Source organism: Halomonas smyrnensis AAD6 (assembly GCF_000265245.1).
GTDB classification, from domain to species: Bacteria; Pseudomonadota; Gammaproteobacteria; order Pseudomonadales; family Halomonadaceae; genus Halomonas; species Halomonas smyrnensis.
The window spans coordinates 1-54902 of the sequence record NZ_AJKS02000011.1 but is presented as its reverse complement, the minus strand read 5'-3'; the positions used below and the strand labels follow the sequence as shown (position 1 = coordinate 54902).

The 54902-nt window shown below is 69.2% G+C and carries 54 protein-coding genes (1 of these 54 running past the window's edge); 19 read left to right on the top strand and 35 right to left on the bottom strand.

The genetic code is table 11. The annotated features are described in order from the left end of the window. Positions 1 to 199 carry the 3' portion of a 5-(carboxyamino)imidazole ribonucleotide mutase gene (gene purE / locus UYS_RS0212250; protein ID WP_016855809.1) on the top strand. 311 nt of this gene lie to the left of the window's left edge, so 199 of the gene's 510 nt are visible here — the last part of the coding sequence; its start codon lies beyond the left edge, outside the window; it ends in the stop codon at positions 197 to 199. A gap of 27 nt (positions 200 to 226) precedes the next feature. Continuing rightward, positions 227 to 1354, top strand: coding sequence for a 5-(carboxyamino)imidazole ribonucleotide synthase (locus tag UYS_RS0212245; protein ID WP_016855808.1), 1128 nt, complete (start codon positions 227 to 229; stop codon positions 1352 to 1354). Positions 1355 to 1449: 95 nt separating this feature from the next. Here the strand turns inward: UYS_RS0212245 and UYS_RS0212240 are convergent, their stop codons facing one another. Next, the gene (locus UYS_RS0212240; RefSeq protein ID WP_016855807.1) at positions 1450 to 2454 is read right to left on the bottom strand and encodes a YeiH family protein; all 1005 of its coding nucleotides are present in this window, start codon (positions 2452 to 2454) and stop codon (positions 1450 to 1452) included. 99 nt (positions 2455 to 2553) lie between these two features. On the opposite strand from UYS_RS0212240, the gene UYS_RS0212235 reads away from it, so the two are divergent. Then, positions 2554 to 3474, top strand: coding sequence for a LysR substrate-binding domain-containing protein (locus UYS_RS0212235; RefSeq protein ID WP_016855806.1), 921 nt, complete (start codon positions 2554 to 2556; stop codon positions 3472 to 3474). A gap of 156 nt (positions 3475 to 3630) precedes the next feature. Here UYS_RS0212235 and UYS_RS0212230 read toward each other — a convergent pair whose 3' ends face one another. Beyond that, a complete protein-coding gene (locus UYS_RS0212230) occupies positions 3631 to 4419 on the bottom strand; it encodes a TraX family protein (RefSeq protein WP_016855805.1) in 789 nt (262 codons plus the stop codon). Positions 4420 to 4625: 206 nt separating this feature from the next. Here UYS_RS0212230 and cadR point away from each other — a divergent pair, with 206 nt between their 5' ends. Continuing rightward, the gene (cadR, locus tag UYS_RS0212225) at positions 4626 to 5084 is read left to right on the top strand and encodes a Cd(II)/Pb(II)-responsive transcriptional regulator (RefSeq protein WP_016855804.1); all 459 of its coding nucleotides are present in this window, start codon (positions 4626 to 4628) and stop codon (positions 5082 to 5084) included. A gap of 6 nt (positions 5085 to 5090) precedes the next feature. Here the strand turns inward: cadR and iadA are convergent, their stop codons facing one another. The 9 genes from iadA to UYS_RS0212175 form a co-directional block, all read right to left on the bottom strand. Continuing rightward, positions 5091 to 6248: a beta-aspartyl-peptidase gene (gene iadA, locus UYS_RS0212220; protein ID WP_237738465.1), complete on the bottom strand. Its 1158-nt coding sequence runs from the start codon at positions 6246 to 6248 to the stop codon at positions 5091 to 5093. Positions 6249 to 6310: 62 nt separating this feature from the next. After that, entirely contained in the window at positions 6311 to 7090 is a 780-nt protein-coding gene (locus UYS_RS0212215; protein WP_016855802.1) for a transporter substrate-binding domain-containing protein, read from the bottom strand. Between the two features lie 325 nt (positions 7091 to 7415). Continuing rightward, positions 7416 to 8183: a transporter substrate-binding domain-containing protein gene (locus UYS_RS0212205; protein WP_016855800.1), complete on the bottom strand. Its 768-nt coding sequence runs from the start codon at positions 8181 to 8183 to the stop codon at positions 7416 to 7418. Positions 8184 to 8320: 137 nt separating this feature from the next. Continuing rightward, complete coding sequence (locus UYS_RS0212200; RefSeq protein ID WP_016855799.1) at positions 8321 to 9052, bottom strand: ABC transporter permease; 732 nt, start codon at positions 9050 to 9052, stop codon at positions 8321 to 8323. Then, complete coding sequence (locus UYS_RS0212195; protein WP_016855798.1) at positions 9052 to 9756, bottom strand: ABC transporter permease; 705 nt, start codon at positions 9754 to 9756, stop codon at positions 9052 to 9054. The genes UYS_RS0212200 and UYS_RS0212195 overlap by 1 nt, the downstream gene beginning before the upstream one ends. A gap of 24 nt (positions 9757 to 9780) precedes the next feature. After that, the gene (locus UYS_RS0212190; protein WP_016855797.1) at positions 9781 to 10551 is read right to left on the bottom strand and encodes an ABC transporter ATP-binding protein; all 771 of its coding nucleotides are present in this window, start codon (positions 10549 to 10551) and stop codon (positions 9781 to 9783) included. Positions 10552 to 10769: 218 nt separating this feature from the next. Next, a complete protein-coding gene (locus tag UYS_RS0212185; RefSeq protein ID WP_016855796.1) occupies positions 10770 to 11762 on the bottom strand; it encodes a succinylglutamate desuccinylase in 993 nt (330 codons plus the stop codon). A 267-nt stretch (positions 11763 to 12029) separates the two neighbouring features. Beyond that, positions 12030 to 13049, bottom strand: a complete 1020-nt coding sequence (locus UYS_RS0212180; RefSeq protein WP_016855795.1) for an SMP-30/gluconolactonase/LRE family protein — start codon at positions 13047 to 13049, stop codon at positions 12030 to 12032. 116 nt (positions 13050 to 13165) lie between these two features. Continuing rightward, on the bottom strand, positions 13166 to 13768 hold the full coding sequence (locus UYS_RS0212175) for a lipocalin family protein (RefSeq protein ID WP_016855794.1): 603 nt from the start codon (positions 13766 to 13768) through the stop codon (positions 13166 to 13168). Positions 13769 to 13925: 157 nt separating this feature from the next. Between UYS_RS0212175 and wrbA the strand changes: the two genes are divergently transcribed. Then, positions 13926 to 14522, top strand: coding sequence for an NAD(P)H:quinone oxidoreductase (gene wrbA, locus UYS_RS0212170; protein WP_016855793.1), 597 nt, complete (start codon positions 13926 to 13928; stop codon positions 14520 to 14522). A gap of 52 nt (positions 14523 to 14574) precedes the next feature. Here wrbA and UYS_RS0212165 read toward each other — a convergent pair whose 3' ends face one another. Then, positions 14575 to 15654 carry a tartrate dehydrogenase gene (locus tag UYS_RS0212165; RefSeq protein WP_016855792.1) on the bottom strand — a complete coding sequence of 360 codons (1080 nt, stop codon included), beginning with the start codon at positions 15652 to 15654 and terminating at the stop codon, positions 14575 to 14577. Between the two features lie 105 nt (positions 15655 to 15759). On the opposite strand from UYS_RS0212165, the gene UYS_RS0212160 reads away from it, so the two are divergent. Next, positions 15760 to 16710 carry a LysR family transcriptional regulator gene (locus UYS_RS0212160; RefSeq protein ID WP_040478405.1) on the top strand — a complete coding sequence of 317 codons (951 nt, stop codon included), beginning with the start codon at positions 15760 to 15762 and terminating at the stop codon, positions 16708 to 16710. Then, complete coding sequence (locus tag UYS_RS0212155; RefSeq protein ID WP_016855790.1) at positions 16707 to 18032, top strand: glycosyltransferase; 1326 nt, start codon at positions 16707 to 16709, stop codon at positions 18030 to 18032. Before UYS_RS0212160 ends, UYS_RS0212155 begins: the two co-directional genes overlap by 4 nt. Before the next feature lie 66 nt (positions 18033 to 18098). On the opposite strand, the gene UYS_RS0212150 is transcribed toward UYS_RS0212155, so the two are convergent. The 3 genes from UYS_RS0212150 to UYS_RS0212140 form a co-directional block, all read right to left on the bottom strand. Beyond that, positions 18099 to 18776, bottom strand: a complete 678-nt coding sequence (locus tag UYS_RS0212150; RefSeq protein ID WP_016855789.1) for a TVP38/TMEM64 family protein — start codon at positions 18774 to 18776, stop codon at positions 18099 to 18101. A gap of 91 nt (positions 18777 to 18867) precedes the next feature. Further along, positions 18868 to 19806 carry a glycine betaine ABC transporter substrate-binding protein gene (locus UYS_RS0212145; protein ID WP_016855788.1) on the bottom strand — a complete coding sequence of 313 codons (939 nt, stop codon included), beginning with the start codon at positions 19804 to 19806 and terminating at the stop codon, positions 18868 to 18870. Positions 19807 to 19880: 74 nt separating this feature from the next. Next, positions 19881 to 21053, bottom strand: a complete 1173-nt coding sequence (locus UYS_RS0212140) for a TauD/TfdA family dioxygenase (protein WP_016855787.1) — start codon at positions 21051 to 21053, stop codon at positions 19881 to 19883. 107 nt (positions 21054 to 21160) lie between these two features. Here UYS_RS0212140 and UYS_RS0212135 point away from each other — a divergent pair, with 107 nt between their 5' ends. Next, on the top strand, positions 21161 to 22030 hold the full coding sequence (locus UYS_RS0212135; RefSeq protein ID WP_016855786.1) for a LysR substrate-binding domain-containing protein: 870 nt from the start codon (positions 21161 to 21163) through the stop codon (positions 22028 to 22030). On the opposite strand, the gene UYS_RS17375 is transcribed toward UYS_RS0212135, so the two are convergent. From UYS_RS17375 to UYS_RS0212120, 3 genes are read right to left on the bottom strand one after another with little or no spacing between them, the layout of a single operon-like run. Then, positions 22027 to 23745 carry an ArnT family glycosyltransferase gene (locus UYS_RS17375; RefSeq protein ID WP_016855785.1) on the bottom strand — a complete coding sequence of 573 codons (1719 nt, stop codon included), beginning with the start codon at positions 23743 to 23745 and terminating at the stop codon, positions 22027 to 22029. The two genes, UYS_RS0212135 and UYS_RS17375, sit on opposite strands and share 4 nt — an antisense overlap. Then, on the bottom strand, positions 23742 to 24050 hold the full coding sequence (locus UYS_RS0212125; RefSeq protein WP_016855784.1) for a lipid-A-disaccharide synthase N-terminal domain-containing protein: 309 nt from the start codon (positions 24048 to 24050) through the stop codon (positions 23742 to 23744). Before UYS_RS0212125 ends, UYS_RS17375 begins: the two co-directional genes overlap by 4 nt. Further along, positions 24047 to 24808, bottom strand: a complete 762-nt coding sequence (locus UYS_RS0212120; protein ID WP_016855783.1) for a glycosyltransferase family 2 protein — start codon at positions 24806 to 24808, stop codon at positions 24047 to 24049. The genes UYS_RS0212125 and UYS_RS0212120 overlap by 4 nt, the downstream gene beginning before the upstream one ends. Before the next feature lie 227 nt (positions 24809 to 25035). Between UYS_RS0212120 and UYS_RS0212115 the strand changes: the two genes are divergently transcribed. Beyond that, positions 25036 to 25698 (top strand): response regulator, encoded by a 663-nt coding sequence (locus UYS_RS0212115; protein ID WP_016855782.1) that lies wholly within the window; start codon positions 25036 to 25038, stop codon positions 25696 to 25698. After that, positions 25695 to 27182, top strand: a complete 1488-nt coding sequence (locus tag UYS_RS0212110) for an ATP-binding protein (protein ID WP_016855781.1) — start codon at positions 25695 to 25697, stop codon at positions 27180 to 27182. Before UYS_RS0212115 ends, UYS_RS0212110 begins: the two co-directional genes overlap by 4 nt. Here UYS_RS0212110 and UYS_RS0212105 read toward each other — a convergent pair. The 12 genes from UYS_RS0212105 to UYS_RS0212035 form a co-directional block, all read right to left on the bottom strand. After that, a complete protein-coding gene (locus UYS_RS0212105; RefSeq protein WP_016855780.1) occupies positions 27134 to 27940 on the bottom strand; it encodes a M90 family metallopeptidase in 807 nt (268 codons plus the stop codon). The two genes, UYS_RS0212110 and UYS_RS0212105, sit on opposite strands and share 49 nt — an antisense overlap. 4 nt (positions 27941 to 27944) lie before the next feature. After that, positions 27945 to 29534, bottom strand: a complete 1590-nt coding sequence (locus UYS_RS0212100; RefSeq protein WP_016855779.1) for a bifunctional GNAT family N-acetyltransferase/carbon-nitrogen hydrolase family protein — start codon at positions 29532 to 29534, stop codon at positions 27945 to 27947. Between the two features lie 177 nt (positions 29535 to 29711). Next, a complete protein-coding gene (locus UYS_RS0212095; RefSeq protein WP_016855778.1) occupies positions 29712 to 29978 on the bottom strand; it encodes a DksA/TraR family C4-type zinc finger protein in 267 nt (88 codons plus the stop codon). A gap of 87 nt (positions 29979 to 30065) precedes the next feature. After that, a complete protein-coding gene (locus UYS_RS0212090) occupies positions 30066 to 30971 on the bottom strand; it encodes a DMT family transporter (protein ID WP_016855777.1) in 906 nt (301 codons plus the stop codon). Positions 30972 to 31130: 159 nt separating this feature from the next. Then, positions 31131 to 32768 carry a BCCT family transporter gene (locus UYS_RS0212085; protein WP_026068528.1) on the bottom strand — a complete coding sequence of 546 codons (1638 nt, stop codon included), beginning with the start codon at positions 32766 to 32768 and terminating at the stop codon, positions 31131 to 31133. Between the two features lie 219 nt (positions 32769 to 32987). After that, entirely contained in the window at positions 32988 to 33113 is a 126-nt protein-coding gene (locus UYS_RS18995; RefSeq protein WP_272943090.1) for a hypothetical protein, read from the bottom strand. 125 nt (positions 33114 to 33238) lie between these two features. Then, positions 33239 to 33547, bottom strand: a complete 309-nt coding sequence (locus UYS_RS0212080; RefSeq protein ID WP_156821617.1) for a hypothetical protein — start codon at positions 33545 to 33547, stop codon at positions 33239 to 33241. A gap of 179 nt (positions 33548 to 33726) precedes the next feature. Then, on the bottom strand, positions 33727 to 34128 hold the full coding sequence (locus UYS_RS0212075; RefSeq protein ID WP_016855774.1) for a heme-binding protein: 402 nt from the start codon (positions 34126 to 34128) through the stop codon (positions 33727 to 33729). A gap of 472 nt (positions 34129 to 34600) precedes the next feature. Beyond that, entirely contained in the window at positions 34601 to 35842 is a 1242-nt protein-coding gene (glcF, locus tag UYS_RS0212050) for a glycolate oxidase subunit GlcF (protein WP_016855770.1), read from the bottom strand. A 1-nt stretch (position 35843) separates the two neighbouring features. Next, on the bottom strand, positions 35844 to 36929 hold the full coding sequence (gene glcE / locus UYS_RS0212045) for a glycolate oxidase subunit GlcE (protein WP_016855769.1): 1086 nt from the start codon (positions 36927 to 36929) through the stop codon (positions 35844 to 35846). A 9-nt stretch (positions 36930 to 36938) separates the two neighbouring features. Continuing rightward, a complete protein-coding gene (gene glcD, locus UYS_RS0212040) occupies positions 36939 to 38438 on the bottom strand; it encodes a glycolate oxidase subunit GlcD (RefSeq protein ID WP_016855768.1) in 1500 nt (499 codons plus the stop codon). A gap of 373 nt (positions 38439 to 38811) precedes the next feature. Further along, a complete protein-coding gene (locus tag UYS_RS0212035) occupies positions 38812 to 40512 on the bottom strand; it encodes an L-lactate permease (protein WP_016855767.1) in 1701 nt (566 codons plus the stop codon). Between the two features lie 317 nt (positions 40513 to 40829). Between UYS_RS0212035 and UYS_RS0212030 the strand changes: the two genes are divergently transcribed. After that, positions 40830 to 41537, top strand: coding sequence for a glutathione S-transferase family protein (locus UYS_RS0212030; protein WP_016855766.1), 708 nt, complete (start codon positions 40830 to 40832; stop codon positions 41535 to 41537). Positions 41538 to 41705: 168 nt separating this feature from the next. Continuing rightward, positions 41706 to 42056: a phasin family protein gene (locus UYS_RS0212025; RefSeq protein ID WP_016855765.1), complete on the top strand. Its 351-nt coding sequence runs from the start codon at positions 41706 to 41708 to the stop codon at positions 42054 to 42056. A 154-nt stretch (positions 42057 to 42210) separates the two neighbouring features. Here UYS_RS0212025 and UYS_RS0212020 read toward each other — a convergent pair whose 3' ends face one another. Next, positions 42211 to 42834: a phosphoribosyltransferase gene (locus UYS_RS0212020; protein WP_016855764.1), complete on the bottom strand. Its 624-nt coding sequence runs from the start codon at positions 42832 to 42834 to the stop codon at positions 42211 to 42213. Between the two features lie 203 nt (positions 42835 to 43037). Between UYS_RS0212020 and UYS_RS0212015 the strand changes: the two genes are divergently transcribed. Next, positions 43038 to 44465: a uracil-xanthine permease family protein gene (locus UYS_RS0212015; RefSeq protein ID WP_016855763.1), complete on the top strand. Its 1428-nt coding sequence runs from the start codon at positions 43038 to 43040 to the stop codon at positions 44463 to 44465. A gap of 87 nt (positions 44466 to 44552) precedes the next feature. On the opposite strand, the gene uraD is transcribed toward UYS_RS0212015, so the two are convergent. Next, a complete protein-coding gene (gene uraD, locus UYS_RS0212010; RefSeq protein ID WP_016855762.1) occupies positions 44553 to 45077 on the bottom strand; it encodes a 2-oxo-4-hydroxy-4-carboxy-5-ureidoimidazoline decarboxylase in 525 nt (174 codons plus the stop codon). Positions 45078 to 45297: 220 nt separating this feature from the next. On the opposite strand from uraD, the gene uraH reads away from it, so the two are divergent. From uraH to UYS_RS0211995, 3 genes are all read left to right on the top strand, one after another. Then, entirely contained in the window at positions 45298 to 45651 is a 354-nt protein-coding gene (gene uraH, locus UYS_RS0212005) for a hydroxyisourate hydrolase (RefSeq protein ID WP_016855761.1), read from the top strand. Between the two features lie 64 nt (positions 45652 to 45715). Next, positions 45716 to 46975, top strand: a complete 1260-nt coding sequence (locus tag UYS_RS0212000; protein WP_016855760.1) for a urate hydroxylase PuuD — start codon at positions 45716 to 45718, stop codon at positions 46973 to 46975. A gap of 113 nt (positions 46976 to 47088) precedes the next feature. After that, positions 47089 to 47829, top strand: coding sequence for a GntR family transcriptional regulator (locus UYS_RS0211995; RefSeq protein WP_016855759.1), 741 nt, complete (start codon positions 47089 to 47091; stop codon positions 47827 to 47829). A 102-nt stretch (positions 47830 to 47931) separates the two neighbouring features. Here the strand turns inward: UYS_RS0211995 and UYS_RS0211990 are convergent, their stop codons facing one another. From UYS_RS0211990 to UYS_RS0211980, 3 genes are all read right to left on the bottom strand, one after another. After that, positions 47932 to 49392, bottom strand: coding sequence for an NCS1 family nucleobase:cation symporter-1 (locus UYS_RS0211990; RefSeq protein WP_016855758.1), 1461 nt, complete (start codon positions 49390 to 49392; stop codon positions 47932 to 47934). 87 nt (positions 49393 to 49479) lie between these two features. After that, positions 49480 to 50835 carry an NCS1 family transporter gene (locus tag UYS_RS0211985; RefSeq protein WP_016855757.1) on the bottom strand — a complete coding sequence of 452 codons (1356 nt, stop codon included), beginning with the start codon at positions 50833 to 50835 and terminating at the stop codon, positions 49480 to 49482. Between the two features lie 83 nt (positions 50836 to 50918). Then, the gene (locus UYS_RS0211980; protein WP_016855756.1) at positions 50919 to 51680 is read right to left on the bottom strand and encodes an aspartate/glutamate racemase family protein; all 762 of its coding nucleotides are present in this window, start codon (positions 51678 to 51680) and stop codon (positions 50919 to 50921) included. Positions 51681 to 52306: 626 nt separating this feature from the next. On the opposite strand from UYS_RS0211980, the gene puuE reads away from it, so the two are divergent. The 3 genes from puuE to UYS_RS0211965 all read left to right on the top strand — a co-directional run bounded on the left by puuE (position 52307) and on the right by UYS_RS0211965 (position 54687). Continuing rightward, positions 52307 to 53233 carry an allantoinase PuuE gene (gene puuE, locus UYS_RS0211975; RefSeq protein ID WP_016855754.1) on the top strand — a complete coding sequence of 309 codons (927 nt, stop codon included), beginning with the start codon at positions 52307 to 52309 and terminating at the stop codon, positions 53231 to 53233. A gap of 65 nt (positions 53234 to 53298) precedes the next feature. Then, positions 53299 to 53787, top strand: a complete 489-nt coding sequence (locus tag UYS_RS0211970) for an ureidoglycolate lyase (RefSeq protein ID WP_016855753.1) — start codon at positions 53299 to 53301, stop codon at positions 53785 to 53787. A 51-nt stretch (positions 53788 to 53838) separates the two neighbouring features. Next, entirely contained in the window at positions 53839 to 54687 is an 849-nt protein-coding gene (locus UYS_RS0211965; protein WP_016855752.1) for a bifunctional allantoicase/(S)-ureidoglycine aminohydrolase, read from the top strand. Positions 54688 to 54902: the final 215 nt, after the last annotated feature.

Sequence of the window (54902 nt, the reverse complement as noted above, 5' to 3'; positions counted from 1 at the left end):
GCTGTCGATCGTGCAGATGCCCGGCGGCATCGCCGTGGGCACCCTGGCCATCGGCAAGGCCGGCGCCACCAACGCCGGCCTGATGGCGTCCCAGATCGTCGGCCTGCAGGACGGCGAGGTGCGCGAGGCCGTGGAGGCCTTCCGCGCCGAGCAGACCCAGACGGTGCTGGACAATCCCGACCCGCGCCCCCTTCCCTGATCGCGAGTGACGAGCGAGGCAACCACGATGAACATCGGCGTACTCGGAGCCGGCCAGCTCGGCCGGATGCTGGCCCTGGCGGGCTACCCGCTGGCCAACCGCTTCACCTTCCTCGACACCACCGGCCACCCCAGCGCGGGCATCGGTGACGTCATGGTGCTGAACCTCGATAAAGAGGGGGATCAGAAGCACCTCGAGCGCTTCCTCGAGAAGGTCGACCTGGTCACCTACGAGTTCGAGCACCTGCCGGTGCCGCTGGTCCAGGCGATCGAGGAGCGCAAGCCGGTCTATCCCGGCAGCGAGGCGATCCGCGTCTGCCAGCACCGCGCCGAGGAGAAGGCGCTGTTCGATCGGCTGGCCATCCCGACCCCGGCCTATCGGCTGGTGGACAGCGCCGAGGCGCTGGAGGCCGCGGTGCGCGAGCTGGGCACGCCGGTGGTCGCCAAGTCCGTCACCGAGGGCTACGACGGCAAGGGCCAGGCGGTGATCAAGGACCCGGCCGATGCCGCCGAGGCCTGGCGCTCGATCAACCACCCGCGGCTGATCGTCGAGGCCTTCGTCGACTTCGTGCGGGAGGTGTCGATCATCGCCGTGCGCGGCCGCGACGGCGAGGTGGCGTTCTATCCGATGGCCGAGAACGTCCACGTCGACGGCATCCTGCGCTATTCGGTCGCGCCGATGCCGGACCTGGACGACGCCGTCCAGCAGACCGCCGACGGCTACATTCGGGCGCTGCTCGACGAGCTCGACTATGTCGGCGTGCTGACCCTGGAGCTGTTCCAGACCCGTGACGGCGGCCTGCTGGCCAACGAGATGGCGCCCCGGGTGCACAACTCCGGCCACTGGACCCAGGACGGCGCGGTGACCAGCCAGTTCGAGAACCACCTGCGCGCCATCCAGGGCCTGCCGCTGGGCAGCACCGCGGCCCGCGCGCCGACCTGCATGGTCAACGTGATCGGCCGCGAGGGCGAGGCGGCGAAGCTGCTCGAGATCGACGACGCCCACCTGCATCGCTACGACAAGGGCGAGCGCCCGGGCCGCAAGCTGGCCCACGTCAACCTGGTGGCGCCGACCTATGATGCGCTGCTGGAGAAGGTCCGCGCCTGCGCGGCCCTGCTGCCCGACGCCCCGGCGCCGCGCTTCAGCTTCGAGTGAGGCCCGCCTCATCGGCCGAAAGGAGAAGGCCGCGCCCTCGGGCGCGGCCTTCTGCGTGATGGCGATGAGTCAGCCGTGGTCGAGCGCCCCGCCGGTCAGCCCATCAGCAGCCAGCTGGCCAGGCCGCCACCGCTCACCAGCAGCGCAAACAGGATCAGGGCCAGGATGAAGGGCTTGATGCCCAACGCCTTGAGCTTCTCCAGGCGTGTCTCAAAGCCCAGTGCGGCCATGGCCATGGTCAGGGCCAGCTGGCCGAGCTGCACCAGGGCCCCATGGAGCGCGGCGGGCAGGGTCACGACGCTGTTGAAGACCACCATGGCCATGAAGCCGAAGGCGAACCAGGGAATCACCAGGCGGGTCTTGCCCTCGGCGCCTGAGGCCGCGTGGCGGCGCAGCCACCATTGGCCGACGATCAGCAGGAAGGGCACCAGCAGCATCACCCGAACCAGCTTGACGATCACCGCGTTAGCCAGGGCATCGGTGCCCACCGCCTCGCCGGCGGCGACCACCTGGGCGACCTCGTGGATGGTCGCGCCGATATAGATGCCGAACAGCTGTTCATCCATGCCCAGCAGCGGGTAGAGCAGGGGGTAGACCAGCATCGCCAGCGAGCCGAACAGCACCACCGTGGCCACCGCCATGGAGGTCGCGGCGGGACGCGAGCGAATGGTCGACTCGGTGGCCAGCACCGCGGCGGCGCCGCAGATCGCGCTGCCGGCGCTGGTCAGCAGGGTGGTCTCTCGGTCGAGCCCCAGCCACCGGGTACCGATCAGGTAGCCGGTCACCAGCACCGCGCCGATGACCAGCGCGTCCAGCAGCAGCACCTTCGGCCCCAGGCCGATGACCTGCTGCAGCGTCAGCGAGAGGCCGAACAGCACGATGCCGCCGCGCAGCAGTCGGCGAGTGGCGAAGGCGAGCCCCGGGCCGGCCAGGCTCAGGTGGCGAGACAGGCGCCGGGGCAGGGGCAGGTTGCCGGCCACGATGCCCAGCAGCAGGGCCATCACCAACGGGCTCACCCCGCTCTCGGCGAGTATCGGCAGCCGGGAAAGGGCGCTACCGCCGGCGGTCAGCAGGGTACAGAGGATGAGGCCTTGCCACATGGGTCACGCTCCGGGATGTTGTGGGTGACGACCATGCTATGCGCTAATAGCGATTTTGGTTATCAGCTAATAACGAACCTGCTTTTCGGAAAAACCGATATGACGCCACAGGTCAGCTTTCGCCAGCTCCAGGTCTTCGCCGCCGTGGCCCGGCGCGGCACGGTGAGCGGTGCCGCCGCCGAACTGGCGCTGTCCCAGTCGGCCACCAGCCAGGCGCTCTCCGACCTGGAACGCCAGCTCGGCATGGCGCTGTTCGAGCGCCCGGGCCGTCGGCTGGTACTCAACGACCTCGGGCGGAGCCTGCTGCCACGGGCCGAGGAGTTGCTCGACGGCCTGGCCGGCTTCGTCGCCGCTGCTAGGGAACCGGAAGGCGAACTGCGCGGCACGCTCGGCATCTCGGCCAGCGCCACCGTGGGCACCTACCTGTTGCCGGGCCTGGTGGGGCGCTTCAGCGAGGCGCATCCGCACGCCGAGCTGCGCCTGGGGCTGCGCAACACTCACGAGGTGGTCGGCGACGTGCTGCGGCTGGAGGCGGATCTGGGCCTGATCGAGGGCGAGTGCCGCGAGCCGGCGCTGGTCAGCGAACCCTGGTGCGAGGACCGGTTGGTGGTGGTGGCCGCGCCCGGCCACCCGCTGGCGAGCGGCGGCGGCCTCGAGGACGGTGATCTGGCCGAGGCCGGCTGGATCCTGCGCGAGCCGGGCTCCGGCACTCGCGAGGTGTTCGAGCAGGCCATGCGCGACCTGGGCCTGACGCCTCTGGTGCGCATGGCGCTGGGTCAGCACGAGGCGATCAAGCAGGCGGTGCTGGCGGGCCTCGGCCTCGGCTGCCTGTCGGCGCTGAGCGTGGCCGGCGAGCTCGAGCGCGGCGAGCTGGTGGCGCTCGACAGTGCCCTGGTGCTGCGCCGCACCTTCTCGCTGGTGTGGCACCCCGGCCGCTATCGCAGCCCGCTGTGGCAGGCGTTCAAGGTGTTCCTCGTCGAGTGCCGGGCCGAGGGCACCAGCCGCGAGCCGCTTGCTTGATCCGCCTCGGCGCGCCCTCGCGGGCTGGCATGCCCTGAAGGCCGGTCGAGACATCGGGGCCTGCCACCGCGAGGCCGAAAGCCGCGGGCCGGACCCTCGCCGGGCGTGGTGCTGGAGGCGGTCGGCGGCTTCGGCGTCATCGCCGGCGAGGCCGGCTCAGGTGGCGATGGCCAGCCATAGCGCGATGGCCGCGAAGTGGGCGGGATACCAGGCCAGCCACAGGCGGCGCGGCATCGAGCACGGCACCCGGGGCGAGAGCCGGTGGGCGCCGGCGGCCAGCAGCAGGACCGCCAGGCAGGTGGCGACGGTGAAGGCCTTGGCCATCTCGGAGCTGTTCATCAGCCCGGCGGTGACCACCACCGGCAGCGCCGACACGAGCCCGAGCAGGCGCTCGCCCGGCGTCGCCGCGGCCGCGTGCAGGCGCTGCATGGCCAGCATGTAGAGCGGGATCATCAGCAGGCCCAGATGACCATACTCCACGACCGGACCCGCCAGCGCCCACACCGCCAGGGCGGCCAGCGTCTCGGCGGTCAGCCGCCAGGCGGCGAGACCGCGCTCCCGCCGTGCCGGCAGGCTCAGCAGCCAGGCACCGCCGATCAGGCCCAGCGACAGCGTGAAGCAGATATTGAGGATCAGGCCGTCGATGTCGCGGGGCATCAGCGCATAGGGCAGCTGGGCGACCAGGCCGATCACCAGCACGCGCCGGGCGTAGCGCAGCGGATCGCGGGTGTTGAACAGCCCGTGCCAGGCGACCATGGCGGCGAACAGCGGGAAGGCGATGCGCCCCAGCGAGGAGTCGATCCAGCTCAGCCCCCAGGCCTCGGGCACCGCGTAGCGCGACAGGTGATCGAGGGTCATGGTGATCAGCGCCAGCCACTGGCCCCAGCCCGTCCAGGCCGAGGAGGGGCGGGCGATGCTGGCATCGGCGTTGGCGGCGAGGGACATCGCGATCTCCTTGTCGTGGGTGGCCCTATCGATGACCGGCCCAAGGCGAGCGGGTTCGAGGCATGGCGGCGCCTTGTCGATTTTCTGCACAGGGTGTCGCCGACCGGCATCGGCGCGAACGCCGTCGATGCCGGCTTGTCTCACGCAATGCCTATAGTCACTATAGGAAGTGTCACGACCGACCACGCCCTTATCGGAGCCTGTTCATGAAGATCGGCGAGCTGGCGCGGCGCACCGACTGCCGCGTCGTCACCATCCGCTACTACGAGCGCGAGGGGCTGCTGCCCGAACCCGCCCGCAGCGAGGCCAACTATCGCCTCTACGGCGAGGCTCACGTCGAACGGCTGGCCTTCATCCGCCACTGCCGGGCGCTGGACATGACGCTCGACGAGATCCGCGCGCTGCTGGACTGCCACGATCATCCCGACCGACCCTGCCACGAGGCCGACGCGCTGATCGACGCCCACCTCGATCACGTGGCCGCCCGCATCGCCCAGCTTCAGGCCCTGGAAGGCGCCCTGCAGGCCCTGCGCGCGCGCTGCCAGGGGCAACATTCCGCCGCCGAGTGCGGCATCCTCGATGCCCTGGCACACCCGCCGGAAGACGCCGTGGCCAACGCCTCGGCCGACGGTGACCACGTGGCGGGGGTGCATCCGAGGCTGTGAGCCGGGTCAGGGGCGACGATGCACTCGGCGCCCCATGGCCCAGACCTCGTCGATGGCCCAGGTGTCATCGGACAGCACCAGCAGGTCCGCGTCGTGCCCCGCCTGCAGGCGACCCTTGCGTGGCAGGCCCAGGGCGTCTGCGGCGTGGGTGCTGGCCGCGCCGATGGCCTGGTCGAGGGCTACGCCGTGTCGTTCGATGCACTCGCCGAGGGTCTCGAACAGGCTGCTCAGGCGGCCGGGCTGGAGGCCGGCGAAGCGGCCCTCGGCGTCGAAGCGCGGCAGCGAGGCGTTGGCATCGGAGGACAGCGTGATCCGCGAGGGATCGACGCGCGCCTCCAGGGCTCGGGCCACGGCGAGGGCGGCGGGCACCTCGCCGTCGGCCAGCAGCTCCGGTGTGGTGCTGGTGGTGAAGTCGATGCGTCCGCCCTCGCGGCCGAAGCGCAGGCCGTCCTCGAACAGCTCGGCGGTGCGGTTGATGTGGGTGGGCAGGAACTGGGCCAGCGGCAGGGCGCTGTGGCGGGCCGCCTCGCGCAGCGGCTCGAGGCCGCCCTCGGCGTCGCCGGTGTGGATGAAAACGATGCCGCCCTTGCCGGCCAGCATTCCGGCGGTGCGGGTTTCGGCGGCCAGCCGGGTGAGTTCCTCGCGGCTCGGTTGGGAGCCGCGGTGGTCGCTGATGGCCACCTCGCCCAGGCCGATGAATTCGGGAATGAAGGCGATGTCACTGGCCACCGAGCCGGTCACGGTCACCGGCGGCAGCTGGTAGGAGCCGGTATAGCAGTAGGTACTCAGCCCGCCCGCGGCCAGCTCACGGGCCTTGCCCAGCAGGTTGGCGGGCGTGCGGGTCAGGGCGTCGGTGCCCAGGGCGCCGACCAGGGTGGTGACCCCGGAGGCCAGGGCCTCGTCCAGGCCGAGCTCGGGGGTGCGGGTGCCGAAGCCTCCCTCGCCGCCGCCGCCGATGAAGTGCACCAGGGGGTCGACCAGCCCGGGAATGACGCGACGGCCTTCCAGGTCCTCGACCGTCACCGCCGGACCCTGAGCGGGCAGCGCCGAGCCGGCGTCCGCCGGGACGATGGCGGCGATGCGGCCGTCGCCGATCAGCAGGTGGCACAGGCCCTTCGGTTCGGGGGCATGCAGCCGGGCGTTCTTGAGCAGGGTCAGCATCATCGCTCCTCTCGAAATGAGGACGCCGGCGGGCCGCCGGCGTCCGGTGAAGGCCGAAACTGGGCCTACAGCTTGACGTCGTAGCTGAAGTACTTGGCCATGATCTCGTCGTAGGTGCCGTCGGTCTTCAGCGCCTGCAGGGCCTCGTTGAACTGCTCGGCGAGCTCGCGGTCGCGGTGGCGGAAGGCCACGCCGACGCCCTGGCCGAAGTAGGTCTCGGGCTCCTTGATGAAGTCGCTGATGCGCTGGAAGTCGCTATCGGCGGTGTCGATGTCGATCGTCGCCTCGGCGATCGGATAGTCCATAAAGGTCAGATCCAGCCGGCCGGTGCGCATGTCGGCGACCACGTCGTCGGCGCTGGCATAGCGGCGCACGTCGAGGACGTCGCCGTAGAGATCGGTGACGTAGCGATCCTGCAGCGTGGCGCGCTGGACGCCGACGGTCAGGCCCTCGAGGCTGTCGCGGTCCTGCAGGTCGATGTCGTTGCCATTGGCCGTGATCCAGGCGCTGGGAGTGGTGTAGTAGGGCTCCGAGAACAGCACCTGGCGGGCGCGCTCCTCGGTGATGGCCATCGATGACATGATGGCATCGAACTTGCGGGCCTTCAGAGCCGGGATCATGCCGTCCCAGGGCTGCTCGACCCAGCGGCATTCGCGCTCCAGGTATTCGCACACGGCGTTGCCCAGATCGACCTCGAAGCCGGTCAGGGTGCCGTCGGGCAGCTTGTACTCGAAGGGCTCGTAGGGCACGTCCACGGCCAGGCGAATCGGTTCGTCGGCCTGGGCGGTCGCGGTGACGAGGCCGGCGCCGAGGATGGCGGCCAGCAGCAGGTGGCGATGGGACATGAGCTGTCCTCCCATGGTGGGTGTGCGTTGGTGTCGTTCATCGATCGCGCCGGTGTGGCGGCGCAGCGGGGTTCGGCGTCAGTGGCGGGGCACGGGCGTGCCGGGACGGCCTGGCCGGCCATCCGGAGGGTTCACTCTTCGAACCATTCGCTGAGGTAGAAACGCGGGGCGGGCGAGCGGATGGGCTTGGCGCCGGCGGGAAGGCGATGGCCTCGCATGGACGCGGGGGCACGATGCCGCCCCGGGGGTTCCGGGGCGGCGATCGCTGCGGTGAAGTCTGCGTTCACGGGAGAGATCTCGCCGAAGGCCTTATTCACCCAGGACCTCATTCACCGAAGTACTTGGCCTCGATCTCGTCGTAGGTGCCGTTGGCCTTGAGCGTGGAGAGCGCCTCGTTGAAGGCCTCGGCCAGCTCGCCGTCGCGCTGGCGGAAGGCGATGCCGAAGCCTTCGCCGAAGTATTCCACCGGCTCGCTGATCGTCTCGCCGACGGTCTTGTAGTCGCCGGCCTCGCTGTCGATCAGGGTGGACTTGCCGATCGGGAAGTCGAGGAAGGCGATGTCCAGGCGGCCGGCATCCATGTCCAGCACCATGTCGTCGGCGGTGGCGTAGCGGTTCACGTCGGCCACGTCGCCGTACATGTCGGTGACGTAGTTGTCCTGCAGGGTGCCGCGCTGCACGCCGATGGACTTGCCGTCCAGGGACTCGGTGTCGGGCGTGGTGATCTCGCTGTCAGCCGGGGCGAACCAGGCGGAGGGCGGGGTGATGTAGGGATCGGAGAACAGCACCTGCTCGCGACGCTGCTCGTTGATGGTCATCGAGGACATGATGGCGTCGTACTTGCGCGCCTTCAGTCCGGGGATGATGCCGTCCCAGCCCTGGACGACCCACTCGCACTGGATGCCGATCTCGGCGCACAGGGCGTTGCCCAGGTCGATGTCGAAGCCGGTCAGCTCGCCGTCCGGGGTGCGGAACTCCATCGGCTCGTAGGGCACGTCGACGCCGATGCGGATGTCGCGGACGTCGGCACTGGCGGTGCCGGCGATCATGGCGGCGCTCAGCACGCCGAGGCTCAGGATCTTCTGAAACTTCATGGAGGGACTCCCCTTGTTGTTGATGGTCCGCCATGTGGGCGGCGATTGCGGGATGACCCGCCCACCTTAGCGGAAGGCCGGGCGGGTCGAAAGCTCGGGAACGAACGTTGGTTCCCAACGTTCGTTTGACGCTTGTCTCAGTGGCCTGCCGGCCTCAGGTGCGCGAGCAGCCGATTCTCCAGTCGACGGAAGAAGAAGATGATCGAGAAGGTCAGGCACAGGTAGATCGCCGCCACGAACAGGAAGGCGTCGAAGGGCGCGTAGAAGCGGGCGTAGACGAAGCGGGCCGCGCCGGTGAGGTCCATCAGCGTCACCACGCTGGCGATGGCGCTGGCGTGGAGCATGAAGATCACCTCGTTGCCGTAGGCCGGCAGGGCGCGGCGGAAGGCGCTGGGCAGCACGATGCGCCGCATCATCAGTCCCCAGGACATGCCGTAGGCCCGGGCCGCCTCGATCTCGCCCCTGGGCGTGGACTTGATCGCGCCGCGGAAGATCTCGGTGGTGTAGGCCCCGGTGTTCAGGGTGAAGGCGATCAGCGCCGGCACGAAGGGCTTCTCGAGGATCACCCACAGCCAGGTCTCCTGGATGCCCTCGACGAACACCACCCCGTAGTAGATCAGGTAGAGCTGCACCAGCAGCGGGGTGCCGCGGAACACGTAGCAGTAGAAGAAGATCGGCAGGCGCACCCAGGCCTTCTTCGAGCCGCGGCCGATGGCCAGCGGCACCGCCAGCACCACGCCGATGATCAGCGACAGGAACACCAGCTGCACGGTGGTGACCAGGCCGTCGCCGTAGTAGCCGAGCGTCTGCAGGGTGAAGATGCTGTTGTCGGCCAGCCGGGCCTCGAGCCAGTTCATCAGGGCGTCCATCAGTTCGCCTCCCCGTAGCCGATGTCATAGCGCTTCTGCAGGCGGGCGAATCCCCATTCGGAGACGCTGGCGATCAGCAGATAGACGGCCGCGACGATGATCATGAAGGTGAAGGGCTCGCGAGTCGCCTTGGAGGCCTCGGAAGCGACGCGGACCATGTCCGACAGGCCGATCACCGAGACCAGGGCGGTGGTCTTGAGCAGCACCATCCAGTTGTTGGACAGGCCGGGCAGGGCGTGGCGCATCATCTGCGGGAAGCGGATGCGGCGGAACACCAGCCAGGGGCGCATGCCGTAGGCGCGGCCGGCCTCGATCTGGCCGCTGTCCACGGCCATGAAGGCGCCGCGGAAGGTCTCGCCCATGTAGGCGCCGAAGATCAGGCCGATGGTGACCACGCCGGCCACGAACTCGTTGACGTTGATGAAGATGTCGACGTCGAACTGGTAGTAGAGCCAGTCGGTGACCATGTTGATGCCGATCTGGCCGCCGAAGAACAGCAGCATCATCAGCACCAGGTCCGGCACGCCGCGGATGACGGTGGTATAGAGGGTGCCGAGCTGGCGCAGGCCCCAGTGGCGGGACATCTTGGCGCTGGCGGTGGCGAGCCCCAGCACGATGGCCAGGAGCAGCGACAGCACCGCCAGCTCGACGGTGATCAGGGCGCCTTCGAACAGGCGCGGGCCGTAGCCGTGCAGATCGATCATGGGTGATCTCCTCGTGCGGGCGCCTTAGTGCTTGGGTGCCAGGAACTGCTTGAGACGCTCGGAGCGCGGATTGCCCAGCACCTGCTCGGGCGGTCCGGCTTCCTCGACCTGGCCCTGGTGCAGGTAGACGACCTGGGTGGAGACGTCGCGGGCGAAGGCCATCTCGTGGGTGACCACGATCATGGTGCGGCCTTCCTCGGCCAGGTCGCGCATGACCTTGAGCACGTCGCCGACCAGCTCCGGGTCGAGCGCCGAGGTCGGCTCGTCGAACAGCATCACCTCCGGGTCCATGGCCAGCGCCCGGGCGATGGCGCCGCGCTGCTGCTGGCCGCCGGAGAGCTGGGCCGGATAGTAGTCGGCGCGCTCGCCCAGGCCGACCCGCTCGAGCAGCTCGCGGGCGTGCTTGATGGCGTCCTGCTTCGACTTGCCGAGCACCTGCACCGGGGCCTCGATGACGTTTTCCAGCAGCGTCATGTGGGCCCACAGGTTGAAGCTCTGGAAAACCATGGAGAGCCGGGCGCGCATGGCCACGACCTGCTTCCAGTCCGCCGGCTCGCGGCCGTGCTTGGTCTCCTTGAAGCGGATCGTCTCGCCGTGGACGATCAGCTCGCCCTCGTCGGGCTGCTCGAGCAGGTTCATGCAGCGCAGGAAGGTGCTCTTGCCGGAGCCGGAGGCTCCGATCAGGGTGATGACGTCGCCCTTGTGGGCCTGCAGGGAGAGCCCCTTGAGGACGTCGTTGTCGCCGAAGCGCTTCTTGATGTTGCGCACTTCCAGCGGAATCGGGGTGTCGGCCATGGAAAAGGCTCCAGTTCGAAGGGATCACCTGGGCGCTGCCGGAAATCGCACCGGCGACGCGACTTCGGGCAGGGCCCCAGAGACCGTTCGAGACGGTCCGGCGTGAAAAAGGGGGCGATTCTACCAGTCTCGACCGTGAACGGCAGGCCTTCTTGCCTCTGCGCTCGTTCGACCTTGGTCCGATAGTCAGCTGGCATCCTGCCAGACTGCCGTGCCGCTCAGTCGCTCTCGTCCGGCGCTGCGACCGCGCTGACCAGCAGGGCGGCGCGGGCACCGATCTCGACGGCGGCGTTGGGGAACACCACCCGCAGCGGCGCCTCGCCGACCGTGAAGGGGCCGTCGATCGCATCCTCGGCCAGCCGGGTGCCGGGGGCGAACTCGGTGAAGTTGGGCGTGTCGTCGGCGAAGCACAGCCGGAAGTCCTCGGCGTGGCGCTTGAGCTCGTGTTCGACGCGGAAGAAGGCCATGTCGGCCGTCGGGCGTTCCGCCGGGAGGCGGTTCTCGATCAACGCCGCGAGCAGCGCGCCCATGGGCGCCAGGGGCGCCAGGTCGTTCTCGCCGAAGGGCAGGGCACGGCCGAGCTCCAGGGTGAAGGCCGCCGCGCCGTGGTAGTGCTTCGAATAGTGGGAGAAGGTCCAGCTGTGGGTGTGCTGGTGGAGCACCGCCTGGATGTCGGCACCGGCCAGCCAGCGCCACTGCTCGTCGGGCGTGGGGGCCTCGGCGAACGGCTCCACGGCGAAGCGCGGATACTGGCTGTCGCGGATCGCGGTGTGCAGGTCGTGGTGGATCCGGCGGCGCCCGCTGTGGTGCGCGAAGAAGGCGTCCACCGTGGCCATCAGCTCGCGAGCGCGGTCCGCCTCCCGGCCCTCGGCGTCGAGGCCGCGGCGGAACAGCCGGTTGAGGTTGGTCTCGACGAAGCGGGTGCCGGCCCGGATGGCCTCGAGGTTGCCGAGGATCACCAGCGTCGGGCTGGCCGGCGTGAGCCGTCCGGCCTCCAGCCGCGCCAGCAGGTCGCCGAGCAGCTCGATGGGCGCGGTCTCGTTGCCGTGGATGCCGGCGGAGAGCACCAGCGCCGGGGCCGTGGGCGACGGCGAGGCGGGCAGGAGCTCGAGCAGGCCGGGGCCGTGGATGCGGTAGCGGCCGCCGGGCAGCTCGCCCTCGGGGGCGGCGGCGGCCCCGTCCAGGGTGAGGGACAGCCATTCAGCCAGCATGTCGACCTCGCGAGATCGGCGGGCGGCCGGCGGCGGCCGGACAGGCCTCGGGCAGCGTGATGCGGGGCATGGGGCAGAATCCTTGTTATGTCGTTGTGGAGGCGGAGTCTGACCCTACCTTCCGGTGCCGCGCCGGCCGCCGCAAGGCCGGCTGTCGATTTGATGAAAGAGCCGGTGCCTGAGTGAAAAGCCGGCGCCCGGCCATCGGGGCCGGGCACCGGATGAATGGCGCGCCGCACGCGCCTCGAGCCGCGTGGCGGGGCGGGATCAGGCGCCGCGGGCCCCGGTGTAGAGGGTGTAGACGGAGCGGCTGGCGGTCATCATCAGCCGGTTGCGGTCCTCGCCGGTGAAGCAGACGTTGGCGCAGACCTCGGGCAGCAGGATGCGGCCGAGGCGCTCGCCCTCGGCGGTGAAGATGCTGACGCCGTCCTTGCCCTCGCCGCCGGAGGTGCCCACCCAGAGGTTGCCGTCCTCGTCCACGGCCATGCCGTCGTAGCCCTCGCCCTGGCCCTCGAGCAGGCGCTCGTCCTCGGAGACGGCCTTGCCGTCCTCGGCGAGCGTGAAGCGGGAGATGGCGGCGGGCTGGTCGGGATGGTGCGAGGGCGCGGTGTCGGTGACGTAGAGCGTGCGCCGGTCCGGGCTCAGGGCGATGCCGTTGGGCTTGTAGGGCGCGGTGGTCAGGCGCTGCGGCTCGTCCAGGGTGTCGTCGACGTAGTAGACCGCCGGCTCGATCTCCAGCTCGCGCTTGTGGCCCTCGTAGTCCACGTGGGCGCCGTAGCCGGGATCGGTGAAGATGACGCCGCCGCCGGGCAGGGTGACCAGGTCGTTGGGCGCGTTGAGGCGCTTGCCCTGCCAGCCGTCGGCCAGCACGGTCACGCCGCCGTCCCACTCATAGCGCACCACCCGGGCCGGGGAGTGCTCGCAGGCGATCAGCCGGCCGCGGTCGTCGAAGGCGTGGCCGTTGGAGTGGCCGACCTGGTGGCGCAGCACGCTGACCGTGTTGCTGGCCTCGTCCCAGCGCATCTGGCGGGCGCGGGGAATGTCGCTGAACACCGCGTAGCGGCCCACGGCGTTCCAGGCCGGCCCCTCGAGCCACAGCCCGCCGCTCCAGATCCGCTCCAGCGGCGAGTTGAACAGCACGTAGCGCTCGAAGCGCTCGTCGAGCACCTGCCAGCAGTCGTCGGGATAGCGTGCGGGCGGCTCGGCGCGGGCGAACAGCGAGGGCGAGCCCGCCGCGGCGGTCAGGGCGGCGGTCCCGGCCAGGAACTGACGGCGTCCTATCGTCATGTGTCACCTCATGTGAAGCACGTGTGGGGGTCGGAGTGCGTCCATGAGGATGACGTGAAGTGCGTGAATGTGTAACTACGACAAACGTATGTTGTACATTTTCGCGTGGCGCGCGATCAGCGCTCGCGGCGCCAGGGCGCGCAGGCGGCCTCGCCCTGTTCCACCTCGATCAGCTCGTCCACCGGGAAGTCCAGCGCCTCGGCGCGCTCGACCAGGTCGCGGTAGGTGTCCGGCGCCAGCTCGGGGGTGCGAGAGAGCATCCACAGGTAGTCGCGGTCGGGGCCGGCGACCAGCGCCCAGTCGTAGTCGTCGGCCAGCGCCAGCACGTTGTAGCCGGCATAGAAGGGGCCGAAGAAGCTGACCTTGAGCCGGCCCTGGCCGGGCTCGCCGATCGGATAGGCCTTGCCCTCGGCGACGTCGACCTCGCCGGCGTCCAGGTCGACGCCGCGGTTGATCACCCGGATGCCGCCGTCGTCGCGGCGGGCGTAGTCGGCGGTGACGCAGTCCAGGCCCTCCTCGAAGGAGTGATCGAAGCGGGCGACCTCGTACCAGCGGCCCAGATAGCGCTCGGCGTCGAAGCCGTCGACCGGCTGGGTGCCCTGGGGCATGCCGGTACAGGCGGCGAGCCCGAGCGGCAGCAGGGCGACGCCGAGCAGCGCCCGGGCGCGGGGCATGGCGAGCGGATGCGCGTCGGGCGCGGGACGGGTGGGATGGGGCATCGGGACCTCCGTGTCGAGTGCGTTGCGGCCAGCATAAGCGCGATCCGGCGACGCCACCAGGCGCAGATCGCCGAGGGGTGTCTAGACTGCAGGGGGCGCGTTCGCGACACCCTCGTTCCCTGGACGCGCAGGACACTCTTTCGCGGGAGGCAGATTCATGACCAAGGTACTGGTGCTCTATCACTCGATGTACGGCCACGTCGACACCCTGGCCCGGGCCGTGGCCGAGGGGGCCGGCCGGGTCGACGGCGTCGAGGTCGACCTCAAGCGGGTGCCCGAGACCATGGGCGCCGACGCGTTTGCCAAGGCCGGCGGCCAGACCTTCGACACTCCCGAGGCGAGCCCCCAGGAGCTTGCCGACTACGATGCGCTGATCGTCGGCACGCCCACCCGCTTCGGCAACATGTCCGGCCAGATGCGCACCTTCTTCGACCAGACCGGCGGCCTGTGGGCCAAGGGGGCGCTGCGTGGCAAGGTGGCCAGCGTCTTCACCTCCACCGGCACCGGCGGCGGCAACGAGTCCACCGTGCTCAGCGTGTGGCCGACCCTGGCCCACCACGGCATGGTGATCGTGCCGCTGGGCTATGGCATCGAGGCGCAGTTCGACATCTCCGAGGTCAAGGGCGGCTCGCCCTATGGCGCCGCCACCCTGGCCGGCGGCGACGGTTCGCGCCAGCCGAGCGATACCGAGCTCGAGCTGGCGCGCTTCCAGGGCGAGCACGTGGCCGGCATCGCGGCGAAGCTGGCCGGCTAGTCGGCCATCGCCTCGCTCTTCTGGCGCCCCGCTCCATGCGGGGCGTCGTCGTTCAGGCGTCGGCGGCGATGCGCTCGGCGATGGCGCGGCCCAGCCCCTCGGTGGTGCCGCGGCCCTTGAGGTCCGGCGTCAGCGTCGCGGCGTCGCCCTCGGCGAGCACCGCCTCGATGGCGGCGAGGATGGCCGCGCCGGCCTCCGGGTGGCCCAGGTGCTCGAGCATCATGGCGCCGGACCAGATCTGGCCGATGGGGTTGGCGATGCCGCGCCCGGCGATGTCAGGGGCGCTGCCGTGGACCGGCTCGAACAGGCTCGGGAAGGTGCCCTCGGGGTTGATGTTGGCCGAGGGCGCGACGCCGATGGTGCCGGTGCAGGCCGGGCCCAGGTCGGAGAGGATGTCGCCGAACAGGTTGCTGGCCACCACCACGTCGAACCAGTCCGGGTGCAGCACGAAGTTGGCGGTGAGGATGTCGATGTGGAACTGGTCGACCTCGACCTCCGGATAGCGCTCGCCCATGGCGGCGACGCGCCTGTCCCACCAGGGCATGGTGATGGCGATGCCGTTGGACTTGGTGGCCGAGGTCAGCTTCTTGCGTGGGCGGATCTGGGCCAGGTCGTAGGCGTACTTCAGCACCCGGTCGACGCCGGTGCGGGTCATCACCGTCTCCTGGATCACCACCTCGCGCTCGGTGCCCTCGAACATGGTGCCGCCGACGCTGGAGTACTCGCCCTCGGTGTTCTCGCGCACCACGTAGAAGTCGATGTCGCCCGGCTTGCGCCCGGCCAGCGGGCTCTCGATGCCCGGCAGCAGGCGGCACGGCCGCAGGTTGACGTACTGGTCGAACTCGCGGCGGAATTTGAGCAGCGAGCCCCACAGCGAGACGTGGTCCGGCACCGTCTCGGGCCAGCCGATGGCGCCGTAGTAGAGGGCGTCGAAGGCGACCAGGGTCGAGTGCCAGTCGTCGGGCAGCATCTGGCCGTGCTCGAGGTAGTAGTCGCAGCTGGCGAAGTCGAAGGCCTCGAAGGTCAGGTCGAGGTCGAAGCGGCGGGCGGCGGCCTCCAGGGCGCGCAGGCCCTCGGGCATGACTTCCTTGCCGATGCCGTCACCGGCGAGCACGGCGATGCGCTGGGTCATGGGAACTCCTGTCTTGGAATGAGCCTGCGCCCAGTCTAGCGGCGGACAGGACGGAGATAATCGGGGTAACATTCAAGCCATTGTTGAGCTCAAGTGGAGAATGCGGTGACGCCCCTCGACGATCTGGCCTTCTTCCAGCGCCTCGCCCGGGCCGGCAGCCTGACCGCCACCGCCCGCGAGCTCGGGCTGTCGCTGTCGGCGGTGAGCAAGCGCCTTCAGCGGCTCGAGGCGCGCCTGGGCGTCTCGCTGGCGGCGCGCACCACCCGGCGCCTGACGCTGACCGCCGAGGGCGAGCGCTATCTGGCCCGCGGCGGGGCCATCCTCGACGACCTGACCGAGCTCGAGGAGACCCTCGGCGACCATCGCGCCGAGCTCTCCGGGCCGCTGCGCATCAACGCCACCTTCGGCTTCGGGCGCCGCCACGTGGCACCGCTGCTGTCGACCTTCCGCGCCCGGCACCCGCGCCTGGAGGCGAGCCTCGAGCTGACCAATTTCCCGCTCGGGCTGGCCGACCAGGGCATCGACATCGGCATCCGGGTCGGCGAGCCGCCGGACTCGCGGCTGGTGGCCCGTCGCATCCTGGCCAGTCGGCGGGTGCTGTGCGCGGCGCCGGGCTACGTGGCGACGATGCCGCCGCTGCGCGAGCCCGGCGACCTGGCCCGGCACGCCTGCCTGGTGCTGCGCGAGATCGCCAGCGACTACGCGGTGTGGCGCTTCGAGCGCCGCGAGGCGCCCGGCGAGGAGCGGGCGGTGAAGGTCACCGGCCCCATGGCCAGCAACGACGGCGAGGTGATCCGTGGCCTGGCCCGCGACGGCCAGGGCATCGCCCTGCGCTCCTGGTGGGACGTGCACGAGGATCTGGCGGCGGGGCGGCTGGTCGAACTGCTGCCCGGGTGGCAGGGCGTGCGCGCGGACTTCCATGCCGTGTATGATCGGCGCCGCCACGTCCCGCTGCGGATTCGTGCCTTCATCGCCTATCTTGAGCAGGAGATGCCGGGACGCGTGCCGGCACAGGACGTGCTTTCGCAAGCCAGGCAAGGAGAGTCGCCACCGTGAATGTGCTGATGTTCACCAACACCTATCTGCCCATCGTCGGCGGCGTCAGCGAGTCCGTGCAGCGGCTCAAGCGACAGCTCCAGGCCACCGGCCACAAGGTGCTGGTGGTGGCCCCGCGCCTGGAGGGACAGCCGGACTTCGAGGCCGACGTGGTGCGGGTGGCGGCGGTCCAGCACTTCAACGGCAGCGACTTCTCGTTGCCGGTGCCGATTCCCGGCCAGCTGTATGACGCCATCGAGGCCTTCGAGCCCGACCTGGTGCACACGCATCACCCCTTCCTGCTCGGCGACACCGCGGCCCGGGCCGCCGAGACCTACGGCCTGCCGCTGGTGTTCACCCACCACACCCTCTACGAGCACTACACCCACTACGTGCCGGGCGACTCGCCGCGCATGCAGCGCTTCGCCGTGGCGCTGGCGACCCAGTACACCTGGCTGTGCGACGCCGTGATCGCGCCCAGCGAGAGCATCCGCGACCTGCTGCTGGCGCGCGACGGCAATCCCGAGATCCGCGTGGTGCCGAGCGGCGTGGACACGGCGCGCTTCACCGACGGCGACGGGGCCGGCTGCCGGGCCGCCCGGGGCATTCCCGAGGGCGCCTACGTGATCGGCCATCTGGGGCGGCTGGCCCACGAGAAGAACCTGGTGTTCCTGGCCGAGGCCGTGTGCCGGACGCTGGGCGCCCGGCCGGAGGCCCACTTCCTGGTGGTCGGCGACGGTGACGCCGCCGAGGGCATGGCCATGGTCGCCGAGGAGTGGGGCGTCGACGAGCGCGTCCACTTCACCGGCCGCCTGCAGGGTCAGGCGCTGATCGACGCCTATCACGCCATGGACGTCTTCGCCTTCGCCTCCCACAGCGAGACCCAGGGCATGGTGGTGGCCGAGGCCATGGCCGCCGGCCTGCCGGTGGTGGCGGTCGAAGCGCCGGGCGTGGTGGAAGTGGTGGCGGACGAGGAGAACGGCCGGCTGCTGGCCGAGGACGACGCCGAGGCCATGGCGGCGGCCCTCGACGCGCTCGGTGACCCGGCGCGGCGCCTGCCGCTGCAGCACGGCGCCCTGGCCACCGCCGCGGACTACGACGAGCGGCTCTGCGCCGAGCGCTGCCTGGCCGTCTACCGGCGGGCGATCGCCAGCGGCGGGCCCTTCACCCACGCCGACGACGGCGGCTGGGACCGCGTGCGCGGCCGGCTGGGCGCCGAATGGCAGATGCTGCGCTATCGCGGGCGGATCCTGCGCCACCTGGTGCAGGAGGAGTGGGAGCAGGAGCGGCCCTCCTGGTGGCCCGGCAACCGTTCCGACGAGCCCGAACTGCCCTCCAAGTGAGCCGCCTTCCGAGCCAGGAATGTCCGGCTCGGCGGCCCCTTCGTCAATGCCCCGGGACGGCGCCCGTCAGCGCCGCCGGCGGCGTTCGGCCCAGCGCTTGAGCCCGTAGAGCATCGCCGCGCCCAGCACCAGCCCGCCGAGGGCCATGACCACGTCCTGGCGACTGTCGGCGGCGGCCAGCTGTCCGAGCTGGCTGCCGAGCAGCGTCACGCCGGCGAGCCCGGGCAGGATGCCCAGGGTCGAGCCGATCATGTAGTCGCGAAAGCGCAGGTGGAAGGCCCCGGCCATCATGTTGGTCAGGGTGAAGGGCGCCAGTGGCAGCAGGTTCACCACCGTCATGGTGCGGATGCCACGCCCCGAGAGGTAGCGCGACAGGCCCTTGAGGCGCTGTCCGCCGTAGCGCAGCAGGGCGTCGCGGCCCAGCTTGCGGCCCACCCACCAGGTCAGCACCGAGGCGCTGAGCGTGCCGGCCAGCGCGTAGCCGAAGCCCCACCAGGGGCCGAACAGCAGCCCCGTCAGCGCCACCAGCAGGCTCAGCGGGAACATCACCAGCGAGGCGCCGGCGTAGATCGCCATCACCACCAGTACCGCCCAGGGCGCGTCGCGCCAGGCCACCGAGCCCTTGGCCAGCGCCATCAGGCTGTCGACGGTGAGCAGGTCCTGCATGGCCAGCCATTGCCACAGCAGGCCCAGGGCGATGAGCAGGGTCAGGACGGCGGTGAGAAGGCCGAGGGATCGGGACATGGGGCGCGAGCTTCCTGAAGGATATCGCGCCCTAGCATACGGCAGAGGCGGCGCCGGCCAAAGGACCGGGCCGCCGGTCCGCACGGGGCCATCAGAGGCTGGCCTGCACCGCCGGCCAGGCCGGGTCGCCGTCCGAGGTGGTCACGCCCTCGAGCATGGCCGCGACGCGTTCGGGGTGCTCCTGCAGCCACTGCCGGGCGACCGCCTCGACCTCGCGCTCCTCCTCGCCGAACTGCTGGATCATCCAGCTCTGCTCCTCGGCGGCGAAGGTGAACTGCTCGAAGAAGCGTTCCAGGTTGGGATGGGCGTCTCCGTAGTCGCTGCGCAGCACGGTCAGGACGTCGGTCGCGCCGTTGTCCTCGCCGAACAGATCCTTGGGATCGTCGAGGTAGCGCATCGGCAGCGCGAGGTTCATCCAGTGCGGCGTCCAGCCGACCCAGACGATGGGCGCCTCGCGGTCGATGGCGCTGCTGGCGGCGCCGAGCATGCCGATCACGCTGGTGTCCACCACCTCCCAGTCGCCCAGCCCCCAGGCGTCGTCGTCGATGGCCTGGTAGAGCCTATCGCTGGCGGCGGAACCGGCCCCGAAGCTATGGATCTTGCCGTCGAAGGCCTCGCGATGGGCATCCAGGTCGGCGAAGCTGGTGATGCCCTGATCATGGAGGTAGTCCGGGACCGCCAGCGTCATCTGGGCGCCCTCGACGTTGTTGACCAGGCCCTCGATCACCCCGCTTTCCTCGCGGGGAGCGAACATCTTCTGCTGGGCCGGCATCCAGCCGCCGAGCAGGGCATCGATGTCGCCGGTCTCCAGCCCCTGGTAGACGACCTGCAGGCCAACGTCGTGGGTGCGGGTCTCGTAGCCCAGCGGGGCGAGGAGCTGGCTTGCCATCTCGCTCTTGACCGTGACCCCGGGCCAGGGGGGCACGCCGATGTCCAGGGTGGCGTCGTCGGCGAGGGCCGGGCTCGCCAGGCCCAGGGCCAGGGGCAGCGCGATCAGCGGCAGGGCGGGGGTCGTCGGCGAAAGACGCATGGGATCTCCTTGTGATGGGGGAGGCCGCTACCGGATTGATGTTGTGTCGGGCAGCGGCCAGGACGGCAGGGGGATCAGGCCTCGCGGGCCAGCACCCGCAGGCGCGATTCGCACATGTCGAGGTCGAGGTAGGTGCCCTGCAGGTGGCGCCGGCCGGTACCGGGATCGAAGGCGTTGCGGCCGTGCATCACCCGGCGGTTGTCGAAGGCGACCATCTCGCCCGGGGCCAGGGAGAACTCGAGCCGGTTCGCGGGATCCTGGGCCAGCGCCCAGAACGCGCGGTAGGCGTCGTACCAGGCATCGATCTCCTCGAGGGGCAGGCGCAGGGTGTCGCGGATCCAGTTGTTGAGGCGGACCTCGATGACCCGGCCCTGCTCGTCCAGGGCGAGCACCGGCGCGGTCCACACCAGGTCGTGCTCCTCGTCCTGGAAGCGGAAGTCGATCGGCGTCTCGGCCAGCCGCCGGAAGGCCTCCGGGGACTCGACGCGCAGCGCCTCCGCCGCGGCGAAGCCGTCGAAGAAGGTGGACTCGCCGCCCTCGGCATCATTTTCCAGGCAGTAGAGCAGCTGGATGTCCGGCGGGTTGCGCCAGTTGGGCAGGTCGGTGTGCAGGGCCAGGCCGATGGCGGTATAGGCGGCGTTGTTCGGGTTCGGCTTGGACTTGACGTCGAAGCGGGCGCCGAAGTTGGTGGCGCGCAGCGGCCCGATGCGACCCGCCAGGCGGCTCACTTCCTCGTCGGCCAGCGGGCCGTTCTCGAGCAGCACCAGGCCATCGCGCAGCAGGGCGGTGAGCCAGGCGCGCTCGCCCTCGGCGCCGGCCACGAAGTCGGCGTGGTCGACGCGGGTGGGACGGTAGTCGTGGGCCCAGGGACGGCGCGACGGCACGGCATCCTCCCGCGCCTGGCCCGGGCGGCGCTGATGCAGCCAGCCGGCGTCGAAGCGGCTGACGTGGCCGTCGGCCCAGGTGAGGACCAGGTTGCCGTCCTCGAGCGCCGTCGCCGGGGCCTGTTCCGGCACCTCGAGGGCCATGTAGAGGCGCTCGCGGGTCATCGGATGGCGGCACTCGTCACAGGCGCAGTGGTCGCGCAGCCAGGTCAGCGGAAACCGGGCCCGGTCGCCGTTGCCCCAGCCAAGGGCCAGCTGTCGTCCGGCCGCCGTGGCCTCGATGAGCGCCGGTCCCTCGGCGTGGGGGGTCAGTTCGCCCATGGGCAGGACGGCGCGTGCGTCGGCAATCGGCGTATCGGTCATGATCGGCTCCTCCCTTGTGAAGGCGCCCATGGTGGCGGCTGGCCGGTTCGCCGACAAACGATTAATCTGGCCCCTATGGCCCCATTCAATTTATACGTAGGTTATTCATGAGTCGGCTTCCCCCCCTGCTGTGGCTGCAGGCCTTCGAGACGGCGGCGCGCACCCTGAGCTTCACCGCCGCCGGCCAGGAGCTCGGCGTGACCCAGGCGGCGATCAGCCAGCGGGTGCGCCTGCTCGAGGATCGCCTGGGCCAGAAGCTGTTCGTGCGCCACCCGCGCAGCCTCAGCCTGACGCCGGCGGGGCAGGCCTGGCTGCCGTGCCTGCAGGACGGCTTCACGCGCCTGGCCGAGGGCACCGAGGAGGTCTTCGGCGGCGGCGGGGAGGCGCCGGTGACGCTGCGCACCACGCCGGTGATGCAGCAGTACTGGCTGGCGCCGCGCATCTGTGCCTTTCGCCGCGAGCATCCCGAAGTGGCGCTGAGGCTGATCAGCGCCATCTGGCCGGATGACTTCGGCGCCGAGGGCGCCGATCTCGAGATCCGCTACGGGCAGGGCAGCTGGCCGGGGATGGAGGCGGTTTCCCTGGGCCGGGAGACGATGCTGCCGGTGTGTGCCCCGGCGCTGGCCGGGCGCATCACCGCGCCGTCGGACCTGGCGGCGCACACCCTGCTGCACGCCGTGGGGTTCGAGGTGGGCTGGCCGGCCTGGCTGGAGGCGGTGGGGATGCCGACCCTGGCCTCGCGCTGCGCATCGCTGACCTGCGATACCCAGAGCATGTCGCTGTCGCTCGCGGCGCTGGGCGAGGGCGTGGCCCTGACCCATCAGCGGCTGGTGGAGGGGCGCGACGACCTGGTGGCGGCGCTCGACTGGCCGGTGGAGAGCGACGAGGGGTTCTGGCTGGTGCGCCCGGCCCGGCGCCAGCCGCGCCCGGAGGCCGAGCGGCTGTGGGCGTGGCTGGCGCAAGGGCTGGACGGCTAGTCGGTGATCTCGTCGGGCGGGGTGGTGGGCGCCACGTAGAGCGGCGCGGCCTCGGCATCGCCCCGGCAGGCGGCGAAGGCGGTGCCGGGGATTAGCCACCAGGTTTCGCTGTTCTGCATGCCGAGGTCGCGGGCCTGGCCAAGGTCGGCGCAGGCGATGGCCTCGTCGCGGTGCTGGGGCACCAGCATCCAGCGCTGGTCCGGCGCCGCCTCGAGCCAGGCGAAGGCGCGTGCGAACTGGTCGGCGTCCGGGGTGTGGTAGCCGAAGTGGACCATCGGCTGGCGCGCCTGGAGCAGGAACTCCTCGTCGAAGTCGGGCATCGCCAGCCAGGCCTCGGGACCGGTCTGCGCGACGATCGTCGCCATCAGGTCCCGGGGCGAGCGGGCGTGATCCATCAGCGCGTAGCCCCAGGTCGACCAGCTCAGCCAGAACACCGCCAGCCAGGCCGAAAGCATCACCAGGCCGCGGCGCGGACGCCCCCAGGCCAGCAGCCCTAGGGCGACGAGCCCGAGCAGGCTCCACCAGGTCCAGGGCACGACGCCGTGAGTCTCGGCCAGCTCGGCCAGGGCCGGCAGCCCCAGCCAGCCCAGCACGCCGGCGCCGAGGAAGATCACGCCGAACAGCACCAGCACGGCGCCGCCCAGCCACTGCAGCCGCGGCCGGCACAGCAGGCCCGCCAGCATCGGCGCCGAGGCCAGCACCAGCAGCGGCAGGGTCGGCAGCAGGTAGACGCCGCGCTTGCCCGGCGACAGCGAGAAGAAGGCGATGATCATCACCAGGCCGCCGAGGGGCAGCAGCACGCGGGCGTCCAGGCGCCTGCCGCGACGCCACCAGGCGGGTACCAGCCAGGGGAGCGCCAGCACCAGCGGCAGCCAGGCCCAGGGAATCACCTCGGCCAGGAAGTAGTACCAGGGCTTCAGGTGATGCCAGGAATCGGCATAGCGCTCGCCGGTCTGCTTGAACAGGAGGTTGTCGCGATAGGCCGTGAGCGCCGGGTCGTCGCTGAGGCTGGTGATGATCGCCATCGGGCCCACCCACAGCAGCACCACGCCGAGCAGCACGGCAAGCCCCAGGCCGAGATCGCGCCAGGTGGGGCGCGTCGCCTGGCCGCGCCAGGCCAGCAGCGCCCAGAGCGGCACCATCAGCAACGGCAGGAAGCCCACGCCCTTGGTCAGCACGCCCAGCCCCATGCCGGCGCAGCCGATCAGCCACCAGCGGCGGTCGGGGCCGAGCAGGGCATGGCGCATCAGGCCGTAGGCGCCGAGGGTGATGAAGCCGGTGACCAGCATGTCGATCTGGGCGGTGCGCGCCTGCAGGCCGAACTGGAAGCACGACAGCAGCGCCAGGCCGGCCAGCCAGGCCATGCGGCGGCCGTACAGGCGGCTCGACAGGTCCATGACCAGCGCGAGGGTCGCCAGGGCGCCGAGCAGTGAGGGCAGCAGGAAGCCCAGGCGCACCGAGCCCGTTAGCTGGATGCCGGCGGCGATGGCCCACATGAAGATCGGCGGCTTGTCCGGATAGGGTTCGCCGCCGCGGAAGGGAATCCAGAACTGCCCGGTCCTGAGCATCTCCAGGGCGTTGAGGGCGAAGCGCGGTTCGTCGGCGGGCCAGGGATCGCGCAGGCCGAGGCCCACGCCGAGGAAGATGGCGGCGAGGCCCAGCAGCCACCACCAGGAGAGGGACGGCAGACGGTGAAGATAGGCGGGGCGGGTCATGATTGATCGGCGGCGGCGTGTGGGGACTGGCGAGCCCGGCTGAAGCGGGTCTCGCGGCGGATCAGCATCAGGTTGCGGAAGTAGATGAACAGCCCGGCCCCCTGGCCGGCGATGAACACCGGATCGCGCCGGTAGAGGGCGTAGGCGAGCAGGGTGACGCCGCCGGCCAGGCTGAAGAACCAGAACGCCCTGGGCACGATGCTGCGCCGGGCGCGCTCGCTGGCCAGCCACTGGACCAGGAAGCGCGCGGAGAACAGCGCCTGACCGAGAAAGCCGACGGCCAGCCACAGCCATTCGGTGGTCATGAGGTTTCCTCCTGCGGCGTCGGGGTGTGGCGGCGGGCGGTCTCGAGCGTCGTCAGGCCGGCGGGCAGTTGCGAGCGATGGCGCAGCCACATCACGCCCAGCAGGTCGAGCAGCCCGGCCCACAGGCGATTGTTGAGGCCGTAGTGGGAGCGGCCGGCGCCCCGCGGGCGGTGGTTGACCGGCAGCGAGACGCAGCGCCCGCCCTGCGAAAGGATCAGCGCCGGCAGGAAGCGGTGCATGTGATCGAAGTAGGGCAGGGCCAGGAAGGCCCGGCGATGGATCACCTTGAGCCCGCAGCCGGTGTCCGGGGTGGCGTCCTTGAGCAGGGTGCCGCGCACGCGGTTGGCCACCTTCGATGACAGGCGCTTGGGCCAGTCGTCATGACGGGTGGTGCGATGCCCGGCCACCAGGCCGACGTCGCCCCGGCGGGCGCGCTCGATCAGCCGCGGCAGGTCGGCGGGATCGTTCTGGCCGTCGCCATCGAGGGTCGCCAGCCACTCGCCGCGGGCGCGGTGGGCGGCCTGCCACACCGAGGTGCTCTGCCCGGCGCTCTCGGCGTGGCGCAGCGGGCGCAGCCGCGAGTCCTCGGCGGCGCGGGCCTGGAGCATGGTCCAGCTGCCGTCGCGCGAGGCGTCGTCCACCACCAGCACCTCATGGTCGACGGCTGCCAGAGCGGCGGCGATCTCGTCGAGCAGGGCCGGCAGGTTGCCCACCTCGTCGCGCGCGGGAATGATTACGGAAACCAGCGGGACACTCACTTGGGTCGCTCTCCACCGTCGTTGGCCAGGGCCCGCTACGCTAGGTCAGCCAGCTTAACCGGGCCTTAAGCGGGAGTCAGACGGGTGGCGGAGAGGTGGCTAAGCGGCATGGCCGCAGGGCGCGCGACGTTCTCGCCTTGCGCAGTCGGTTAGCTTAAGCAAGGCTTAAGAAATCGCCCGGACAATGGCCGCACGAGTCGCGACCGGGACAAGCAAAGGAGAGGCGCATGCGCGTGCTGCTGGTGGAGGACGACCCGCTGCTGGGCGACGGCATCAAGACCGCGCTGCAGCGCGAGGGCTATGCCGTCGACTGGATGGACAACGGCCGCGAGGCCATGGCAGCGGCCCGCTACGACGACTTCTCGGTGATGGTGCTCGACCTGGGCCTGCCCGACGTCGACGGCATGAAGGTGCTCGAGTCGGTGCGCGGCCGCGGCTCTCTGCCGGTGCTGATCCTCACCGCCCGTGACGATATCGACTCGCGCCTGGCCGGGCTCGACGGCGGCGCCGACGACTACGTGCTCAAGCCCTTCGATCTCTCCGAGCTGCTGGCCCGTCTGCGGGTGGTGATGCGTCGCGCCGAGGGCCGGGCCTCGCAGTTCCTCGACGTGGGCGAGCTGCGCATCGACGAGGCCCGCCATCGGGTGATCTGGCAGGGCGAGGAGATTCCCCTGACGCGCCGCGAGTACGCGCTGCTGCTGGAGCTGGCGCGCCACGCCGATCGGGTGATGACCCGGCCGCGGCTGGAGAACCTCCTCTACGGCTGGGAGGAGGAAGTGGCCTCCAACGCCGTGGAGGTGCATATCCATCACCTGCGCAAGAAGTTCCACAAGGGCCTGATCACCACCATCCGGGGCGTCGGCTATCGGCTGAACGCCGGTGACGCATGAGGTCGATTCGCCGCTATCTGAGCCGCACCCTGGCGCTGGTCCTCGCCGGGGTGACTCTGCTCACCGTGACCGCCGCCTACCTGATCACCGCCCACGAGACCGAGGAAATCCTCGACGCTCAGCTCAGCCTGCAGAACCGGGTGGTGGCCAGCCTGATCGGTCCGAATGACTCCGAGGCCACCTATCGCCGGATCGCCGAGCGCATGAGCCATCCGAAGCGTCTCGCGAGCTTCTATCCGGATGGCGAGGCGCCGCTCGAGGCCTCCGGTCGGGTCGCGGCGCTCTATCATCACGAGGAGCGCGAGCTGTCGCTGGGTTTCTGGCACCGCGACGGCCGCCCATACCTGACCGGCGCGCCCTGGAGCGGGGCCGGGCCTTTCCCGCCGCCCGAGGAGGAGGGCTACGCCTGGGCCGAGTACGACGGCGGCCGCTGGCGGGTGTTCTCGATGTTCGACGAGGACAGCGAGCTGTGGATCCGCTCCGGGGTCAGCATCGAGTTCATGCACGAGCTCGAGCGCAAGGTGGCGCTCGGCAACCTGGTGCCGATGCTGCTGGCGCTGCCGCTGCTGCTGGTCGCCATGGGCTGGATCGTGCGCCGGGGGCTGATCCCGATCGGCACCCTGTCGCGGGAGGTGGCCGGCCGCGACGACCGCGACCTGGCCTTCATCGACGTCGGCGTGCCCCGCGAGCTGTCGGGGCTGCGCGAGGCGCTCAACGACTTCATCGCCCGCCTGCGCGAGACCCTCGAGCGCGAGCGGCGCTTCACCGCTGATGCCGCCCATGAGCTGCGCACGCCGCTAGCCGGGCTGAAGATCCACCTCGACAACGCCCGGGCCGGCGAGCGGGACTCGCTGGACAAGGCCTATCGTGGCGTGGAACGGCTGCAGCGGGTGGTCGAACAGCTGCTGGTGCTGGCGCGGCTGGACCGCCGCGAGGCCCGCGAGGCCCGCGACATCGATCTCTATCCACTGGTGCTCGAGCTGGTCGCCGAGCTGTGGCCCTGGGCCCAGGCCCGGCATCAGGAGATGACCCTGCACGGCGTTCAGGCGCTGTGGGTGCGTGCCGATCCGGTGGAGGCGGGCATCCTGATCCGCAACCTGCTGGACAACGCCCTGCGCTACACGCCGGAGCACGGCGAGGTGGCGATCACGCTCTCCGAGACCGCCGACAGCGCCGTGCTGGCGGTGCGCGACAGCGGCCTGGGCATTCCCGAGGAGGCGCTGGCCACCATCACCGAACGCTTCCGGCGCGCCGCGGACCAGCGCACCACCGGCAGCGGCCTGGGGCTGTCGATCGTCAAGCAGCTGGCCGAGCGCCAGCAGGCCGGGCTGACGCTGCGCAACTGCCATCCTCACGGCCTCGAGGCCGCGCTGCGCTGGCCGGCCCGGCCGCCGGCGCTCGCCCGCTCGCGGACGGACGCGGCGGAGCGCGATGATCAATCGGAGGGCGGCGAGCGCCAGGACAGCGGGTCGAGGCGGAAGTAGCGGCCGAGCAGGGCGTAGAGCTCGGGATAGGCGGCGTCCAGCGCCTCGGGGGCGGCGAAGAAATACTCGCAGCTCACCGCGAAGCACTCGCCGGGATGGCTTGCGGCGTAGTCGTCGATGGGCGTGGCCTCGCCGCGGGCGAGGTGTGCCTGGAGGTCGTCCCACACGGCGGTGAACACGCGATGCCAGTCCCGGGCGGCCATGTCGGCCGGCAGCGGCGGGAAACCGTCGGCGTCCAGCGAGTTGGCCATGTCGAGCTTGTGGGCCAGCTCGTGGATCACCACGTTGAAGCCGTCCAGCGCGCCGCTCGCCATCAGGTCCGGATAGGCGACCACCACCGGCCCCTGGTGGGAGGTCTCGCCGGCGCGCTCGTCGTCGTACTCGTGCATCACCCCGAACTCGTCCATCTCCTCCACCCGGCGATGAAAGGCGTCGGGCACGATCAGGATCTCGTGTAGCCCGGCGAAGGCCTCGCGGTGGGTGGCCTCGTCCCAGCCCAGGGTCAGCAGGCAGCCCTGGGCGGCGATGGCCAGCCGTGCCGGCACGTCGAAGTCGATCGACGCGTCGAGCTCGGGATGGCGGCTCAGCCGCTTGGCATGGGCAAAATGCCAGGCGCGGTGCCCGAGGCGCTCGGCGGCCTCGTCGGGCACCGCGGCAAGCAGCGGCAGCCGCGCCCGGGCCTCGTGCCACTCGGCCGCGGGGAAGGGATGGCGGGCCTCGAAGCGTGCCGCCCGCCAGCGCTTCAGGCGTTCCAGCACGGCCTCAGCCTTCGTCCGTGTCGCGGGCGCCGGATGGCCGGCCCCCTGACTTCCACGACCAGTCGCGCAGGCGCAGGTCGAACAGGTCCTGGCGGCGGTCCTTGAGGTTGGTCACCGAGCCCTCGTTGCGCACCACCTTGAGGCGGTTCAGGTCCAGGTCCGAGAACATGATCATCTCGGTGTTGGGCGTGGTCTCGGCCAGCACGGCGTCGTGGGGGAAGGAGAAGTCCGACGGCGAGAACACCGAGGACTGGGCGTACTGGATGTCGAGGTTCTCGATCGACGGCACGTTGCCGACGCTGCCGCACAGCACCACGTAGCACTCGTTCTCGATGGCCCGCGCCTGGGAGCAGTGGCGCACCCGCAGGTAGCCGTTCTTGGTGTCGGTCCAGAACGGCACGAACAGGATGTCCATGTCCTGCTCGGCCAGCAGCCGCGAGAGCTCGGGGAATTCCACGTCGTAGCAGATCTGGATGCCGACCCGGCCGGCATCGGTATCGAACACCTGCAGCTCGTCGCCGCCCTCGATCACCCAGTCGCGGCGCTCCTGGGGAGTGATGTGCAGCTTGGCCTGGCGCTCCACGGAGCCGTCGCGATGGCACAGGTAGGCGACGTTGTAGAGCCGGTCCTCCTCGCCGAACTCGATCATCGAGCCGGCCACGATGTTGATGTTGTAGGCCACGGCCATGCGCGAGAGCTCGGTCTTGAAGCGCTCGGTGAAGCCGGCCAGGAAGCGGATGGCGGCGATCTGGTCCTGCTGGGCGGCGCGATCCTGCAGGCCCATCAGCGGGGCGTTGAACAGTTCGGGGAAGACCGCGAAGTCGCTCTGGTAGTCGGCCAGGGCGTCGACGAAGTACTCGACCTGCTGCAGCACCGCCTCGACCGAGTCGAACTCGCGCATCTGCCACTGCACGGCGCCGACCCGCACCTGGGTGCGGCGGCTCTCCAGCACCCGCTCGGCGGGCTCGAAGAGGATGTTGTTCCACTCCAGCAGGGTCGCGTAGCCCTGCGACTTCTCGTCCTCGGGCAGGTACTTGCGCAGCAGGCGCTTGACCTGGAAGTCGTTGGCCAGCTGGAACGACAGGATGGGGTCGTGGATCTCCTTGCGCGCCACCTTGTCGATGTACTCGGCGGGCGAGAGCTCGTCGGCGTACTGGTGGTACTGGGGGATGCGACCGCCGGCGAGGATCGCCCGCAGATTCATCGAGCGGCACAGGTCCTTGCGCGCCTCGTAGAGCCGCCGGCCCAGGCGATAGCCGCGATAGTCCGGGTGGATCAGCACGTCGAGGCCGTACATGGCGTCGCCCTCGTCATCGTTGAGGATGATCTCGCGCTGGCCGATCAGGTCATCGTACTGGTGGGGGTTGGAGAAGTCGTCGTAGTCGACCTGCACGGTCAGGGCCACGCCGACCAGCCGGCCGTCGTCCTCGATGGCGATCTGGCCGTCCGGAAACTCCTCGATCAGCTTGTCGATGGTGTGTTCGGGCCAGGCGCCGCCGATGTCGTGGTAGACGGCGTCCATCAGCGTCTTGAGCTGCGGGTAGTCGTCCTGCGTCAGGTTGCGCAGATTGAGGTGCAGATCATCGAGGGACATGCCGCGGGCTCTCCGGTCGGGGAACGAAAGCCGCAGTTTAGCAGCCTCTTGCCCTCGGGCCGACAGGCGTTGCGGGGATACTGGGCGCTACTCTTGCCCTGCGCGAGAATCGCCTCACCCTTGGCATACCCCCCTCTACGAACCGCCTCTCGGCTCCAGAGCTCGTGTTCCGCCGTGTCAGCGCAGCTGGCTGTCCTTGCTGCCGCGGCGATTGAAGCCGCCGCCAGGGCCCTGGCGCCTGTCGCGCTCGGCCTGGCAGGCGAGGCACAGCCGCACGCCGGGCACCGCCTGGCGCCGTGCCTCGGGGATCGGGTCGCCGCATTCCTCGCATTCGTGGGCGCTCTCGCCGCGGGGAATCGAGCGCCGGGCGCGCTCCAGCTCGTCCTGCACGCTGTCGTCTATCTGCTGCTGGACGTCGCCGTCCTTCGACCAGCCTCCGGCCATCTCCGCCGTTCTCCGTGGTTGTTGTGGTGTTGTGGTTTCATCCTAGGGCCTGTGCGGGCCTTGTCCAGGGCGCCCGGCCGGGATCGACTAGCCCGTGTGCCGCGCCCCCTCGCGGCTGACCAGCGGCCGCGTCAGGGTCTGGGCCATCACCACGCCGGCGAGAATCAGGGCGCCGCCCAGGAAGTGGAAGGCGGACACGGTCTCGCCCAGCGCGAGCATGGCGATGATGGCGCTGAACAGCGGCATCAGGTTGATGAAGATGCTCGAGCGGTTGGCACCGATGCGGCGGATGGCGTGCATCCACAGGTAGGTGGTGACGATGGAGGCGGGAATGCCGGCGTAGGCGATCAGGCCGATGTTGTCGGCGCTGACCGGCGTCATCGGCCCCGCCAGATAGGGCGGCAGCAGCAGCAGCACGGCGAAGACCACCTGGGCGTAGAGCAGCACCCAGGGCGGCAGGTCGAGCGTCCAGCGCTTGAGCATCACGCCGTAGAGGGCGTAGCAGGTCGCGGCCATCACCATCAGGGCGTCGCCGGTGGCGACCCTCAGATCGAGCAGCGACAGCGGGTCGCCCTGGCCCAGCAGCACGCTCACGCCAACGAGCGCCAGCACACCGCCGGCCACGCCGCCGAGGCTCGGCGGCTCGCGCAGGATCAGGGCGCTGAGCAGCACCGTGATCAGCGGCACCATGGCGGCCAGGATGCCCATGTTGGTGGCCGAGGTGGTCTCGGCGGCCACGTAGGCCAGCCCCTGCCACAGCCCCATGCCCAGCAGGCCCAGCGTCGCCAGCTTCGGCCACTCGCGGCGGATGGTGGCGCGATGGCGCCAGGCGGCGGGGGCGACGAAGGGTGTCATCACCGCCAGCGCCAGCAGCCAGCGCAGGAAGGCGATGCTGCTGGGGGCGATGGCGCCGACGGTGAGCTGATTGATGGTCATGTTGCCCGACCAGATCAGCACGGCGCCGAGCGGCAGCAAGAAGACGAACGGTGACATGGCATCCTCGCGTCGATGAAGGGGCGGTCGTGAGCGGCCTGAAGATGAGCCCTCGATGATAAGGTCGTCGACGGCAGGGGGCCAGACGCGAGCCGCCCCCTGGGGCGGACACCGCGGTGCGGCGTTGGCCCAGGGGGCGGCGTCGGAGGATGAGCGGCTTCAGCGCAGGGCGCGTAGCTCGCCGTTCAGCGCCTTGATGATGGTGAAGCACATCAGAACCATCACCACCGAGAACGGGATCGCGGTGGCCGTGACCCCGGCCTGCAGCGCCGAGAGCCCGCCGCCGATCAGCAGCACGATGGCGATCAGGCCTTCCACCGTGGCCCAGAACATGCGCTGGGGGCGCGGCGCGTCGATCTTGCCGCCGGCGGTGATGGTGTCGATCACCAGCGAGCCGGAGTCCGACGAGGTGACGAAGAAGATCAGCGCCAGGATGATGCCCAGGGTCGACATCAGGCCCGACAGCGGCAGCTCGTTGAGCATGCCGAACAGCGACAGCTCGGGGTTGTAGTTGTCGATCACGTATTCCTTGACCAGGCTGCCGGCCGGGTTGGAGTAGAGCTGATCGAGGGCCGTGGCGCCGAACACGCCCATCCAGATGAAGATGAACAGGCTCGGGATCAGCAGCACGCAGATCACGAACTCGCGCACCGTGCGGCCCCGGGAGACGCGGGCGATGAACATGCCGACGAAGGGCGCCCAGCTGACCCACCAGGCCCAGTAGAAGATGGTCCAGGACTGGCGAAAGGCGTCGTCCTCGCGGCCGAACGGCGCCGACAGCGGGAGGAACTCCGTCACGTAGGTCTCGAGGCCGTTCCAGAAGCCGGTGAGCGAGGCCAGGGTCGGGCCGGCGAAGAGCACGAAGAAGAAGAACAGCACGGCCATGCCCATGTTGATCTCGGAGAGCCGCTTCACGCCGCCGTCCAGGCCACGCCACACCGACACCAGCGCCACCGCGGTGACGGCCACGATGACGATCACCTGGGTGGTGATGCTGACCTCGAGGCCGAAGACGAAGTTCATGCCGGCGTTGGCCTGCTGGGCGCCGAGGCCGAGCGAGGTGGCCAGGCCGAACAGGGTGGAGAACACCGCCAGGATGTCGATCAGGTGACCCGGCCAGCCCCATACGCGGTCGCCCAGGATCGGGAAGAAGGCCGAGCGTATCGAGAAGGGCAGGCCCTTGTTGTAAGTGAAGATCGACAGCGCCAGTGCCATGACCACGTAGACGGCCCAGCCGTGGATGCCCCAGTGCAGGTAGGTGCCGGCCAGGCCCATGGCGGTGGCGTCGGCGATGGCGTCCGGATTCAGGGTGCCGTCGGCGCCGAAGGGCGAGGGGGTGCCCAGCGGCGAGGAGACGTTGGCGTGGTAGACCGGTTCCAGCACGCCGAAGAACAGCAGCCCGATGCCGATGCCGGCGGCGAACAGCATCGCGAACCAGGAGAGATAGCCGTACTCCGGCGTGGCCTCGGGCCCGCCCAGGCGGACCTTGCCGTAGGGCAGCACCACCAGCGCCAGGCTGAAGACGATGAAGCCGTCCACCACGAGCATGAAGTAGCTGTCGAGGGTGCCGGTGGAGAAGCTGACGATGGACTGGAAGAGGCTGCCGGCTCGCTCGGGAAACAGCAGGGTGAGGACGATGAAGGCGATCGAGGCCAGCGCCGAGATGGCGAAGACCCGGTTGTGGATATCGAAGCCGATGGGGCCGAGGTTACCCTCGATATTGTCCTGGCCGACGGTATAGTCCGTCTGCATGTCGTCCGACACCGGAGGGGGAGCCGGCTCGCTTGGTGTACTCATGAAGGTTGCTCCTGTAGATGGAAACACATTGGCCGCGTGAGTCTCTCACAAGTCAGCTGTTGCATGAGCACGGACAGGCGATGCGACGACGGCGCCCTGCCATGGCGGAAAGGCTGGGTTCACGGCGTCAATATGAGCACTCAACACAACGGTCCCCCAGGAGCTGTCCATCACGCGAAGATCAGCACCGGGGGGAGTCGCCTATGAGTCGTGGACGGATCAGGGAAGGCGGCGCAGCTCTCCGTTCAACGCCTTGATGATGGTATAGCACATCAGCGTCATCACCACCGAGAAGGAGGCGCGGTGGCCGTGACGCCGGCCTGGCGCGCCTCTGCGCGACGCCAAGCGGGCCTTCGTGGCCTGGATGATGGCCAGCTGAACCTGTTCGGGCCCGGTGCCGCCCCGGAAATGAAAAACCCCGGCCGTGGCCGGGGTTTGGGGGCATTCGCCTTCCCTGGTCAGCGCGACCCTCAGTCCTCGGGGTCGTTGGCAGAATCCACGCCGCCTTCGGTCGTCATGTCGTCGTCGACGCTGCCCTCGGTATGAGTGTCGGCCTCCTGCGAGGGATCGTTGGCGCTATCCGTGCCCCCCTCTTCAACGATGGCTTCGTCGCTCATGGCGCCGTCGTGACCTTCCATGGTGCCTTGCTCCACGTCATTGGCGCTGTCGACGCCGTTGTCGGGAGCCATCTCATGTTCCTCGTGATGCGCCGCCAGAGCGGAGCCTGAGAGCATCATCAGTGCGCTAAGGGTGATGGCAGCAGTCGCGTTACGTTTCATGGTGCACCTCTCGTCCTTTATGGGCGTGGTAGGCATCCGTGCGTTTCATCGAATGCTATACAAAACCTATTCAAAAAATGGTTAATGCGCAAGGCTCGTGTGGAAAAACTTCGGCGTCGGAGCGTCGGAACTTCGGCATGGCCGGGGTTCCAGGGACGATGCAGAGGGCGTGCGGCGGGTCAGGACAGGGCGGCCACAGCGGCCTTGGCGACCTGCACGTCCTGGTCGGGCTTGACGCCGGAGATGCCGACGCTACCGGCGACCTGGCCGTCGACGAGCACCGGCACGCCGCCGGCCAGCAGCGCCTGCATCGGCGCGGTGACGAAGGCGGTGCGGCCGTTGTTGATCATGTCCTCGAAGGCCTGGGTTTCCTTGCGGCCGATGGCGGCGTTGCGCGCCTTCTCGGTGGCGACGCCGGCGCTGAAGGGCGGTGCGCCGTCCATGCGGCGCAGGCCGAGCAGATGGCCGCCGTCGTCGGCCACGGCGATGGTCACGGCCCAGCCGTTGGCCTCGGCTTCCTTCTGGCCCGCGTCGAGCAGGGCGTTGACGTCGTCAAGGGTCAGTACAGCTTTGGTTTGCATGGTAATTTCCTCTTCTCGATGACTGCTTGCAAGTGAGACTCGCCGAATCGCGCCGATCACGCCAGCGCCTCGTCCACGATCTCGATCCAGTGCCGTACCGGCGTTCTGCCGGCACCGTTCAGATGTGTCTGGCAGCTGAAGGAATGAGCGCGCGTCACGATCACGCCAGCGCCTCGTCCACGATCTCGATCCAGTGCCGTACCGGCGTTCTGCCGGCACCGTTCAGATGGGTCTGGCAGCTGAAGGATTGAGCGCGCGTCACGATCACGCCAGCGCCTCGTCCACGATCTCGATCCAGTGCCGTACCGGCGTTCTGCCGGCACCGTTCAGGTGGGTCTGGCAGTTGAAGGAATGAGCGCGCGTCACGATCACGCCAGCGCCTCGTCCACGATTTCGATCCAGTGCCGTACCGGCGTTCTGCCGGCACCGTTCAGATGTGTCTGGCAGCTGAAGGAATGAGCGCGCGTCACGATCACGCCAGCGCCTCGTCCACGATTTCGATCCAGTGCCGTACCGGCGTTCTGCCGGCGCCGTTCAGGTGGGTCTGGCAACCGATGTTGGCGGTCACGATCACCTCCGGATCGCCGGCCTCCAGGGCGTCGAGCTTGTTGTCGCGCAGTTCGGTGGCGAGCTCGGGCTGGGTCACCGAGTAGGTGCCGGCCGAGCCGCAGCACAGGTGCGCGTCCTGCACCGGGGTCAGCGAGAAGCCGAGCCTGGCCAGCACGGTATCGACGCTGCCGCCGAGCTTCTGGGCGTGCTGCAGGGTGCAGGGGCAATGGAAGGCCAGGCGCTTGTGCTCGCGCAGCGTCAGCGGCTCCAGGTCCTCGTCGCGCAGGATCTCCACCAGGTCCTTGGCCAGGGCGCTGATGCGCGCGGCCTTGTCGGCGTAGTCCGGGTCGTCGGCCAGCACCTCGCCGTATTCCTTGACCATGGCGCCGCAGCCGCTGGCGGTCTGCACGATGGCTTCCACCCCGGCCTCGCCCTCCTTGTCGATATGGGGCCACCAGGCGTCGATGTTGGCGCGCATCCGCGCGCGGCCGGCGTCCTGGGCGTTGAGGTGGTAGTCGATGGCGCCGCAGCAGCCGGCCTCCGGCGCCGGGGTCAGGCCGATGCCGAGGCGGTCGAGCACCCGGGCGGTGGCGGCGTTGGTGTTGGGCGAGAGCCCCGGCTGCACGCAGCCCTCGAGGATCAGCATCTGGCGCTCGTGGCGGCGGCCCTCGGGGCGGCTGCCGGCATCCACCGGCGCCGGCGGCATCTTGTCGCGCAGCGTGCCGGGCACCAGCGGGCGGAAGGTCTGGCCGAGCTTGAGCAGCGCCTGGAAGCGGGCCGGCTCGACCAGCGCCTTGCGCAGGCCGAAGCGCAGGGCGCGCTCGGCGGCGGGCCGCGGCGCCCGGCGCTCGATCTCGGCGCGGCCGATGTCGAGCAGCTTGTGGTATTCCACGCCGGACGGGCAGGTGGTCTCGCAGTTGCGGCAGGTCAGGCAGCGGTCCAGGTGCAGCCGGGTCTCCTCGGTGACGACGTCGTCCTCGGGGTTCTCCAGCATCTGCTTCATCAGGTAGATGCGTCCGCGGGGGCCGTCGCGCTCGTCGCCCAGCAGCTGGTAGGTCGGGCAGGTGGCGTTGCAGAAGCCGCAGTGCACGCAGGTGCGCAGCACCCGCTCGGCCTCGCGGATGTGCGGCTGTTCGAGATCCTGTTCGGTGAAGTGCGTCTGCATGTCAGAGCTCCGCGTAGAGTCGGCCCGGATTGAAGATGCCCTTCGGGTCCAGCTCGGCCTTGAGGCGGCGGTGGTACTTGAACATCACCTCGGGCAGCGGGGTGAAGGGCTCGGCGGCGCCCGGCGTCAGGCAGGTGGCGTGTCCGCCGGCGGCGGCGCAGGCCTCGCGCAGGGCCTCGGCGGGCAGCTCGGTCCTGAGCCAGCGCTGGGCGCCGGCCCAGTCGTGGAGCATGGCCTGCTCGTCGAGGCCGTCGGCCTCGAGCCGGGCGCGCTGGGGCAGCGAGATGCGCCACAGCGGGCGCTCGTCATCGCCGGCGAAGAGCGGCAAGCGCTGCTCGCGCAGGTCGTCCCAGAAGCCGGGATCGAGGTCCTCGCCGCCGAGGCGCTCTCGGGTGGCGGCCACCGAGCCCGGGCCGCCTTCGAGGCGCAGGTGCAGGCCGCCGTCCTGCCAGGCGGCGGCGGTCAGCGGCAGCGGGTGGCGGCCCCATTCGGCGAGGCGTTCGCGGGCCTCGTCGAGCGGCATCTCGAGGCGCAGCCCGTGGCGGGCGGAGGGGCGCGGCAGCACCTTGAGCGTGACCTCGGTGAGCAGCCCCAGGCCGCCCTGGGCGCCGACCATCAGCCGTGACAGGTCGTAGCCGGCGACGTTCTTCATCACCTCGCCGCCGAAGCGCTGTTCTTCGCCGGTGTGGGTGATCACCCGGGCGCCGAGCACGAAGTCGCGCACGGCGCCGGCCCAGGGGCGGCGCGGGCCGGAGAGCCCGGCGGCGACCGTGCCGCCGACGGTGGCGGCGTCGCCGAAGTGGGGCGGCTCGAAGGGCAGCATCTGGCCGTTCTCGGCCAGCGCCGCTTCCAGCTGGGCCAGCGGCGTGCCGGCGCGCACCGAGACGATCAGCTCCACCGGGTCGTAGCCGGTGATGCCGCGATGCTCGTGGGTGGAGAGCGTCTCGCCCTCCACGGGCCGACCATAGAAGGCCTTGGTGTCACCGCCGACGATGCGCAGCGCCGTGCCCGCGGCGTTGGCCTGGCGGACGCGCTCGCCCAGCTCGGTGCTGATGTCCCGGTCCTGCCGGGATGTGGATGTGGCCATGATCATTCCTCAAAAACGGGGCAGCTCGGGGTGCGGCAGCTCGCCGCCGTGCACGTGCATGGCGCCGAACTCGGCGCAGCGCGCCAGGGTCGGGATGTTCTTGCCCGGGTTGAGCAGGCCCTCGGGGTCGAAGGCCGCCTTCACCGCGTGGAAGGTGGTCAGCTCGTCGCTGCCGAACTGGGCGCACATCTGGTTGATCTTCTCGCGGCCCACGCCGTGCTCGCCGGTGATCGAGCCGCCGGCTTCCACGCACAGTTCGAGGATCTTGCCGCCCAGCGCCTCGGCCTGCTCGAGCTCGCCCTCGCGGTTGGCATCGAACAGGATCAGCGGGTGCATGTTGCCGTCGCCGGCGTGGAAGACGTTGGCGACCTTCAGCCCGTAGGCCTCGGACAGGTCGGCGATGCCCTGCAGCACGCGGGGCAGCTCGCGGCGCGGGATGGTGCCGTCCATGCAGTAGTAGTCCGGCGACATGCGGCCCACCGCGGGGAAGGCGTTCTTGCGCCCGGCCCAGAAGCGCGCGCGCTCGGCCTCGTCGCGGGCCTGCTGGATGTCGGTGGCGCCGGCCTTCTCGAGCACCTCGCGGACCCGCTCGACGTCGTCGTCGACGTCGGCCTCCACGCCGTCCAGCTCGCACAGCAGGATGGCCTCGGCCTCGACCGGATAGCCGGCGTGGATGAAGTCCTCGGCGGCGCGGATCGCCAGGTTGTCCATCATCTCCAGCCCGCCGGGAATGATGCCGGCGGCGATGATGTCGCCCACGGCGCGGCCGGCCTTGCCCACGTCGTCGAAGCTGGCCATCAGCACCTTGGTGGTCTCGGGCTTGGGCAGCAGCTTGACGGTGATCTCGGTCACCACGCCGAGCATGCCCTCCGAGCCGTTGAACAGCGCCAGCAGGTCGAAGCCCGGGGCGTCCAGCGCCTCGCTGCCGAGGGTCATGCGCTCGCCCTCGATGGTGATGATCTCGACCTTCATCACGTTGTGCACGGTCAGGCCATACTTGAGGCAGTGCACGCCGCCGGCGTTCTCCGCCACGTTGCCGCCGATCGAGCAGGCGATCTGGGAGGAGGGGTCCGGCGCGTAGTAGAGGCCATAGGGCGCGGCGGCCTCGGAGATGGCCAGGTTGCGCACGCCGGGCTGGACGCGGGCGATGCGGGCATCCGGGTCGACCTCGAGGATCCTGCTGAAGCGCGACATCACCAGCAGCACGCCCTGCTCCAGCGGCAGGGCGCCGCCGGAGAGGCCGGTGCCGGCGCCGCGGGTGACCACCGGCACGCCCAGTGCCCGGCAGCCCTTGAGCAGCGCCTCGACCTGATCGAGGGTCTCCGGCAGGGCCACCAGCATGGGCATGACGCGGTAGGCGGCCAGGCCGTCGCATTCGAAGGGATGCAGGTCTTCCTCGCGATGGAGCAGCGTCAGGCCGGGGACGGCCTGCTGCAGGCTGGCGAGCACCTCCGCCTTGTCCCGGCGGGGCAGCTCGCCATCGAGTCGTGCGTCGTAGTGGATATTCATGACGGCTCCGGCGGATGAGGCAGCGATGGCATGATAGCGATCAGAACACGCCTCGTGCGTTTACAGAAATATTTTCCATACCATTCCCTGTTCACGCTCAGGGGACCGCGAGCGCGCGTGGCCGCGAGGGCGCCAAGGAATGCCTGATAGCAGAACGATACGACCCCGGGGGCGCGGGTGGCTACGCTGGGTCATTGGTCATACCAATTGGCGCCAGCGGTGGAGTCGCAGGTTTCCGCCAATGTTCATGGACAATCAAGGGCTTAGTGAAAGGCGCCTGTCGGTTGCCCGGCCAGGCGCCCGAGGCTCGTTAGACTAATGAACGAGCCGTTCCGGTGACCGCCCGCGGCATGGGCCGCGGGCGATCGCCGGCTCAGCCGAGGGCCAGCAGCGGGTCGGCGATGCTCCACGCCTGGATGGCGATCAGGCCGATCAGGCCCGCGGCCAGGACGTAGTAGATCGTCGGCAGGATGGTCTTGCGGATGGTGATCCCCTCGCGGCCGAGCAGGCCCACGGTGGCCGAGGCGGCGACCACGTTATGGATGGCGATCATGTTGCCGGCGGCGGCGCCGACGGCCTGCAGGGCCACCATCATGGCGGTGGAAACGCCGAGCTGCTGGGCCACGTTGAACTGGAAGTCCGACAGCATCAGGTTGGACACGGTGTTGGAGCCGGCGATGAAGGCCCCCAGCGCGCCCACGGCGGGGGCGAACAGCGGATAGATGCCGCCGACGCCGTCGGCCACCAGGCTCGCCATGGCCACCGGCATCGAGACCAGATCGGCGGTGTTGACGCCGGAGTTGATCAGGATGCGCACCATGGGAATGGTGAACACCAGCACGAAACCGGCACCGGCCAGGGTCCGGGTGGACTCGCCGAAGGCGGCGCGCAGCTCGCCGAGGCGCATGCGATGCAGCAGCGCGGTGAGCAGCACGACCGCCACCAGGATGCCGCCGGGCAGGTAGAGCGGCTGGATGCTGCCGGACACGCCGGCTTCGCCGAGGATGTTGCTCCAGCCGAGGCTGACCGAGGTCAGCGCGTCCTTCAGCGGGTCGATGGTGCGCGAGGCGACCAGCAGCACGGCCAGCAGCACGTAGGGCAGCCAGCCCATGGCGGTGGAGATGGGCGTCTTGCCGACCACCTCGTCGGTCTTGATGACCAGCTTGCCGATCCAGTGGTCGGGCCAGGCGTTGGATTCCGGGAAGTCCCAGCTCTCCTTGGGAATCAGGAAACCGCGGCGGGCGGCCGGCACGACGATGGCCAGGCCGACCATGGCACCGATCATCGACGGGAACTCCGGCCCTAGCAGCACGCCGGCCAGCGCATAGGGCACCACGAAGCTGATGCCGGCGAACAGCGCGAAGGGTGCGATGGCCAGGCCTTCCTTCCAGGAGCGGTTGGCGCCGAAGAAGCGCACCATCACGGCGACCATCAGCAGCGGCATGAACATGCCGACCAGGGCGTGGATGATCGCGACCTGGCCGGCCACCAGGTGGAAGTATTCGAGCCAGCTGGCGCCGCCGGCCTCCAGGGTCGCGCTGATGCCGCTCTTGTCCAGGCCGCCCGAGACGCCGACCACGATCGGCGTGCCCACGGCACCGAAGGAGACCGGGGTGGACTGGATCATCATGCCGACGACCACGGCCGCCAGCGCCGGGAAGCCGAGCGCCACCATCAGCGGGGCGGCCACCGCGGCCGGCGTGCCGAAGCCCGAGGCGCCCTCGATGAAGCAGCCGAACAGCCAGGCGACGATGATGGCCTGGACGCGACGGTCCGGGCTGATGCCCGAGAAGCCGTTGCGGATGGCGGTGATGCCGCCGGAATGCTTGAGCGTGTTGAGCAGCAGGATGGCGCCGAAGATGATCCACAGGATCGCCACCGTCAGCATCAGGCCCTGCAGGGTCGAGGCCAGCACCCGGGTGGCGGTCATGTTCCAGGCGAACAGGGCGATGACGGCGGTCACGGCGAAGACGATCGGCATGGCGACCCGTGCCGCCATGCGCAGACCGATCAGCAGGATCCCCGCCAGCAGCAGGGGAGTGAAGGCCAGTAGCGCCAGTAGTGATTCGTGCATGGATGAGGTCCCTCATCGATGATGGTGTTGTTGTAGGCCGCGCGAGGGCGACGATCCGCGGAACCTTACGACCGGCGGCACGGATTGACCATCCAGGGTAAATTGGTATTACCATAGGTTCGGGAGCGAGAAACTCGTGCTGGTTTCACGAAAGCTTTTTTTGATCAATGGGTTAACGCTCAGAGGGATGAAGGCGAACGACCGTTGGACGGCGCGATGCTTCGACCAATAGACAACGGCCGACGAGTCGCCCGCGGCGTGCGGGAAGGGCGTCGGCCTGTCATCATCGGGCTTTACCCCAGCGACAAGGAGTTGGTATGACACGCGAGCTCTATGATCTGTGCGGCATCGACGAACGGCTGCGGTTCTCGCCCTATTGCTGGCGCGCCCGGTACGCCCTGGCCCATAAAGGGCTCGATGTCCAGACGCGGCCCTGGCGATTCAGCGAAAAGGAGGCCCTGGCGTTCTCGGGTCAGGGGCAGGTGCCGGTGCTGGTCGATGGCGATGAGGTCGTCCATGACAGCTATGAGATCATGCGTTATCTGGATCGCGCCTATCCCGAGTCGCCGTTGCTCGGTGAGGGAGCGGCCGAGGCCCGTGCCCGCTTCTTCAAGCACTACGCCGAGCGTTCCCTGGCGCCGGCGATCCTTCGCACCGTCGTCATGGACCTGTTCAACGCCATTCACCCCGATGATCGCGCCTACTTCCGCGAGACCCGCGAGGCACGTCTGGGATGCAGCTTCGAGGAGTTCCACTCACCGGCCAAGGGGCTCTCGCAGCTCGACACCGCCCTGGCGCCGCTGCGCGGGCGCCTGGAAGAAGCCGACTTCCTGGACGGCGATGCCCCGGGGGGCGCCGACTATCTGGTGTTCGGCTTCTTCATGTGGGCGCACTGCGTCTCCAGCGCCGATCTGGTCTCCAACGCCGACCCGGTCTATGCCTGGCGCGAGCGCATGCTCGACCTGTACGACGGGCTGGGCCGCGAGGCGCTGCGAGTCACCGATATCGAGGGCGCCTATCGCTGAGGGAGAGAGCCGAGCGTGGCCCGCTCGGGTGCCGCCCGGCAAGCAAGGCCCGATGGGCAAGGCGCGACGAGGATGAAAAACGCCTATGTTGCAGTGCACAAAATCGCCTGCTATGTTGCAGTGCAACACGGGCCTTCGCCCGCTGTTCATCCCAATCGGAGGTGGAGCATGACCCAGGCAGCGACCGCCAAGACCGGCGAACAGTTCGACACCCTCTTCATGACCCCGATGCGCGCCTATGGCGCCCTCAACCTCGAGACCGCCGAGAAGCTGGTGGCGACCCAGTTCGGCATCGCCGAATCGTTCTCCGAGGCGACGCTGGCCCAGGCCCGCGACTGGCTGTCGGTGAAGAGCGCCGAGGACGTCCAGAAGACGCTGGAAGGGCAGCAGCAGGCCATGCAGTCGCTCGGCGACCGACTGAAGTCCGACGCCGAGACCCTGTTGAGCCTGGGTCAGGACTACGCCCAGAAGAGCCAGAAGCTGGCCGAGCAGCAGTTCAAGGCGCTCGGCTCGCAGTAACCGATCATTCGCGGCTTTCGGCCGGCCTCGATGCCTGTCGGACGCCGGTCGAACCAGTAGGCCCTGCCGGGCCGTTGGGGCCATCGCCATGCGATGGCCCTTTTTCGTGCCCGAACGCTTTGTGTTTGAAGCGGTGGGCGGGCCGGGCAAAGGCTCAGCCGTGCTCGGTGCCGAGCAGGCGCACGACCTCGTCGTCGCTGATCTGGCCGAAATCGGCGAAGAACCGGCCGACGGCGCCGAAGCTGGCCGGGGCCTCCAGGCAGATCACCTCGTCGGCCAGCGCCTCCAGTCGGGCCACGGTCTCGGGCGGGGCGGCGCCCAGGGCGGCGATCAGCCGCGCCGGGTGGCGGTGCTTCAGGGTCTCCAGCGCCATGGCCATGGTGGCGCCGGTGGCGCTGCCGTCGTCGACCACCACCACCACGCGCCCCGCCGGATCGATGGGCGCGCGCACCGGGGTGTAGCGTCGCCGGCGGTCGGCCAGCCGCGCCTGCTGGGCCTCGATCTCGCTGGCGATCTGCCGCTCGTCGTAGTGGGCGGCCGCCGGCTCCAGCCTCACGCGTTCTTCTTCTCCCACCGCGCCGATGGCGTACTCCGGTTGGCCCGGCGCGCCGAGCTTGCGTACCAGCACCACGTCCAGATCGCCCTCCAGCGCATCGGCGATCAGCCGCCCCATGGGCACGCCGCCACGGGGGATGGCGAGGACCAGGGGGCGTTGTTGCCTCAGGGGCGCGAGCCGATGGGCCAGCTGTTCGGCGGCATCCCGACGGTCACGAAACATGGCGGCCTCCGCTATCGCCTGCATGGCTCGAGTCTAGTTCAGTCGACGGGCATTCGCGGCCAAGGTCTGGTTGATTGTATACAGTTTTAGTAGCTATGGTATTTCTCGATACCGATCAATGTGTATCCATATGCCGGGAGCCAACCTGCCGGCGCGACGCTGACGGCTGAACGCACAACAACACCACACCGAAGGCCGAGACCATGCAGAGCAATGCCAACAACACCTCGCTATTCGACTTCCACGGCAGGCCGCGCCTGCTCAAGGCGCTGCCGATCTCCCTGCAGCACGTGCTGGCGATGATCGCCGGCGTCATCACCCCACCGATCATCATCGCCGGCGTGGTTGGCGCCACCCCGGCGGAGAAGCTGCAGCTGATCCAGATCGCGGTGCTGGCCTCCGGGGTCTGCACCCTGTTCCACCTCTACGGGGTGTGGAAGTTCGGCGCCCGGCTGCCGGCGATCTTCGGCGTGGGCTTCGCCTACGTGCCGACGCTGATCGCCGTGGGCGGCCAGTTCGGCATCGAGGGCATCCTCGGCGCCCAGCTGATCGGCGGCATCACCATGATGGTGGTGGGCTACTTCATCCAGTACATCCGCCACCTCTTCCCGCCGGTGGTGGCGGGCACCGTGGTGCTGGTGATCGGGCTGTCGCTGTACGACATCGCCATCCGCTACATCGCCGGCAGCGGCAACGTCGACGCACCGCAGTTCGGCGAGCTGAAGAACTGGGGCGTGGGCGCGCTGACCCTGGTGACGGTGCTGCTGGCCTCCCAGTTCGGCCGCGGCGTGGTCAAGCTGTCGGCGATCATCGTCGGCCTCCTGGTCGGTTACCTGGTCGCACTGCCGCTGGGCATGGTCGACTTCGGCCCGGTGGAAACCGCCGCCTGGATCGCCGTGCCGACGCCGATGCCGTTCGAGATGGAGTTCCACTCCGCTGCCATCGTCTCGCTGGTGGTGATCTGCGTGATCAACTCGGTGCAGACCATCGGCGACCTCTCGGCGACCAGCGTGGCCGGCATGAATCGCGAGCTGAAGACCCGGGAGCTGACCGGCGGCCTGCTCGGCAACGGCCTGACCACCGCCGCCAGCGCCTTCTTCGGCGCCCTGCCGACCTCCACCTTCAGCCAGAACGTGGGCATCGTGGCCATGACCAGGGTGATCAGCCGAGTCGTGCTGGCCATCGCCGGCGCCTTCATGCTGCTGGCCGGCTTCAGTCCCAAGTTCGGTGCCCTGATGACCACCATCCCCTACCCGGTGCTGGGCGGCGCCACCATCACGGTGTTCGGGATGATCACCATGACCGGCATCCAGCTGCTGACCAAGGACGAGATGTCGGCCCGCAACATGACCATCGTCGGGCTCGCCCTGGCGCTGAGCCTGGGCATCGCCGCGGTGCCTTCGGCCATCGCCGAGTTCCCGCAGACCCTGCAGAACGTGATCGGCGGGGCGCCGATCGTGGTCGCGGCGATCACCGCCTTCGTGCTCAACCTGGTACTGCCGCGCACCACCCTGGCCGACGAGGCCCGGGAGCGCGAGGCCATCGCCGAGGCGGATGCCGCCGCCGAGCAGGCCGCCCGTGGCGAGCCCCGGGTGGACGGCGGGCGCGTCGCCTCCGGCGCCCGCGACTGACGTTTTCACGCATCCGCCGGCACGAGAAAGGCGCCGCCGGGGTTCCGGCGGCGCCTTCTCGTTGAAGCGGGTGGCAGCGGCGGGCGCTCAGCCCACCCGCGCCTCCAGGCGGAAGGCGGCGATGCGGTTGATCTGCTCGATGGCGGTGCGGCGCTCCTCGTCGAGGTCGTGCTCGAGGCGCGTCTCGAAGGCGGCCAGGATGGCGTGGCGGTCGCTGCCCTTGACCGCCATCACGAAGGGAAAGCCGAAGCGCTGCTTGTAGGCGGCGTTCAGGCGCTCGAAGCGGGCCATCTCCTCGGGCGTGCACTGGTCGAGCCCGGCGCCGGCCTGCTCGCGGGTGGAGTCGTCGGTGAGATCACCGGCGATGGCGGCCTTGCCGGCCAGGTCCGGGTGGGCGCGGATCACCTCGAGCTGGCGCTCCGGCTCCGCCTCGTTCAGCACTCGGCCCATGGCCGCGGCGAGGCCCGCGGGGGTGTCCTGTTCGGCGCCGAGGCCGCGCTGCCAGGCCAGCTCGGCCACCCAGGGTGAATGCTCGTAGATATCGCCGAACTGTGCGACGAAGGCGGCACGGTCCAGCTGGCTCGGGCGCGGGGAAAGCGTCTTGTGGTTCATGCTCGGGTCTCCGTGAGGGACGTCGATGTGGGTCGTCTCAGGGTAGCGACAAAACTGTATACAATAAAGTGTTTGAAATGTACGCTATCCAAGGCTAGAACTGTTGGTAGATGTGATGCCCTCGCCATGGGGCGTCATCACAAGATACGCCGGCCGGATCGGCGTTCGGTATTGGTCCGGAACGGCGACGCGGCACACGACAACACGCGAGGAGACGACGATGGGTTATCTCACCACCCACGTGCTGGATACCTCCCTCGGCCTGCCGGGCGAGGGCATCCGCATCGAGATCTACCGCCTGACGGACGGCGAGCGCCAGCGGCTCGGCGAGGTGGTGACCAACGACGACGGCCGCTGCGACGCGCCGCTGCTGGAGGGCGAGGCCTTCGTCAGCGGCGAGTACGAGCTGCTCTTCCATGCCGGCGAGTACCTGGACCGCCGCGGCGTGGCCGCGGACGGGCCGCGCTTCCTCGATGCGATCCCGCTGCGCTTCGGCGTCGCCGATGCCTCGCAGCACTATCACGTGCCGCTGTTGCTGTCGCCGTACGGCTATTCCACGTATAGGGGTAGCTAGGAAACCCGCCTCGCACCCTCTCCGACCTCAACAACAATCGCACCATTCCAACGAGGCCTGACCGATGGAAGCCTACTTTCTGGACTTCGCCAACCTCCTGCTGAGGTGGCTGCACGTGATCGCCGCCGTGGCCTGGATCGGCGAGTCGATCTACTTCGTGATGCTCGACAACAGCCTGCGCCCGCCCAAGGCGGCGGAGGATCAGCAGAAGGGCGTGTTCGGTGAGATGTGGGCCGTGCACGGTGGCGGCTTCTATCACAACCAGAAGTACGCCAGCGCGCCGGCCAAGCTGCCGGCGGACCTGCACTGGTCGTTCTGGAAGGCCTACACCACCTGGCTGTCGGGCTTCGGGCTGTTCGTGCTGCTGTACATGGCCAATCCGGGCTTCTATCTGGTCAATCCGGGCAGCAGCTGGGAATGGGCCGCCAACCTGACCGGCTGGCAGGCCAACCTCGTGGCGCTGGCGTTCCTGCTCGGTGGCTGGGTGGTGTACAACGAGATGTGCAAGCGCATCAGCCCCAACATGGAGCGCGACGGCCTCCTGAGCCTCGGCGTGGCGGTGCTGATGGTGGTGGTCGCCTACCTGAGCAGCCAGATCTTCGCCGGCCGCGCGGCCTTCCTGCTCACCGGCGCGGTGATGGCCACCGCCATGTCGGCCAACGTGTTCTTCTGGATCATCCCCGGCCAGCGCCGCATGGTGAAGGCGATGAAGGCCGGCGAGACGCCCAACCCGCTCGACGGCAAGCGCGGCAAGCAGCGCTCGGTGCACAACACCTACTTCACGCTGCCGGTGGTGCTGCTGATGCTCAGCAACCACTACTCCTTCACCTACACCCATGAGCTGTCCTGGGTGATCATGTCGCTGTTCATCTTCGCCGGCGCCCTGATCCGCCAGTTCTTCGTGCTGATGCACGCCGGCCAGACCAGGCCCGCCTATCCCGCGGCCGGGGTGGCGCTGATCCTGGTGGCGGTGTGGATCGGTGCGCCGAGCGGTGCCGGCAATGCCGCGCCGATGGCCGGTGAGACGAGTGTCGAGACCGATGGCCAGGCCGTCGCCGCCGAGGACGCCACCGTCGCGTCCGGCGGCCCCGTGGACGAGATCCACGGCATCATGGAGCGGCGCTGTGCGTCCTGCCACGCCCAGCAACCCACCCACGAGGCCTTCACGGCGCCGCCCGCCGGTGTGGCCCTGGAGACCCGGGAGCAGCTGCTGCGCCAGGCCGATCAGGTCAAGCAGGTGGTGGCGAGCGGCTACATGCCGCTGGGCAACCTGACCCAGATGACCGACGAGGAACGGGCCAGCATCGCCGCCTGGACGCCCTGAACCCCGACCTCTCGCGGGACCGACCGCCGCCCGTCGCCGACGGGCGGCGGTCGTCTCGTTGGGGAAAAAGCGTATACAATGTTCGTCATGAGTCGTCAGGAGGTGAGCAGTCCATGAGTCAGCGCCAGGTCGATGCCGAGCGCAAGCCGGCCTCGGGGAGCGGGCGTCCCGGCAAGAACGGCGATGGCGCCGAGCGCCACGAGGCGATCCATCGCTCGATCAGCGATGCGATCATCGAGCACCGCCTCAAGCCGGGGGCGCGGCTGCGCGAGGACGCCCTGTCGGAGGTGTTCGGCATCAGCCGCACCGGCATCCGCAAGATCCTGCAGCGCCTGGCCCTGGAACAGCTGGTGACGCTCACCCCGAGGCGCGGCGCCAGCGTGACCCGGCCCACCGCCGAGGAGGCCAAGGACGTCTTCGACGCACGGCAGATGGTCGAATGCGGCCTGATGCCGGAGGTCGCCCGGCGCATCACCGCCGCCGACCTGGAGCGGCTGCGCGACATGGAGCGCCGCGAGCGCCAGGCGCTCAAGGCCGGCGAGCAGAGCTCCGCGATCAAGCTCTCCGCCGCCTTCCACGGCGAGCTGGCGCGACTCTCCGGCAACGACACCCTGGCGGCCTTCGTCGAGCAGCTGTGCTCGCGCTCCTCGCTGATCCTCGCCGTCTACGGCAACGCCGGCCATCTGGGCTGCGAGTCCCACGACCACGACGGCCTGCTGCGCCATCTCGAGGGTGGCGACGGCGAACGCGCCCGCGCCTTCATGAGTCGCCACCTCAAGGCCATCGAGGCCTCGCTGTCGATCCACGAGCCCGAGGACGAGTCCCCGGACCTCTACGAGATCTTCTCCGGCTGAGTCACCCGTACCGACGCCCTCGAAGCAACGCGCCCCGGTGCCCGGATGTCATCCAGGGCCCGGGGCGCTTGAGTCTTACGGCGGCGATCGGGTCGCCGCTGATCAGGCGGGCTGAGCGGCCGGCAGGCGCTGACTGCGCATCAGCAGGAAGTAGAAGCCGCCGCCGAGCCCGGCGCCGACCAGCCAGGCGTAGCCGCCCAGGGCCTCCAGCGCCGGCAGCCACACCGAGGCGATCGAGAACAGCGCGGCCAGGGCGAAGGCGGCGATGGCACGCTTGTTCCAGCCCTTCACGTAGTGATAGGCGCCGTCCGGGGCGCTGGAGAACATGTCCTGCAGGTCCAGGCGCTGGCGCTTCACCACGTAGTAGTCGACCACGATGATGCCGTAGAAGGGCGCGACGACGGCCCCCAGGGCGTTGACGAAGCCGGCGACGCCGATATCGCTGATCACGGACACCCACAGCGCGCCGACGAAGAAGGCGATGATGGCGGTGATCAGGCCGCCGAGGCGGAAGCTGATCTTGCTCGGGAACAGGTTGGCCAGGTCATAGGCCGGCGGAATGAAGTTGGCGACCAGGTTGATGCCCACGGTGGCGGCGAAGAAGGTCAGGGCGGCGACGATGGTCAGCGGCAGCGAGTCGACCCGCTCGATGATGTCCGAGGGGTTGGTCAGCGTCTCGCCGAACAGCACCAGGGTGCCGGCGGTGATGATCAGGGCGATGAACGAGAAGAAGGCCGCGTTGAGCGGCAGGCCCACCAGGTTGCCGAGCTTCATCTCGCGCTCGCTCTTCACGAAGCGGGTGAAATCGCCGAAGTTGATCACCACCGCGGCGAAGTAGGCGATCATGGTGCCGGTGATGGCCAGGAAGGCGCCGATCGCGCTGCCGTGATAGTCGCTCTGGCCCACGAAGATGGTGCCGACCGCGGGCAGCAGCTCGTCGCCGGCCTTGACCCAGACGACGATCATCAGTGCCACCATCACCACGTAGACCAGCGGCCCGGCCCAGTTGAGGAAGTGCTTGATGCGCTCGATGCCGGCCCAGAACATCGCCATCTGGAAGGCCCACACGATCACGAACGACAGCCAGCCCAGCGCCGACATGCCGAGCAGGGTGCCGCCCGGATCGCCGAACAGCGACGTCAGCAGCAGCTTCATGGCGGTGGAGGCGAAGTAGGTCTGCACCCCGTACCAGAAGATGCCGATCACGGCGCGCAGCATGGCCGGCAGGTTGGCGCCGTGCACGCCCATGCTGGCGCGGATCATCACCGGGAAGGGCACGCCGTACTTGACGCTCGGCTTGCCGGTCAGGTTGACCAGGCCCATCACCACCACGCCGGCGAGGATGATCGCCGCCATCACCGCCCAGCCGTTGAGCCCGTAGGAGATGAACAGCGAGGCCGCCAGGGTGTAGCCGAACAGGCTCTGGATATCGTTCGACCAGACATTGAAGATCTCGAACCAGCCCCAGTTGCGATCACGCTTCTTGATCGGGGCCAGGTCGTCGTTGTAGAGGCGCGGATCGATGCGCCGGATTTCCAGCTCTTTGTCGCTCAGGTCCGTCATGGGATGGCCTTGGTGTCTTTATTATGAAAAACGGCCCGCCCCGAAGGGAGGGCCGCGTTTCCCGGGCGTGCCGCCCGGGCGCGAGGATCAGTCGCGGAAGCGCTGGCAGGGACCCCAGTGCTTCATCAGCAGGAAGTAGGTCAGCCCGGCGGGAATCAGGCTGGCGTACCAGGACACGGTGGAGACGCTGAAGGCCGCGATCACGCCCACCGCGGTGGCGATCAGCGCCGCATAGTTGATGCCGCGGTAGGGGCCCTGGGCGTCGTAGAGCTTGCCGAGATCCAGGGTGCGGCGGCGGATCAGGTAGTAGTCGACCACCAGCACCGTAAAGATCGGACCGAGGAAGGCGGAGTAGGTCTGCACGAAGATCTGCAGGCCGGTGGCGGACTCGTCCTTGACCAGCTCCCAGGGGAAGGTGGCGAAGGCCAGCAGGCCGACGATCACGGTGGCGGTGCGATACTTCAGCTTGAAGGCGTCCATCAGCACGTAGGTCGGCGGCACCACGTTGTTGAGCACGTTGGTGGTGACCTGGGCGAAGGCGATGAACAGCAGGGTGGTCATCAGCAGCGGCGTGTTGTCCACGGCGTTGGCGAACACCTGGATGGGATCGGCGACGCCGGTGGCCTCGGAGACCATGTAGCCGATCAGGCCCATGAACAGGGTGCAGGGCAGGATCGACATGGCGTAGAGGGTGGTCAGCAGGCCCGGGCCGCTGCCTTCCTTGTGCTCGCGGGAGTAGTCGCTGACGTTGAGCATCATGGTGCTGTAGATGCCCAAAAACAGCATGGTGGCGCCCCAGAAGGGCAGGCCCCAGGAGCCATCCATGGTCAGCATGCTGGCCGAGAGCTCGTCGCCGTAGCGCTGCACGGTGCTATAGAACATGTAGACCAGCGAGGCCAGGATGAAGCCGCTGCCGATGTTCTCCAGCCACTTGATGCCCTGGAAGCCCAGCACCGAGAGGCCGATCTGCAGGAACTGGAAGGCGACGAAGAAGAAGATCAGGTTGTCGAAGCCGAACAGGGTCGCCGAGACCATGTTCAGGGCGCCGGCACCGATCCAGCTCTGGAAGCCGTACCAGACGATGGCCGGCACGGCCCGTACCAGACCCGGCAGGCGGGTGCCGGAGAAGCCGAAGGCGCTGCGCGCCTGGACCATGAAGGGAATGCCGTACTTGTAGCCGGCGGCGCCGTTCAGCGCCAGGGCGATGCCGATCACGAAGCAGCCGATGGCGATCGCGAGCGTCGCCTGGAGCAGGTTCAGCGTGCCGACCACGCTCGAGCCCATGGTGAAGGTGCCGATCGAGACGCAGCCGCCGAACCAGGCCAGCAGATAGGAGCCGCGGCCCATGATGCGGGTCTGCTGCGGGGCCAGCGACTCGTGGCCGGCCCCCTTGGTGTGATGGGCGGAATCGTCCGCGTGGGAGCGTGAAGTCGAGAGGCTCATGGTGGGATCCTCGCTAAGGGTGCCGTGATTGTGGTTATTGTCCGCCCTGGGCGGTGGTGGGCGCCGTCAGCCGGCGCCGGGGCTCAGCGTGCCTCGTCGCTGCCCGACGCGCCCTGGTCCGAGAAGTGGGCGTAGCGGCCGATGAAGGGCTTGGGCCGCGGGAAGGCCAGATCGCCATGCTTGCTGGTGCCAAGCCCCAGGCCGACCAGCGCCTCGGTCAGCTTGACCGCCGCGGTCACGCCCTCGACCACCGGCAGGCCCACGGCCTCGGAGATCTCGTCGGTGAGATCGGCCATGCCGCCGCAGCCCAGCACCAGGGCGCCGATGCCGTCCTCGTCGCGGGCGCGGCGGCCCTCCTCGATGATCCGCGCCAGCGCCGCATCGCCGTCGTCCTCCAGGTCGAGCACCGGGATCTCGGCGGCGCGGACCCGGCGGCAGTGGTGGCCGAAGCCATACTGCTCGAGCAGGTGCTCGGCGATGATGCCGGTGCGGCCCAGGGTGGTGACCACCGAGAAGCGGGTGCTGATCAGGGTGGCCATGTGGAAGGCCGCCTCGGCGATGCCGATGACCGGGGCCCGGGTCAGCTCGCGGGCGGCCAGCAGGCCGGGGTCGCCGAAGCAGGCGATGATGTAGGCGTCCACGCCATCGCGCTCGCCCGCCGCGACTTCCTCGAGCACGCCCGTGGCGCTGATCGCCTCGTCGAAGTGGCTCTCGATGGAGACCGGGCCATGGGCCGGCTGGGTGGCGCTGATGAGGGTGCCGGGGGAGGCGATGGCCTGGGCGGCGTTGCCGATGGTCTCGGTCATGCCGCGGGTGGTGTTGGGGTTGATGACGCGAATCTGCATGGGATCTCCGACGATGATTGTCTTTGTGAACAAGGGAGATTTTCTTTGTACACAAAATAGTCCCTATACCCGTCGGAAATCAAGGCGCATCCGGCGCCGGTGGAGTGCTTTATTCCCGTTGGTAAACAGTGGCTTGAGAATACTCCAGGAATTTTTTATGGCGACAATAGCTGTATACATTTAATGGAGCTCAAGCCTTCTGATGATCGGGCGTTCATCGAGGCCATCACCCGTCGGGCTTGGTGCCCTGCGCCGTCCGGACGCCATCGCTGACCCGTCAGTGGGTGAGGGCGGTGCTTCTGGAGCGCCGTATGGAGAGCCGCGTGAGAGTCCGGGCGAGAACCGGGAGGGGATTGGCAATTCGGATGTTTTTGTATACAAAGTAGAGGGTGAGCCGCAAGGGCTGGCCGAAGGCGGTCGCCATGGGCGTCGCGGTTGTCATCTCGGATGCCGAAGCGAGCGTCGGGCTGCGCCGAGGACGGCGCAGGCTCCTTGCAAGCAAGGTGAGCACACCATAGAATTTAATTGTATACATTTATTGTTCATCATGGCGCTCCGAGGCATGAGGGCCGTCGGCGACGACGGCGATCTACAACAACCCCCTACAACAACATGGAGGCGTCGCCATGACCGCGACACGCGACTATCCCCGTGACCTGATCGGCTACGGCCGCACTCCGCCCGAAGCCAAATGGCCCGGCAAGGCGCGCATCGCCGTGCAGTTCGTCCTCAATTACGAGGAGGGCGGCGAGAACTGCGTGCTTCACGGCGACGAGGGCTCCGAGCAGTTCCTCTCCGAGATCATCGGCGCCGATGCCTACCCGGACCGCCACCTGAGCATGGAGTCGATCTACGAGTACGGCTCCCGGGCCGGCGTATGGCGCATCCTGCGCGAGTTCGAGCGCCGCGGCCTGCCGCTGACGGTGTTCGGCGTGGCCATGGCGCTGGAGCGCCACCCCGAGGTGGCCCACGCCTTTAAGGAGCTGGGCCACGAGATCGCCTGCCACGGCTATCGCTGGATCCACTACCAGAACGTGCCGGAGAGCGTCGAGCGCGAGCACATGCGCCGCGCCATAGAGATCTTCCAGTCGCTCTACGGCGAGAAGCCGCTGGGCTGGTACACCGGCCGTGACAGCCCCAATACCCGGCGCCTGGTGCTCGACGAGGGCAGCTTCCTCTACGACAGCGACTACTACGGCGATGATCTGCCGTTCTGGACCCGCGAGGCCGACAGCCAGGGCCGCGAGCACAGCCATCTGGTGGTGCCCTACACCCTGGACACCAACGACATGCGCTTCGCCGCGCCGCAGGGCTTCAACACCGCGGACCACTTCTTCACCTATCTGCGCGACGCCTTCGACGTGCTCTATGCCGAGGGCGAGGACACGCCGAAGATGCTGTCGGTGGGCATGCACTGCCGGCTGCTCGGCCGCCCCGGTCGCTTCCGCGCTTTGCAGCGATTCCTCGACCACATCGAGGCCCACGACCGCGTCTGGGTCACCCGCCGGGTGGATATCGCCCGGCACTGGGCCGAGCATCACCCGGCCAACTGAGCCATCCGATGCGGGGCGAATGGCATCACGCTCGCCCCGATCCGCATGTCAGCAGGAGACCCCGCATGCTCGAACTCGAAGCCCGTCCCCTGACGCCCGAGGCCTTCGCCCCGTTCGGCGAGGTGATCGACACCCGGACGTCCGACTACTTCCCCATCAACGCCGGCCGCACCCGCCGCTATCACGACCTCGCGAGGGTCGAGACGCTGGGCGAGCAGGCGCGCACATTGATCAGCATCTTCGTCAGCCAGCCCGTCACGGTGCCGCTGGAGCTCGCCTTCCTGGAGCGCCATCCCCAGGGCAGCCAGGCCTTCATGCCGCTGCACGAGGAGCGCTTTCTCGTGGTCGTCGCCCCGCCCGGCGAGGCCATCGACCCCGCCGAAGTGCGCGCCTTCGTCACCGACGGCCGCCAGGGCGTCAACTACGCGGCCGGCACCTGGCACGCCATCCAGTCGGTGCTGGAGCGCGAGGGCGAGTTCCTGGTGGTCGACCGGGGCGGCGAGGGCAACAACTGCGACGAGCACCCCATCGACATCCGCGTGACCCTGCCGTAAGGCCGGCGCGCCGATCCCGGGACAAGACACCAGATCACAAGAGGACCTCTCATGAGCCAGCGCCAGCACTCGCATCAGTACTATGCCCCCCAGGGCGGCCATCCGGGCCAGAAGGTGATGACCACCGACCGGGCCATGTTCACCGAGGCCTTCGCGGTGATTCCCAAGGGCGTCTATCGCGACATCGTCGCCAGCAAGCTGCCCCACTGGGGCAACACTCGCCTGTGGGTGCTGTCGCGTCCGCTGTCCGGCTTCGCCGAGACCTTCTCCCAGTACATCATGGAGGTCTCGCCCGGCGGCGGCAGCGAGCGCCCCGAGACCGACCCGGGTGCCGAGGGCGTGCTGTTCGTGGTCGAAGGCGAGATGACCCTGACCCTGGCCGGCGAGCCGCACCGCATGGAGCCGGGCGGCTATGCCTTCATCCCGCCGGGCACCGACTGGCAGCTGCGCAACGAGTCCGATGCCCCGGTGCGCTTCCACTGGATCCGCAAGGCCTACGAATTCGTCGACGGCATCGAGGTGCCGGAGCCCTTCGTCACCAACGAGAACGACATCGAGCCGTCGGTGATGCCGGACTGCAACGAGGTGTGGGCCACCACGCGCTTCGTCGACCAGGACGACCTGCGCCACGACATGCACGTCAACATCGTCAGCTTCCAGCCCGGCGGCGTGATCCCGTTCGACGAGACCCACGTCATGGAGCACGGCCTCTACGTGCTCGAGGGCAAGGCGGTCTATCACCTGAACCAGCAGTGGGTCGAGGTCGAGGCCGGCGACTACATGTGGCTGCGCGCCTTCTGCCCGCAGGCCTGCTATGCGGGCGGCCCGGGGCCCTTCCGCTACCTGCTCTACAAGGACGTGAACCGACATATGGCGCTGCCGTACAGCAAGCGCCGCTGAGCCCACGATCGGCCCGGCACGCCACGGCATGACGACACCCGCCTTCTGGCGGGTGTCGTCGTCCGGGGCCTCGTGCCGCTCGCGATCCGGTCATCGATGCCATCGCCTGCATCGGGCCTGCGGCCGTTATCGGGGTCGGTGATCCGGCACGGTCGTTGTCAACAATCCTTCTGTCTTGTTTGTTTTTACCTTTTTGAAATTAAAGGCATTTTTTT

Bases quoted from the DNA above. Each gene is read 5' to 3' on its own strand.
- UYS_RS0212020 (WP_016855764.1), bottom strand. From the start codon at position 42,834: ATGTTTCGTGACCGTCGGGATGCCGCCGAACAGCTGGCCCATCGGCTC.
- UYS_RS0212165 (WP_016855792.1), bottom strand. From the start codon at position 15,654: ATGACCCAGCGCATCGCCGTGCTCGCCGGTGACGGCATCGGCAAGGAA.
- UYS_RS0212035 (WP_016855767.1), bottom strand. From the start codon at position 40,512: ATGCACGAATCACTACTGGCGCTACTGGCCTTCACTCCCCTGCTGCTG.
- UYS_RS0212090 (WP_016855777.1), bottom strand. From the start codon at position 30,971: ATGTCACCGTTCGTCTTCTTGCTGCCGCTCGGCGCCGTGCTGATCTGG.
- iadA (WP_237738465.1), bottom strand. From the start codon at position 6,248: ATGATGCTGACCCTGCTCAAGAACGCCCGGCTGCATGCCCCCGAACCG.
- UYS_RS0212015 (WP_016855763.1), top strand. From the start codon at position 43,038: ATGCAGAGCAATGCCAACAACACCTCGCTATTCGACTTCCACGGCAGG.
- UYS_RS0211985 (WP_016855757.1), bottom strand. From the start codon at position 50,835: ATGAGCCTCTCGACTTCACGCTCCCACGCGGACGATTCCGCCCATCAC.
- UYS_RS0211995 (WP_016855759.1), top strand. From the start codon at position 47,089: ATGAGTCAGCGCCAGGTCGATGCCGAGCGCAAGCCGGCCTCGGGGAGC.
- UYS_RS0212230 (WP_016855805.1), bottom strand. From the start codon at position 4,419: ATGTCCCTCGCCGCCAACGCCGATGCCAGCATCGCCCGCCCCTCCTCG.
- cadR (WP_016855804.1), top strand. From the start codon at position 4,626: ATGAAGATCGGCGAGCTGGCGCGGCGCACCGACTGCCGCGTCGTCACC.
- uraD (WP_016855762.1), bottom strand. From the start codon at position 45,077: ATGAACCACAAGACGCTTTCCCCGCGCCCGAGCCAGCTGGACCGTGCC.
- UYS_RS0212075 (WP_016855774.1), bottom strand. From the start codon at position 34,128: ATGCAAACCAAAGCTGTACTGACCCTTGACGACGTCAACGCCCTGCTC.
- UYS_RS0212100 (WP_016855779.1), bottom strand. From the start codon at position 29,534: ATGTCCCTCGATGATCTGCACCTCAATCTGCGCAACCTGACGCAGGAC.
- wrbA (WP_016855793.1), top strand. From the start codon at position 13,926: ATGACCAAGGTACTGGTGCTCTATCACTCGATGTACGGCCACGTCGAC.
- glcD (WP_016855768.1), bottom strand. From the start codon at position 38,438: ATGAATATCCACTACGACGCACGACTCGATGGCGAGCTGCCCCGCCGG.
- uraH (WP_016855761.1), top strand. From the start codon at position 45,298: ATGGGTTATCTCACCACCCACGTGCTGGATACCTCCCTCGGCCTGCCG.
- UYS_RS0212185 (WP_016855796.1), bottom strand. From the start codon at position 11,762: ATGCTGGCTGAATGGCTGTCCCTCACCCTGGACGGGGCCGCCGCCGCC.
- UYS_RS0212140 (WP_016855787.1), bottom strand. From the start codon at position 21,053: ATGACCGATACGCCGATTGCCGACGCACGCGCCGTCCTGCCCATGGGC.
- UYS_RS0212000 (WP_016855760.1), top strand. From the start codon at position 45,716: ATGGAAGCCTACTTTCTGGACTTCGCCAACCTCCTGCTGAGGTGGCTG.
- UYS_RS0212205 (WP_016855800.1), bottom strand. From the start codon at position 8,183: ATGAAGTTTCAGAAGATCCTGAGCCTCGGCGTGCTGAGCGCCGCCATG.
- UYS_RS0212180 (WP_016855795.1), bottom strand. From the start codon at position 13,049: ATGACGATAGGACGCCGTCAGTTCCTGGCCGGGACCGCCGCCCTGACC.
- UYS_RS0212215 (WP_016855802.1), bottom strand. From the start codon at position 7,090: ATGTCCCATCGCCACCTGCTGCTGGCCGCCATCCTCGGCGCCGGCCTC.
- UYS_RS0212025 (WP_016855765.1), top strand. From the start codon at position 41,706: ATGACCCAGGCAGCGACCGCCAAGACCGGCGAACAGTTCGACACCCTC.
- glcE (WP_016855769.1), bottom strand. From the start codon at position 36,929: ATGGCCACATCCACATCCCGGCAGGACCGGGACATCAGCACCGAGCTG.
- UYS_RS0211990 (WP_016855758.1), bottom strand. From the start codon at position 49,392: ATGACGGACCTGAGCGACAAAGAGCTGGAAATCCGGCGCATCGATCCG.
- UYS_RS0211965 (WP_016855752.1), top strand. From the start codon at position 53,839: ATGAGCCAGCGCCAGCACTCGCATCAGTACTATGCCCCCCAGGGCGGC.
- puuE (WP_016855754.1), top strand. From the start codon at position 52,307: ATGACCGCGACACGCGACTATCCCCGTGACCTGATCGGCTACGGCCGC.
- UYS_RS0212195 (WP_016855798.1), bottom strand. From the start codon at position 9,756: ATGATCGATCTGCACGGCTACGGCCCGCGCCTGTTCGAAGGCGCCCTG.
- UYS_RS0212145 (WP_016855788.1), bottom strand. From the start codon at position 19,806: ATGCGTCTTTCGCCGACGACCCCCGCCCTGCCGCTGATCGCGCTGCCC.
- UYS_RS0211980 (WP_016855756.1), bottom strand. From the start codon at position 51,680: ATGCAGATTCGCGTCATCAACCCCAACACCACCCGCGGCATGACCGAG.
- UYS_RS0212240 (WP_016855807.1), bottom strand. From the start codon at position 2,454: ATGTGGCAAGGCCTCATCCTCTGTACCCTGCTGACCGCCGGCGGTAGC.
- UYS_RS0212150 (WP_016855789.1), bottom strand. From the start codon at position 18,776: ATGTCCCGATCCCTCGGCCTTCTCACCGCCGTCCTGACCCTGCTCATC.
- UYS_RS0212095 (WP_016855778.1), bottom strand. From the start codon at position 29,978: ATGGCCGGAGGCTGGTCGAAGGACGGCGACGTCCAGCAGCAGATAGAC.
- UYS_RS17375 (WP_016855785.1), bottom strand. From the start codon at position 23,745: ATGACCCGCCCCGCCTATCTTCACCGTCTGCCGTCCCTCTCCTGGTGG.
- UYS_RS0212245 (WP_016855808.1), top strand. From the start codon at position 227: ATGAACATCGGCGTACTCGGAGCCGGCCAGCTCGGCCGGATGCTGGCC.
- UYS_RS0212115 (WP_016855782.1), top strand. From the start codon at position 25,036: ATGCGCGTGCTGCTGGTGGAGGACGACCCGCTGCTGGGCGACGGCATC.
- UYS_RS0212175 (WP_016855794.1), bottom strand. From the start codon at position 13,768: ATGCCCCATCCCACCCGTCCCGCGCCCGACGCGCATCCGCTCGCCATG.
- UYS_RS0212030 (WP_016855766.1), top strand. From the start codon at position 40,830: ATGACACGCGAGCTCTATGATCTGTGCGGCATCGACGAACGGCTGCGG.
- UYS_RS0212190 (WP_016855797.1), bottom strand. From the start codon at position 10,551: ATGGCCGACACCCCGATTCCGCTGGAAGTGCGCAACATCAAGAAGCGC.
- UYS_RS0212200 (WP_016855799.1), bottom strand. From the start codon at position 9,052: ATGGACGCCCTGATGAACTGGCTCGAGGCCCGGCTGGCCGACAACAGC.
- UYS_RS0211970 (WP_016855753.1), top strand. From the start codon at position 53,299: ATGCTCGAACTCGAAGCCCGTCCCCTGACGCCCGAGGCCTTCGCCCCG.
- UYS_RS0212135 (WP_016855786.1), top strand. From the start codon at position 21,161: ATGAGTCGGCTTCCCCCCCTGCTGTGGCTGCAGGCCTTCGAGACGGCG.
- UYS_RS0212235 (WP_016855806.1), top strand. From the start codon at position 2,554: ATGACGCCACAGGTCAGCTTTCGCCAGCTCCAGGTCTTCGCCGCCGTG.
- UYS_RS0212125 (WP_016855784.1), bottom strand. From the start codon at position 24,050: ATGACCACCGAATGGCTGTGGCTGGCCGTCGGCTTTCTCGGTCAGGCG.
- UYS_RS0212085 (WP_026068528.1), bottom strand. From the start codon at position 32,768: ATGAGTACACCAAGCGAGCCGGCTCCCCCTCCGGTGTCGGACGACATG.
- UYS_RS0212110 (WP_016855781.1), top strand. From the start codon at position 25,695: ATGAGGTCGATTCGCCGCTATCTGAGCCGCACCCTGGCGCTGGTCCTC.
- UYS_RS0212080 (WP_156821617.1), bottom strand. From the start codon at position 33,547: ATGAAACGTAACGCGACTGCTGCCATCACCCTTAGCGCACTGATGATG.
- glcF (WP_016855770.1), bottom strand. From the start codon at position 35,842: ATGCAGACGCACTTCACCGAACAGGATCTCGAACAGCCGCACATCCGC.